Source organism: Verrucomicrobiia bacterium, from assembly GCA_036405135.1.
GTDB lineage: Bacteria > Verrucomicrobiota > Verrucomicrobiia > Limisphaerales > JAEYXS01 > JAEYXS01.
This window is the reverse complement of sequence record DASWYF010000048.1, coordinates 1-57,017: the sequence shown is the minus strand read 5'-3', so window position 1 is coordinate 57,017 and position 57,017 is coordinate 1. Positions and strand designations below refer to the sequence as shown.

General features: G+C 55.8%; 52 protein-coding genes and 2 tRNA genes (1 of these 54 running past the window's edge). 26 read left to right on the top strand and 28 right to left on the bottom strand.

Annotation, left to right across the window (positions count from 1 at the left end; genetic code table 11):
* On the bottom strand, positions 1-175 hold the 5' portion of the coding sequence (locus VGH19_22085; GenBank protein HEY1174070.1) for a hypothetical protein. Its footprint begins 236 nt before the window's first position; the window shows 175 of its 411 coding nt (coding positions 1-175); the start codon lies at positions 173-175; the stop codon falls past the left edge of the window.
* Positions 176-376: 201 nt separating this feature from the next.
* Here VGH19_22085 and VGH19_22080 point away from each other — a divergent pair, with 201 nt between their 5' ends.
* The gene (locus VGH19_22080) at positions 377-1,894 is read left to right on the top strand and encodes a sialidase family protein (GenBank protein HEY1174069.1); all 1,518 of its coding nucleotides are present in this window, start codon (positions 377-379) and stop codon (positions 1,892-1,894) included.
* Positions 1,895-1,900: 6 nt separating this feature from the next.
* On the opposite strand, the gene VGH19_22075 is transcribed toward VGH19_22080, so the two are convergent.
* Genes VGH19_22075 through VGH19_22065 form a run of 3 tightly spaced genes read right to left on the bottom strand, consistent with a single transcriptional unit; the run spans position 1,901 to position 3,612 of the window.
* Positions 1,901-2,140 (bottom strand): hypothetical protein, encoded by a 240-nt coding sequence (locus VGH19_22075; GenBank protein HEY1174068.1) that lies wholly within the window; start codon positions 2,138-2,140, stop codon positions 1,901-1,903.
* 58 nt (positions 2,141-2,198) lie between these two features.
* Positions 2,199-2,735 carry a hypothetical protein gene (locus tag VGH19_22070; protein ID HEY1174067.1) on the bottom strand — a complete coding sequence of 179 codons (537 nt, stop codon included), beginning with the start codon at positions 2,733-2,735 and terminating at the stop codon, positions 2,199-2,201.
* A complete protein-coding gene (locus VGH19_22065) occupies positions 2,719-3,612 on the bottom strand; it encodes a hypothetical protein (GenBank protein ID HEY1174066.1) in 894 nt (297 codons plus the stop codon). The genes VGH19_22070 and VGH19_22065 overlap by 17 nt, the downstream gene beginning before the upstream one ends.
* 256 nt (positions 3,613-3,868) lie before the next feature.
* Between VGH19_22065 and VGH19_22060 the strand changes: the two genes are divergently transcribed.
* Positions 3,869-4,795, top strand: coding sequence for a hypothetical protein (locus tag VGH19_22060; GenBank protein ID HEY1174065.1), 927 nt, complete (start codon positions 3,869-3,871; stop codon positions 4,793-4,795).
* A 283-nt stretch (positions 4,796-5,078) separates the two neighbouring features.
* Positions 5,079-6,989 carry an ankyrin repeat domain-containing protein gene (locus tag VGH19_22055; protein HEY1174064.1) on the top strand — a complete coding sequence of 637 codons (1,911 nt, stop codon included), beginning with the start codon at positions 5,079-5,081 and terminating at the stop codon, positions 6,987-6,989.
* Positions 6,990-8,144: 1,155 nt separating this feature from the next.
* On the opposite strand, the gene VGH19_22050 is transcribed toward VGH19_22055, so the two are convergent.
* Positions 8,145-8,230 (bottom strand) — tRNA-Tyr (locus VGH19_22050).
* Between the two features lie 92 nt (positions 8,231-8,322).
* Here VGH19_22050 and ffh point away from each other — a divergent pair.
* Complete coding sequence (ffh, locus tag VGH19_22045) at positions 8,323-9,672, top strand: signal recognition particle protein (GenBank protein HEY1174063.1); 1,350 nt, start codon at positions 8,323-8,325, stop codon at positions 9,670-9,672.
* A 48-nt stretch (positions 9,673-9,720) separates the two neighbouring features.
* Here the strand turns inward: ffh and VGH19_22040 are convergent.
* The 3 genes from VGH19_22040 to VGH19_22030 form a co-directional block, all read right to left on the bottom strand.
* Positions 9,721-9,795: transfer RNA gene (locus VGH19_22040), tRNA-Val, on the bottom strand.
* 86 nt (positions 9,796-9,881) lie between these two features.
* Positions 9,882-10,853, bottom strand: a complete 972-nt coding sequence (locus tag VGH19_22035) for a Gfo/Idh/MocA family oxidoreductase (GenBank protein HEY1174062.1) — start codon at positions 10,851-10,853, stop codon at positions 9,882-9,884.
* A gap of 390 nt (positions 10,854-11,243) precedes the next feature.
* Entirely contained in the window at positions 11,244-11,816 is a 573-nt protein-coding gene (locus tag VGH19_22030) for a LemA family protein (GenBank protein ID HEY1174061.1), read from the bottom strand.
* Positions 11,817-12,102: 286 nt separating this feature from the next.
* Between VGH19_22030 and VGH19_22025 the strand changes: the two genes are divergently transcribed.
* Positions 12,103-13,698, top strand: a complete 1,596-nt coding sequence (locus VGH19_22025) for a glucose-6-phosphate isomerase (GenBank protein ID HEY1174060.1) — start codon at positions 12,103-12,105, stop codon at positions 13,696-13,698.
* A gap of 140 nt (positions 13,699-13,838) precedes the next feature.
* Here VGH19_22025 and VGH19_22020 read toward each other — a convergent pair whose 3' ends face one another.
* Complete coding sequence (locus tag VGH19_22020) at positions 13,839-14,279, bottom strand: hypothetical protein (protein HEY1174059.1); 441 nt, start codon at positions 14,277-14,279, stop codon at positions 13,839-13,841.
* Positions 14,280-14,371: 92 nt separating this feature from the next.
* Between VGH19_22020 and VGH19_22015 the strand changes: the two genes are divergently transcribed.
* The 5 genes from VGH19_22015 to VGH19_21995 all read left to right on the top strand — a co-directional run bounded on the left by VGH19_22015 (position 14,372) and on the right by VGH19_21995 (position 18,049).
* Positions 14,372-15,040: a hypothetical protein gene (locus VGH19_22015; protein HEY1174058.1), complete on the top strand. Its 669-nt coding sequence runs from the start codon at positions 14,372-14,374 to the stop codon at positions 15,038-15,040.
* Between the two features lie 158 nt (positions 15,041-15,198).
* Positions 15,199-15,786, top strand: coding sequence for a sigma-70 family RNA polymerase sigma factor (locus VGH19_22010; protein HEY1174057.1), 588 nt, complete (start codon positions 15,199-15,201; stop codon positions 15,784-15,786).
* Positions 15,787-15,790: 4 nt separating this feature from the next.
* Entirely contained in the window at positions 15,791-16,084 is a 294-nt protein-coding gene (locus VGH19_22005) for a hypothetical protein (protein ID HEY1174056.1), read from the top strand.
* Complete coding sequence (locus tag VGH19_22000) at positions 16,081-16,479, top strand: hypothetical protein (GenBank protein HEY1174055.1); 399 nt, start codon at positions 16,081-16,083, stop codon at positions 16,477-16,479. Before VGH19_22005 ends, VGH19_22000 begins: the two co-directional genes overlap by 4 nt.
* Positions 16,480-16,579: 100 nt before the next feature.
* Positions 16,580-18,049, top strand: a complete 1,470-nt coding sequence (locus VGH19_21995; GenBank protein ID HEY1174054.1) for a hypothetical protein — start codon at positions 16,580-16,582, stop codon at positions 18,047-18,049.
* A gap of 52 nt (positions 18,050-18,101) precedes the next feature.
* Here the strand turns inward: VGH19_21995 and VGH19_21990 are convergent, their stop codons facing one another.
* Together VGH19_21990 and VGH19_21985 are read right to left on the bottom strand one after the other, a co-directional pair.
* Positions 18,102-19,319, bottom strand: a complete 1,218-nt coding sequence (locus tag VGH19_21990; GenBank protein ID HEY1174053.1) for a VCBS repeat-containing protein — start codon at positions 19,317-19,319, stop codon at positions 18,102-18,104.
* A 60-nt stretch (positions 19,320-19,379) separates the two neighbouring features.
* Positions 19,380-19,946, bottom strand: coding sequence for a hypothetical protein (locus tag VGH19_21985; GenBank protein ID HEY1174052.1), 567 nt, complete (start codon positions 19,944-19,946; stop codon positions 19,380-19,382).
* Between the two features lie 373 nt (positions 19,947-20,319).
* Between VGH19_21985 and nrdR the strand changes: the two genes are divergently transcribed.
* Positions 20,320-20,805: a transcriptional regulator NrdR gene (gene nrdR, locus VGH19_21980; protein ID HEY1174051.1), complete on the top strand. Its 486-nt coding sequence runs from the start codon at positions 20,320-20,322 to the stop codon at positions 20,803-20,805.
* Positions 20,771-21,367 carry a hypothetical protein gene (locus VGH19_21975; protein ID HEY1174050.1) on the top strand — a complete coding sequence of 199 codons (597 nt, stop codon included), beginning with the start codon at positions 20,771-20,773 and terminating at the stop codon, positions 21,365-21,367. Before nrdR ends, VGH19_21975 begins: the two co-directional genes overlap by 35 nt.
* Before the next feature lie 143 nt (positions 21,368-21,510).
* Here the strand turns inward: VGH19_21975 and VGH19_21970 are convergent, their stop codons facing one another.
* From VGH19_21970 to VGH19_21950, 5 genes are all read right to left on the bottom strand, one after another.
* Complete coding sequence (locus VGH19_21970) at positions 21,511-22,203, bottom strand: alpha/beta hydrolase-fold protein (GenBank protein ID HEY1174049.1); 693 nt, start codon at positions 22,201-22,203, stop codon at positions 21,511-21,513.
* The gene (locus VGH19_21965; GenBank protein ID HEY1174048.1) at positions 22,200-22,604 is read right to left on the bottom strand and encodes a hypothetical protein; all 405 of its coding nucleotides are present in this window, start codon (positions 22,602-22,604) and stop codon (positions 22,200-22,202) included. The genes VGH19_21970 and VGH19_21965 overlap by 4 nt, the downstream gene beginning before the upstream one ends.
* 1 nt (position 22,605) lies before the next feature.
* Entirely contained in the window at positions 22,606-22,953 is a 348-nt protein-coding gene (locus tag VGH19_21960) for a hypothetical protein (GenBank protein ID HEY1174047.1), read from the bottom strand.
* A gap of 318 nt (positions 22,954-23,271) precedes the next feature.
* Complete coding sequence (locus VGH19_21955) at positions 23,272-24,048, bottom strand: GNAT family N-acetyltransferase (protein ID HEY1174046.1); 777 nt, start codon at positions 24,046-24,048, stop codon at positions 23,272-23,274.
* A 17-nt stretch (positions 24,049-24,065) separates the two neighbouring features.
* A complete protein-coding gene (locus VGH19_21950) occupies positions 24,066-24,725 on the bottom strand; it encodes a YkgJ family cysteine cluster protein (GenBank protein HEY1174045.1) in 660 nt (219 codons plus the stop codon).
* 407 nt (positions 24,726-25,132) lie between these two features.
* Between VGH19_21950 and VGH19_21945 the strand changes: the two genes are divergently transcribed.
* Together VGH19_21945 and VGH19_21940 are read left to right on the top strand one after the other, a co-directional pair.
* Positions 25,133-25,381, top strand: a complete 249-nt coding sequence (locus VGH19_21945) for a hypothetical protein (GenBank protein HEY1174044.1) — start codon at positions 25,133-25,135, stop codon at positions 25,379-25,381.
* 43 nt (positions 25,382-25,424) lie between these two features.
* Complete coding sequence (locus VGH19_21940) at positions 25,425-27,485, top strand: tRNA uridine-5-carboxymethylaminomethyl(34) synthesis enzyme MnmG (protein HEY1174043.1); 2,061 nt, start codon at positions 25,425-25,427, stop codon at positions 27,483-27,485.
* Positions 27,486-28,271: 786 nt separating this feature from the next.
* Here VGH19_21940 and VGH19_21935 read toward each other — a convergent pair.
* Positions 28,272-28,727, bottom strand: coding sequence for a DUF1499 domain-containing protein (locus tag VGH19_21935; GenBank protein ID HEY1174042.1), 456 nt, complete (start codon positions 28,725-28,727; stop codon positions 28,272-28,274).
* A gap of 321 nt (positions 28,728-29,048) precedes the next feature.
* Between VGH19_21935 and VGH19_21930 the strand changes: the two genes are divergently transcribed.
* From VGH19_21930 to VGH19_21895, 8 genes are all read left to right on the top strand, one after another.
* The gene (locus VGH19_21930) at positions 29,049-30,575 is read left to right on the top strand and encodes a YifB family Mg chelatase-like AAA ATPase (GenBank protein HEY1174041.1); all 1,527 of its coding nucleotides are present in this window, start codon (positions 29,049-29,051) and stop codon (positions 30,573-30,575) included.
* A 9-nt stretch (positions 30,576-30,584) separates the two neighbouring features.
* A complete protein-coding gene (locus VGH19_21925) occupies positions 30,585-30,935 on the top strand; it encodes a LysR family transcriptional regulator (protein ID HEY1174040.1) in 351 nt (116 codons plus the stop codon).
* Positions 30,932-31,807, top strand: a complete 876-nt coding sequence (gene modA, locus VGH19_21920) for a molybdate ABC transporter substrate-binding protein (protein HEY1174039.1) — start codon at positions 30,932-30,934, stop codon at positions 31,805-31,807. Before VGH19_21925 ends, modA begins: the two co-directional genes overlap by 4 nt.
* A 184-nt stretch (positions 31,808-31,991) precedes the next feature.
* Complete coding sequence (modB, locus tag VGH19_21915) at positions 31,992-32,669, top strand: molybdate ABC transporter permease subunit (protein HEY1174038.1); 678 nt, start codon at positions 31,992-31,994, stop codon at positions 32,667-32,669.
* Complete coding sequence (locus tag VGH19_21910) at positions 32,666-33,346, top strand: ATP-binding cassette domain-containing protein (GenBank protein HEY1174037.1); 681 nt, start codon at positions 32,666-32,668, stop codon at positions 33,344-33,346. The genes modB and VGH19_21910 overlap by 4 nt, the downstream gene beginning before the upstream one ends.
* 152 nt (positions 33,347-33,498) lie before the next feature.
* Positions 33,499-34,983, top strand: coding sequence for a glycerol kinase GlpK (gene glpK / locus VGH19_21905; protein HEY1174036.1), 1,485 nt, complete (start codon positions 33,499-33,501; stop codon positions 34,981-34,983).
* Between the two features lie 140 nt (positions 34,984-35,123).
* Entirely contained in the window at positions 35,124-36,707 is a 1,584-nt protein-coding gene (locus VGH19_21900; protein ID HEY1174035.1) for a glycerol-3-phosphate dehydrogenase/oxidase, read from the top strand.
* A 56-nt stretch (positions 36,708-36,763) separates the two neighbouring features.
* Positions 36,764-38,329 (top strand): LamG domain-containing protein, encoded by a 1,566-nt coding sequence (locus VGH19_21895; GenBank protein ID HEY1174034.1) that lies wholly within the window; start codon positions 36,764-36,766, stop codon positions 38,327-38,329.
* Positions 38,330-38,453: 124 nt separating this feature from the next.
* On the opposite strand, the gene VGH19_21890 is transcribed toward VGH19_21895, so the two are convergent.
* The 5 genes from VGH19_21890 to VGH19_21870 all read right to left on the bottom strand — a co-directional run bounded on the left by VGH19_21890 (position 38,454) and on the right by VGH19_21870 (position 45,837).
* Positions 38,454-39,635: an aminotransferase class I/II-fold pyridoxal phosphate-dependent enzyme gene (locus VGH19_21890; GenBank protein HEY1174033.1), complete on the bottom strand. Its 1,182-nt coding sequence runs from the start codon at positions 39,633-39,635 to the stop codon at positions 38,454-38,456.
* Between the two features lie 54 nt (positions 39,636-39,689).
* On the bottom strand, positions 39,690-40,994 hold the full coding sequence (gene clpX, locus VGH19_21885; protein HEY1174032.1) for an ATP-dependent Clp protease ATP-binding subunit ClpX: 1,305 nt from the start codon (positions 40,992-40,994) through the stop codon (positions 39,690-39,692).
* A gap of 18 nt (positions 40,995-41,012) precedes the next feature.
* Positions 41,013-41,645: an ATP-dependent Clp protease proteolytic subunit gene (locus VGH19_21880; protein ID HEY1174031.1), complete on the bottom strand. Its 633-nt coding sequence runs from the start codon at positions 41,643-41,645 to the stop codon at positions 41,013-41,015.
* Positions 41,646-41,766: 121 nt separating this feature from the next.
* A complete protein-coding gene (locus tag VGH19_21875; protein ID HEY1174030.1) occupies positions 41,767-44,562 on the bottom strand; it encodes a DEAD/DEAH box helicase in 2,796 nt (931 codons plus the stop codon).
* Positions 44,563-45,081: 519 nt separating this feature from the next.
* Positions 45,082-45,837 carry a 3-oxoacyl-ACP reductase family protein gene (locus tag VGH19_21870; protein HEY1174029.1) on the bottom strand — a complete coding sequence of 252 codons (756 nt, stop codon included), beginning with the start codon at positions 45,835-45,837 and terminating at the stop codon, positions 45,082-45,084.
* Positions 45,838-46,024: 187 nt separating this feature from the next.
* Between VGH19_21870 and VGH19_21865 the strand changes: the two genes are divergently transcribed.
* Entirely contained in the window at positions 46,025-47,722 is a 1,698-nt protein-coding gene (locus VGH19_21865; GenBank protein ID HEY1174028.1) for a tetratricopeptide repeat protein, read from the top strand.
* A gap of 3 nt (positions 47,723-47,725) precedes the next feature.
* Positions 47,726-48,646, top strand: coding sequence for a LysR family transcriptional regulator (locus tag VGH19_21860; GenBank protein ID HEY1174027.1), 921 nt, complete (start codon positions 47,726-47,728; stop codon positions 48,644-48,646).
* A gap of 5 nt (positions 48,647-48,651) precedes the next feature.
* On the opposite strand, the gene VGH19_21855 is transcribed toward VGH19_21860, so the two are convergent.
* On the bottom strand, positions 48,652-50,169 hold the full coding sequence (locus VGH19_21855) for a TolC family protein (protein HEY1174026.1): 1,518 nt from the start codon (positions 50,167-50,169) through the stop codon (positions 48,652-48,654).
* A gap of 110 nt (positions 50,170-50,279) precedes the next feature.
* Positions 50,280-51,410 (bottom strand): L-threonylcarbamoyladenylate synthase, encoded by a 1,131-nt coding sequence (locus tag VGH19_21850; protein HEY1174025.1) that lies wholly within the window; start codon positions 51,408-51,410, stop codon positions 50,280-50,282.
* A 22-nt stretch (positions 51,411-51,432) separates the two neighbouring features.
* Here VGH19_21850 and VGH19_21845 point away from each other — a divergent pair, with 22 nt between their 5' ends.
* Positions 51,433-52,713, top strand: a complete 1,281-nt coding sequence (locus tag VGH19_21845) for a type II secretion system F family protein (protein HEY1174024.1) — start codon at positions 51,433-51,435, stop codon at positions 52,711-52,713.
* Positions 52,714-52,717: 4 nt separating this feature from the next.
* Here the strand turns inward: VGH19_21845 and VGH19_21840 are convergent, their stop codons facing one another.
* The 4 genes from VGH19_21840 to VGH19_21825 form a co-directional block, all read right to left on the bottom strand.
* Positions 52,718-53,758 carry a hypothetical protein gene (locus VGH19_21840; protein HEY1174023.1) on the bottom strand — a complete coding sequence of 347 codons (1,041 nt, stop codon included), beginning with the start codon at positions 53,756-53,758 and terminating at the stop codon, positions 52,718-52,720.
* A gap of 63 nt (positions 53,759-53,821) precedes the next feature.
* Positions 53,822-54,319, bottom strand: coding sequence for a hypothetical protein (locus VGH19_21835; GenBank protein ID HEY1174022.1), 498 nt, complete (start codon positions 54,317-54,319; stop codon positions 53,822-53,824).
* Positions 54,320-54,322: 3 nt separating this feature from the next.
* Positions 54,323-55,231 (bottom strand): prepilin-type N-terminal cleavage/methylation domain-containing protein, encoded by a 909-nt coding sequence (locus VGH19_21830; GenBank protein HEY1174021.1) that lies wholly within the window; start codon positions 55,229-55,231, stop codon positions 54,323-54,325.
* A 92-nt stretch (positions 55,232-55,323) separates the two neighbouring features.
* Positions 55,324-55,515 (bottom strand): YezD family protein, encoded by a 192-nt coding sequence (locus VGH19_21825; protein HEY1174020.1) that lies wholly within the window; start codon positions 55,513-55,515, stop codon positions 55,324-55,326.
* 195 nt (positions 55,516-55,710) lie between these two features.
* Between VGH19_21825 and VGH19_21820 the strand changes: the two genes are divergently transcribed.
* Positions 55,711-56,829, top strand: a complete 1,119-nt coding sequence (locus VGH19_21820) for an LptF/LptG family permease (protein HEY1174019.1) — start codon at positions 55,711-55,713, stop codon at positions 56,827-56,829.
* The last annotated feature ends 188 nt before the right edge of the window (positions 56,830-57,017 follow it).

The following is a 57,017-nucleotide window of genomic DNA, read 5'->3' as shown; positions in this document are numbered from 1 at the left end:
CCGCGCCCCAGAATAGATTATCCAGCGTAATCAGCAACAGACCGCTCAAGGGGTGCAGCTTGAAGTTACGGCCATCCGGCGATTCCGTGGATTCTGGATGCGGGGCGCGGGCATCATGATGCACGGGAATGTTTTCATCCGGGATGACCGGTGGTTTGCGCGTCAGATCCGACATAAGCGAACGATACCCCCGGACCTCTCCACACGCAATGGAAGTGATGACCTCCTAGAAACACTCCTAACCTTTCATCAGAAAGGATAGTCTGAAACTATTTCTGCCGGCACGACAGTATGGACAAGAGAGGTTTTCGAAGCAAAACTACGGCTGCGTTCAGCCAATGAATGCTCAGGCTGACATACGCGTCATCCTATCGCCATGAAATACATTGCCAAGACTTGTGCCGTTGCCTTCCTCGCCTTGACCTTGCTGGGTTGTGACCGTTCACCGGCCAATGCGGCTGCATCCGGGGGCGGAGGAGGCGGTGGTGCCGCTGCAGCAGCGGCGGACAAGATGGTGAAGCTCTCCAGCTCTGGGCTGGCGACTTACACGGATGTGCTGGTGGGGGCGGATGGAACAATCCACAGCGTCTATACAGAGCGGCCCGCCTACGGGAAGCCGGAGTATCTCTACTACCGCACGAGCAAGGATAACGGCAAGACGTGGAGCGAGGTGAAGAACCTGAGCGATGATGAATCCGGGCATTCGGCGAGCTACATGCGGCTGGTGCAGGATGGCGCGGGCCGTATCTATTGCGTGTGGAAATACATCGGGGCCAATGAGATTTTGGATGGGCCGGGAGGTTATGCGGCCGGGCGGATCGTCTACCGCTGCCTGGAGGGCGGCACTTGGTCTAATCGCAAAGCACTTGGTGATGACAAAGTGCCTTCTTATTCGTGGTTCGCAGCGGTGGACCCGAAGGGTGTCGCGCACATCGTCTGGGGCCAGATGACGAAGGAAGGTATCAAGATCCGGGGCTGGGGATCGGCGACTTACGCAGGGCTCGTGCGGCAGGCGACGTTGAACGGCGCAAACAGCGTGGTGAAGGATATACTCATACCGCCACCCATTGTGACCAAGGAAGAGCAGGCGGAGATGAGCAAGAAGGGTATTTACGTGAAGTATGAGGACACGGTGCCCAAGAAGGATGGCTTGATGAATCTGCGCGGTTATGTGGATGCGGAGGGGATCGCGCATTTCGTGGGCGAGGACCAAGGCATCAAGGACGGGCCGTCTGATCAGCAGACGGGAAATCGCATCCGGCATTGGGACGGGAAGAAGTTCTCCACGTTATACATGTTTGAAAAGTATCAGACGTATAACAACTTCAATAATCCGCCGGTGCTCGCACTGGATGCGAACGGGAAGGAATGGCTGATCCGCGCGCCGGAGAAATCGGAGAAGCAATGTGTGCGGGCGTATCCGATCACGGATGGTGAGCTGGGCGATTTCGTGAACATCATCGCACCGAAGAGCGGGCCGGGCTTGGTGGCCAACTGGCAGGTGGCGACGCTGGCGGGCGGGCAACTCGTGCTGACGGCGGCGTTCTCGGAAACAGGCGGTTATGACCCGGAGGATCTGGAGCTGTATATGTCGCGCTTCGATGGAAAAGGTAATTGGAGCGCGCCCCAACAGTTGACGAACAATGGTTCCAAAACGACGTCATCGCACAAGGCGACGGGCGCAATCAGTTCTGTGGATTCGGTGACTTCGTATAAAACGAAGTTCACAGCCGCAACGGCTGGCAAAGATGGTGCACCCGTGCTGACGACGGTGAATACGGAGAGCACGATCGTGGGTATCAATAGTGCGGGGACGACGGGCAGTGGGCGCGCAGTGATCGTGAGCAGCGGCGGGCGCGTGGATAATCCGTATGTGTTTTTCCTGAAGCCGTAAGAAATGTCAGACGGGTGGTGTGCCGCATTCCGGGCAGGGTGCGGCCGGAGTCTGGATTTCCGCGAGGCAGATGCGACAGCGGGGTTTGCCGTAATCCACGTCATCTGGGTCATCCGCCACACCACGTAACGTCACCACTGCGCCGCTGACTGCACAGCGGACCGGACCACCAGGCACACCTGGCTGACGCACAGCACCTTCTCCATGCAAGGTGTGACAGCCTGGGCACCAGTAACGGATGATCATGGAGGGAATGTAATGCAGGGTGCGGCATGGTGTCCACTGACACGGAGCATCAAAGATTTCATGGACCGGTGATTTTTCCCCACAGTTTGTGCAGTTTCTCCCGCAGTTCGAGCGGCCAAGGGAGCTGGCCTCTTTCAATCACCAGTTTTTCGGGGTTGGCATAGAGCTGCCCCGGCACACCCATGATGAGGGCGTAGTCCTCCAGCACTTCCACGGGGGTGGCGTTGGTGAACCAGCGCGGATAGGTGCCGGACGGGAGATTAGGCGTGGAGATGTGGGCCAGGTCCATCTGGGTGATACGCCGGATATACTCCGCCTGTTCATACTCGCGCTCAAATTTCAGCATCGGCGCACGGACGCGGAAGAGGTTGTCCACATTCTGGTTCCCCGGCGGCAGTTCCGGAAGCCCCGGCAGATGGAGAACCACGCGATGGCCGCTGAGAAATTTGCGCACGCGGATTTTTCGGACATTTGCCAGATCACCCCGCAGGCCTTGGATGATCTGGCTGGAGGAACTGCCGCCGCCGGCGGTCTCGATCTTCTTTCCGGCGGCATCCAGATATTCCAGCTCGAAGGGCCTATGCGAGGCAGACACATCGCAGTGGTAGATGAAGACACATTCTTTTTGAGGACGGTTTCGGCTGGTTCAATGGCAGATTGAAATACGCTTTTTTACCATCTGAGCCGGAGCCGTAGGAACCGCCGGAAAGACCATCTCCGGTGAAGACAAGGTGGTAATAGGCGCCGCCGACCTGGAAACTGGCACCCATGCGCGGCTCGATCTCTTCCATTTCCACCGGGGCAGCGGCCAGATCCACGATCAGATCCACCGGTGCAAGATGCCATAACTGCAGCCCTGCTTCGTATTTGTAGCCGTGCTTCCATTCCTGGCCGCTCCAGCCGGAGGAGAGCGTTGCCTGGGTCCGCGCATCATGGAAACTTGCACTCAGCATTTTCCACTCGCCACCCAATATCTCAAAGTCAAAGCGGTAGTGCGGATAGTTGTCGCGAACCTGGATTTGCCGCTCCCACTGCTTCGGCAGATCAGGTGATACATCGGCGTCACTCAAAGGCTTGAGGTCGGCATCGTAAAACCGTGCGGGCAAATAGGTGCCCCAAGAGTGGTTGGTGCCGGGCGGTGCCCAAGCGGTACCGATGCGTTTCAACCGGAAGGTGGTATCACCCAGACGGGCGATCGCCCCGCCATCGACGTGGTGTACAGTGAAATCAAGCACAGCACTGGTGACCTGACTCTGGGCAGGATATTCGATGCGAAGTTCGCCCTGGTTGGTGGAGAGGGTGACGTTTGGCGGTGAGGCCGGAGATGCAACAATTGCTTTCATCTGGACGGGCAGAGGCTTCAGCTTCTTCTCATAGTCATCATTCTTCCGCACTTGGGCGGCGGGGCTGTAGTAGGCGGGGCGCGCCGTCAATACGAGGTAGATGGCCACTCCCGCCACGATGAAAAGCACACCCCAGCAAGCAAAAGAAAAGAGACGGAGCTTACTTCTGGGACGGATGGATGATAGGCCGGTGTCTTCCATGGGTCGGGAGCATTGTGAGGGAGGGTAGAGGGATTTTCAAGAACGCCGGATGCTCCACGCTGGCTTATGCAGACGGCACACGGTAGGTTCTGCGCCTAGGCACCAGTCACGAATATGCTTTCCACAAGGCGAGAGCAAGAAACTCCTTAGTTCCGATATGGCATCCAGCCCAAGCACAACAAGCATGCCGGTCGTGCCAAACCGCAAGATTTTATGGCGGTTCATCGCCATGTTTGTTCTGCTTTGTCTGATCGTGCTGGGCATCAAGACTGCTCGTTATGCGATGCAGCCGAAGTATCAGGGCAAGACGATGGAGGAGTGGTATGCGGAGGTGAAATCCATGGACGCCATCTGGGTGATGAATGAGGAGGAGTTCGCGCGTGATCCGGCGACGGTGGCTTTGAAACAGTTCGGCACCAACGCGGTCTGGTTTCTCTGGCGTGAGCATTGCCGCCGCGATTCCCAGATCACGGCTTGGTACATGGAACGGTTTGATCATCCTTCGGCGGTCTACTGGTTCAACCATCAACAAATGCGGGAAGAGATCACCGCGAGGTTATTGATGGAATTCGGTTCGGGGGCAGAAGTGTTGATCCCGGAAATTTTGGCGGGGTTGAACACGAACGATCAAAGGGAGCGTGAACGGCTGGTTCATCTGCTCGGCACCATCCGCAAGCAACCGGAGCTGGTACTGCCTGCTTTGGTGCGCGGTTTCCCGGCTCAGAGCAAGGCGATGCACGATCATTTCAGGGATATCCGGACGATCGGTGAATTTGGTCCGGCTGCCAAGGCATATGTCCCGGAGCTTAAAGCGCGTCTCGCCAATCCAATGAACCAAAACCGCGGACTGCAGGCAACGCTGGCGGAAACGATCGTGCGGATCAATGGGCCGGGACCTGAGTTGCAAATCCTGCTGCGGGAACTAAGACCGGGCGATGCTTCGCTCTGCCATTCCGGGATGGGCCCTTTTGAAAACGTAGGGACTAATGCGCTGCCTGTCGTGCCAGAGTTGCTTCGCTTTGCGCAAACGTTCACGAACTCGGCAGCGTCAAACTATGTGATCAGTGTGATCCGAAAGATCGATGTGGAAGGAGTGCATCTCAAACCGTGAATGAGAAAACCACTGAGACGAATCAAAGTTCTGCACTTCGCGAGACGCGTACAGGGCAGTGCGGAGGGACGGGCCTTCCGCACTGAATGAATCACACTCCTTGATGAACGGGCGGACCGTGGGCGGGTAGCTCAAGAGGTCCGCGAAGTTCGATAGTTCGCGGGAAAAAGGTGGCGGGGATGAGTTACGGTCATATGACGGAGCGGAAAAGTTTTGGGAAAAGCGTTTTAAGTTGTAAGCCAATCCACCATGAAACCGCTTCTAGAACGGGGAATGTGCTTGTTTGTGGTGGCTGATTCTGCGAGTTAGGGGTTCAGCCATGAACAATGACGAGCAACTGGTGGTCGCCATCAATGCTGGGGATGCGGGACAAGTGAAGGAACTCATCGCCCAAGGAGCCAATGTTAACGCCAAGCACGAAGATAAAGAAGGGTATTCCAACCGAACGCCTTTGATGCATGCGGCGATGGGGGGACATCTGGAGATCGTGAAGCAGCTGCTGGCGGCGGGGGCGGATCACAAGGCGAAGGACCGCTTCATCATGCCGAGCGAGGGCGGTGGGGAGACACCGCTGCATCATGCGATCCGTGGGAAGCATCATGAGGTGGTGAGGGCATTGATCGCGGCGGGGGCCAAGGTGAATTCGAAGTCAGGTGGAGATACGGCGTTGAGGGTGGCGGTAGGCAAAGGAGATGCTAAGTTGGTGCAAACGCTGCTGGAGAGCGGAGCGAATCCGAATGGGCACAAGGACGGTTTCACAGCGATGGGTGGAGCGGTGATGAACAATAGAGTGGAAATCGCGCGGTTGCTTTTGGGGATGGGAGCCGATCCGGATTATCAGGATCCTAATTTTCAAGAGAGTTATCTCATGGAAGCAGCGGCACATGGGAAGATCGGCATCGTGAAGGCGTTGCTGGAGGCCAAGGCGAATGTACATCTGCGGGATGATACGGGATGCACAGCCCTGATGAAGGCGACGGAGGGTGGGAAGCTGGAGCAGATCGACATCAAAGACATGGCGCAATATCAGGATGATCCACGGCTGGTGGGTTCTTCGACCTTGCGCACAAACAAGCATGCCGATGAGATAGTGGAATTGATCCTCAAAGCGGGAGCGGATGTGAACGCACGCACGCCATCGGGTTGGTCCCCGTTGATGTTTGCCATGGCGGCACCACCGGACCGGACGGCGGTGATCAATATTCTTCGCAAGGCGGGATCGGATGAGGTGAATCTGGACTGGTTGCCGGTCATCGAGGCTTTGGAAGAGAAGAAGCCGTGGAAAGAGGTCGAACCGATGTATCTTAAGGTGAAGAATCCTAATGTGCGAATGTATCAAGGAGGGATGATTCTTTCCATGATAAGTAATGAGGAGGAAGAAGCGAGGGCTATCAGGGTGATGGTAGAGCACGGGGCTGATCCGAATTTGGGAGCAGAAGAGTCGAATGACGGAGATTGTTTTTTGAGCAAGGCGGTTTATTTGGAGGATGAGGAGTTGGTACGGTGGCTGATCCGCAAAGGGGCGAATCCCAACCTGAATGACCGGCGCGGCAAGAACATCCTGGCGGAATCATACAAACTGGAAAAGATGCTGCCGGTGATCCAGGAGGAGATGAAGGAAGTGTTCAGAGGAGCACCAGCCAAGGAGCCAGCGCCACCTGATTTCAGCGAGGCAGCAACAGCACCGAAATTTCAAGAGCACGTGGCGCGTTTGGCCAAGAAGTTGAAGGCGGAGCCGAAACCGGTTTTCGATGATCGGGCGGGAGGAGTTTCCCTAGCGGCTTCGAAAGAAGCGATCGATGAGCTGCTCATCAAAGAGCAGTTCACGCTACGATGCAAAGGAGTCTACTTGCTGGCGCTGGATCATGATCGCACGCGGTTGGGGTTGTTGCCGACGAATTCATGGGCGAAGGCGGTAGCGTTCATGCAGACGAGTGCGCCGAACGATTCGCTGACGAACTCGGCAATCATTCGGCGATTGCAGGAGATCGAGCTGGAGTTTCCGTTTGTGATAACGGGAGCGGGTGCAGATTTCATCGCGGGGCGTTTCACGGAAGCCTTAAAGAACAGCAAGAAGGTGGCGCAGCTATTTTATGATCTGTGTCCGGATTTTGTGGATCAAGGGGCGGGGACAGTGGCAAATGCGGCGACGCAGTTGAAGAAAGCGAAGCAGTTCTTTTTGTGGTGGGATTAGTGGCAGGTCACACTGGCGGGCTTTCCGCGGTCAGAAATTTGCATCGGGAATTTGTTGGGCTGCAATTGATTAGATAAAATGAAAATCAATTTCAGATAATATGATTGTCAGTTGCGGAGATTTTGATATTCTTTTCCCCGCTGGCAGCTCGCTGCTGGTAAAGGAAGGGGCAAAGAGAAGTTTCAGGTTTCTGGTCTAATGTTTCAGGTCAGGGACAGGGAAAGTTCAAAAATCCTCCCCCCAATGGTTCGTTGGAATCGTTTGGCAATTCCTTATGGAAGCATCATGGAGACGTGCGAGGTGAGAGGGGCGAAGTGCGATTCTTGCTTCGGGGTCTCTGCTGAAGTTCGGTGGGGCAGTTGTGGGGAATTAGTTAGGGCAAAGCGGCAGCTTTGCCCCACCGGGTTCAGGGTAGGATCTGTGGGTGTGTCGGGCGTGTGGATTGGGGCTCGTAAGCTGGAGGGGGAAAGGGACGCTGACCAAGAATGAGGTCGGGGAATCTCTAGTACTCACTGCGGAACCAGCCGGGTCTTGGACACTTGCTGAATTTGAACTCTCAATCGTAGAGGGGGAGAACACGATGCCTCACAGGGGTCGGGTGGTTTCATTGCTCTTTGACATAGTTCCTTTTAAGGAACGCAGAAGTAAGAATGGTGAATGAAGAAAGGGAAGGCGCTGGGCGTATTAATGACGCTCGGCGCGCTCACTCCTCACCCCAGCCCTCTCCTCGTTAGAGGAGAGGGAGAAGAGGCAACGTGCCTAGACGGGCATTCTCTGTTCTTCGGCTGCGTTTCTGCTGATGGTCGGCGTTTTGAGTCTGAGGTTTTTAGGAATCGAGGACGATTACGATTTATTGGCGTGGAGTGGCTGGCGAGGGTTGGGTTTGGGAGGTTGAGGCCGGAGGCTAGAGTGCCGTAGCACAGGACGCCTTGAACGGGTTGCCGGGCGGAGCAAACCAAGCAGAAAGCCACTTCGGGGGAATGTATGAAGTATGAGTTATGAAGAGGGCGTTTATCGGAAGCGCTTAGGTTTCCATGTTTCTGCTATTGGCGGATCTGAGCCTCAAGGTTTGGTTAGCGCGGTCTTACGACCATGGCTACGACTGGACGAAAATCTGTTCCGCCTCGTTAACTCGGCGGATACGTAGAAGGAGAGTGGTGGTAGAAGATGGATTCGAACCATCGAAGGCGTGAGCCAGCAGATTTACAGTCTGCCCCCGTTGGCCACTTGGGTATTCTACCGTGCCAATCTGTCCCCTGTTGCGAGGGGACGCGAATTAAGCCAAACACCCGCGCGCTTGTCAACCCGTCGTTCCTCCCCTATTTTCGCCCCCATGTTCGATTCGTTGACCGGCAAACTGCAGAATGTTTTTCGCAACCTGCGCGGCATGGGCAAGATCTCGGAGTCCAATGTCTCCGATTCCCTCCGCGATGTACGTATGGCGTTGCTCGACGCCGACGTGAACTTCAAGGTGGCCAAGGACTTCATCGAATCGGTGAAGGAGAAGGCCATCGGCCAGCAGGTCATCCAGAGCGTCCAGCCCGGCCAGCAGATCATCAAGCTCATCCATGATGAGATGGTGACGCTGCTCGGCGATACGAACGCCGGCCTGAATATCAGCGGCAATCCCGCCAACATCATGATGGTGGGTCTGCATGGCTCAGGCAAAACGACTTCCAGCGGCAAGCTCGCGAAACTGCTCGTGAAGCAGGCGCGACTGCCCCTCCTCGTAGCGTGCGACGTGTATCGTCCGGCGGCGATGGATCAGCTCGAGACGCTCGGCAAGCAATTGGACATCCCGGTGTTCCTGATGCGCGGTGAGACGGATGTACAGAAGATCGCGAAAGGTGCGCTGGAATTCGCGAAAGCGAATAATCGCAACACGCTGATCTTCGATACGGCGGGCCGTTTGCAGATCGATGAACCGCTGGTGCAGGAGCTGGTGAAGTTGCGCGATCTGATCAAGCCGCAGGAGATTCTCCTCGTCCTGGATGCCGCGACCGGCCAGGAAGCCGTGAATGTGGCGACGCACTTCGACAAGGCGTTGAACATCACGGGGGCGATCCTCACGAAGTTGGACGGTGATGCGCGCGGCGGTGCGGCGCTGAGCCTCAAGTCCGTCACGGGCAAGCCGATCAAATTCGCGGGCGTGGGTGAGAAGCTAGATGATTTCGAGCCGTTCCATCCGGAACGTATGGCATCGCGCATCTTGGGCATGGGTGACGTGGTGTCACTCGTGGAGAAAGCAGCGGAAGCCATTGATGAAGCCGAGGCGAAGAAGCTGGAAGAGAAGATGCGGAAGGGCGAGTTCACGCTCGAAGACTTCCTGGATCAGCTTCGCCAGATGAAAAAGATGGGTTCGCTGGAATCGCTCGTGGGACTTCTGCCCGGTGGCGCAGACATGGTGAAGGGTGCGGACCTCTCGAAGAGTGAAAAAGAGTTCCGCCGCATGGAGGGCATGATTTGCGCGATGACGTTGAAGGAACGTCGCCATCCGCAAATCCTCAATGCGCGCCGGCGTCAACGCATCGCGAAGGGCAGTGGCGTTTCCGTGGCGGAGGTGAACAGCATGTTGCAACGCTTCACGCAGATGCAAGCGATGCTGAAGAAGATGGGCAAGTTCCAGAAGATGATCGGCAAGATGGGTGGCAAATTGCCGCCGGGTGCCGGTGGTTTCCGGTAATGCCCGCCTGGTAAACGCCTTCAGGATTTGCGTGCTAAGAAATGGAAATGGTGCGCGATACAGGGTTCGAACCTGTGACCCCCACCGTGTCAAGGTGATGCTCTACCACTGAGCTAACCGCGCACTTCACGAACAGGGGCAGCAAAGAAGCCATAAGCCCGCCCATTTGGCAAGTGTGGATTTTCAGTGCCCCAATCGGGAAAAACCGCTCACTTCTTCTTCGCCGCCTTGATGATGTCCGCGATCTTCACCGGCTTGCCACCGGCGGCCTTGCTGGCATCTGCAGCTTCCATGAAGGCCAGAATCTCGATCGTCTCTTCCATCGGGACGGGTGCTTTGCCAGTCTGGAAGAAGGGCACGATCTCCTTCACGAGCGCGGCGTAGCCATCATATTTACCCACGGGGCTCTCGCCTTTTTCACCGATGGCTTTGCCGCCGTAAGCCTTGCTCTCCGTGAAGGTGCCTTTGCGACCACCCTTCCACGTGCCGGTCACCTGGATCTTGCCATCGGCCGTGGTGGTGCGCTCTACGGTTTCGCAACCGGTGCCCATCACCGTGAAGAGGGATTCCACGCCATGGATGCCATACCAGAAAAGATCAGGATGTGTAGAATCAATGTGCGCTGGGCTGGTCGTTTCTGCGCTCTGCACCTTGCCGACGCTGCCATTGCGCACGGCGATGGTCTCCTTGCCGAAACGCAACGAGGACGCGCTGAACACCGGCACCTTGTGTTTCTTGGCCAGTTCAAAGATGGCCAAGGCATCCTTCAAGGAAGCCGCCATCGGCTTGTCGATGAAAAGGGGTTTGCCCGCCTTGATGACTGGCGTGGCCTGGGCGAGGTGCGGGCGGCCATCAAGGCTCTCGAGCAATACCGCGTCCACGTTCTTGCAGAGTTCCTCGATGCTGTCGTAGATCTTCACACCGTATTGGGTAGAGATCTCATCCGCGTATTTGTCCACGCGCATCCAGCTGTTCGTGATGTCCTTGCTGCCGCCCTTGAAGGCGGCCACGACCTTCGCACCCTCCACATGATCCTTGGCTTTGGGATCGTTCAGGATCTTGGTGAAAGAAGGCACATGCGAGGTGTCCGTGCCGACGATGCCGAGACGCAGATCAGCGGCAGCAGCGGTGAAGGAACAGGCGATGAGTGCAGTTAAGGCAAGAAGAAGGCGGGCTTTCATGGTGTGGATTTACTTTCAAAACAACGCCGGCAGGCAAGCGGAAAACGGGGAAGAAGTTCCCCAACGCTTTACCAGCGTCTGAGATTCAGACTGAGTGTGGAGTGGAAGTCTTCAAAGTATTTGATCTCAAAGCATTCCGCGCCTCTAGGCACGAAAGATTCTTAGCGGCGGCTTTTCAAGCCGCCGACTCTATCATTAATGAGTAAGCGTCGCGTTAGCGACGCAAGAGACAACCCATCTTCGGTCACTACGTGACCGTGTTTTACTCGTGCTGCACAGCGGCTTAAAAGCCGCTGCTAAGAATCTTTTGGCCCTCCGGGCCATAGAAAACAAAAAAGCGTTGAAGGCATAACGCCTTCAACGCTCTTGATGAAAATCATTCCGTACCAATTAGAACTGCACTGTCGGCGCGTTCTTCGCCTCAGCAGGCGCTTCGAAGAACGGCTCTTCCTTGAAGCCCAGCATGCCCGCGATCAGCACCGCCGGAAAGGTCTGCACCGCCACGTTATGCTGTTGCGCGCTGTCATTGTAATACTGGCGGGCAAAGGCCACGCGGTTCTCCGTGCTGGTCAGCTCTTCCTGGAGCATGATGAACTGCTTGTCCGCCTTCAGCGCCGGATAATTCTCCGTGACCATCAGCAAGCGTGACAGCGCGGAGCTAAGCTCCCCTTCTGCCTTCATCCGCTCGGCCGTGCCAGCGGTGACATTCACGCTCGTAGCTTTCGCCCGAGCACTGATCACGGCGTCCAGCGTGGACTTTTCGTGTGTGGCGTAGCCTTTCACCGTGTTGACCAGATTCGGGATCAGGTCATGGCGGCGCTTGAGCTGCACATCGATCTGCGACCACGCATTGCGCACGGCCTGTCGCAGTTTCACGAGCCCATTGTAAACGCCCATGATGTAAAGTCCGATGATGAGGGCGATGCCCAGCAACACTCCCAAGGCTATTAATAACGCTACCATGACCGCACTTTAGCGGAACACACCACAGATGCAACCATGACCGGACTACAAGACTTGGGCACGTTTGGAATGGGTTAACCACAGATGGACACAGATTAACACAGATAAAGCAGTCTATTAAGCAACCTTGAGCGAACCGTAGTTTTTCTCCTTTCTGCTAAGAGATTTCCCCAATCTGTGTGTATCTGTGTCCATCTGTGGTTGTAAAACCATTCATGATTTCCGTGAAAACTTCGTTGTTTCGTCCGGGCAGAAGCAGGCGTATGCTCGCCTCATCTTTATCGCTATGAACAAGACGAACGAGCAGCTTTGGCAGCGTTTCCAGCAGCATTACACAGAGTTTCCCAGCATCGGCCTCTCCCTCGATCTGAGCCGCATGAACTTTGCGGACGATTATTTCTCCCGCATGAGCGCGCCCATCCAAGGCGCTTTCAAAGCGATGGCAGAACTCGAGAAAGGCGCCATTGCCAATCCCGATGAGAAGCGCATGGTGGGTCACTACTGGCTGCGCAATTCCGATCTCGCGCCGAACGCCGAGTTGAAGAAGGAGATCGATGACACGCTCAAGGCCGTGAAAGATTTCGCCGGGGTCGTTCATCGCGGTGAAACGCGCGGTGCCAATGGTGCGTTCAAGAACGTGCTCATCATCGGCATCGGCGGTTCCGCGCTCGGACCGCAATTCGTCGCCAACGCCCTCAGCCAGCCGAAGGCCGACAAACTGCGCCCGTTCTTCTTCGATAACACCGATCCCGATGGCATCGACAAAGTCCTCGCGCAACTCGATGGCCAGCTCGGTCAGACGCTCGCCGTCGTCATCTCGAAATCAGGCGGCACCAAGGAAACGCGCAACGGCATGTCCGAGGCGCGCGCAGCTTACACCCGTGCGGGATTGAAATTTGAAGACCACGCCGTGGCCGTCACGGGTGTCGGCTCGGAACTCGATAAAGTCGCCACGAATGGTTACTGGCTGCGCCGCTTCCCCATGTGGGATTGGGTGGGCGGCCGCACGAGCGAGCTTTCTGCCGTGGGCCTTTTGCCCGCCGCACTGCAAGGCCTCGATATCGATGGCCTCCTCGCCGGTGCCAAGGCTTGCGATACCGTCACCCGCTCCACCGATGTGAAGGCGAATCCCGCCGCGCAACTCGCGCTCATCTGGAAATACATCGACACCGGTGCCACGACGAAGGACATGGTCATCCTGCCTTACAAGGACCGTCTCGAGCTGTTCTCCAAGTATCTGCAACAGCTCATCATGGAATCGCTCGGCAAGGAGCATGATCTCAATGGCAAAGTCGTGAACCAGGGCATCGCCGTGTATGGCAACAAAGGTTCCACCGATCAGCACGCGTATGTGCAACAGCTTCGCGACGGCCGTCACAATTTCTTCGTGACCTTCGTGCAAGTGCTGAAAGATCGCGATGGCCAATCCCTCTTCGTGGAGCCGAACGTGACGTCAGGTGATTATCTGCAAGGCTTCCTGCTCGGCACGCGCACCGCGCTCTTCGAGAAAGACCGCGAATCCATCACACTCACCGTGAAGGATTGCTCGGCCTTCAGCATCGGTGTGCTCATCGCGCTGTATGAACGAGCTGTCGGCTACTACGCCACGCTCGCAAACATCAACGCCTACCACCAGCCAGGCGTGGAATCCGGCAAGAAAGCCGCGACCGCTGTGCTGAACATCCAGACGAAGCTCATCCAATACTTCATGGATAACCGCGGCAAAGGCTGGACCGTGCAGCAGCTTGCGGAAGGCATCAGCGCGCAGAACGACATCGAGACCGTCTTCCACATCGTGGAACATCTCGCCGCGAATCCCGAACGCAGCATCCGCAAGACCACTGGCGCGACACCGTTTGCTTCTACCTATCTGCTGGCGTAAGGAGAAGAAGCCGACCACAAAGGTGCAATTTTACAAATCAAGGCGGCTGATTATTCAGCCGCCTTTTTGCTTTCGCGGGGTAGGGCCGGCTGATGTCAGGCGGCAACCGTTTGGATCGTGACCACGTTCGTTAGAACGCGCTAACTTAGTCCCCTTTTCCCTGTTTGCCCCAACGCCTCATCAAACGCCGCTGCCTCCGTGTAAATTCGCATCCGTGAACCGAATTGGGTGAATCGTTGCACGAAGCCCGCCGTCAATTCGATGAAGCGGGAACCACACAGGATGTTCAAGCGGCGGATGCGGTCACGATGCGTGATCATCCACTGCGCCCAGTCCGCACTGACATCAAGAGACGCACCGGCGGTTGTGCGGGCATCCACGAAGATCTCCACCATCAGCACTTCACCGATGGTTCGCTCCAGTTCGCGAAAGGGTGTATCGCCAAACTCGCCGACATCACGGCCCGTAAAGCGCAGCACGACGACATCACTAGCAGGACGCTCGATGGTGAGACTGGCGTGGCGGCCTTGGTAAAACCGTGCTTCACTGCCGCCAGGGCGCAATGGAGAAAGTATGTGCATAGCGATAATCGCCTGAAAGATTGGTCCGCAATGGGAAGAATGCAAATGACTGTATGCCCGGGCAGGTTTCAGTATGCTTGCAGACAATCGACATGCTTACGAAAACGACACGGTGCGGTGAATTCGGGCACAAAGAATTTTTGATCGAGTGCGATGATGTGCTGGTGCAGGCGGGGACGACGCGCTGGTTCATCGACTGGCTGGAATCGTCTGTGCAAGCGGGCAAGGTATTCGCGCCGGGTCAGCATGTGCAGCTCGGCTGGAGCATCCTGAAGGTGATGCCAGAAGTGGATAATTATCTATCCTTCTCTGAACCCGATTTCTCCAGTTCACCGATCCAGTTCGTGCCGGGTGTTTCGCAGAGCTTGCAGCATCTGTTCATCCAGAAATCCATCGCGGAAAGCATTGGGGTGAAAGAGGAGCTAACGATCCCATCGTTACAAACGTCTGCGATCATCTGTTCGCGGTTCTCCATCGAGAAGCCGCTGTTCTTCAGCCGCTCGGAACCGGTGGAGAAGGATTCGGGCTGGTTCTTCGGTTGCCTGGACCAGACGCACAATCACAGCGTGGTGGAGGAGTTGCGCAAGGTGTCGCTCTATGAAGCGGCGTTGCGTCATGGTTTTCGCATGGTGCCGTATCTCGGTTTACCGGCAGGCACGGATGTGATCTTGGTGGGCAAGGAGATCGAAATTTATCGGGATCGGAAACCGATGGCTCTCCAGCCGGGCAGTTACTTGGCGGAGCTTTTGCAGAAGAGGTAGGTAGAAAAGGCCGAACTTTCCGGACATTGCGCCGTTCTACCGAGGATGGTTTATCACCGCTCCATTGACGCTTTGCGCTTTTCCATCAAACTTTCCCCGTAACCGCCCCGCCGGAGAGACGTCATTTCTTATGGGCACATGCTTGGGACAGGTCGCATATGGCTGATGAGACGCTAGATATAGCGGCCTGCCTCCAGCGTGTCCGGGCGAGGGATGAAGAGGCCGCGCGACAGTTGGTGGCGCATCTTTATCCCTTGGTGATCAAGATCGTGCGGGCGCACCTGCCTCGTCGGATGGCGGAAGAAGATCTGGCCCAAGAGATTTTTTTGAAGATGTTCGCGAATCTGGACCAGTATCGCGGGGCAGTGCCCTTCGAGCATTGGGTATCGCGGGTGGCGGTGAGCACGTGTCTGGATTCGTTGCGATTCCATAAGCGGCGACCGGAACTCCGCTGGGCGGACTTGAACGAGACGGAAGCGGAAGTGCTGGACGCGGTGATCCAGAGCGAGAACGAACCGCATCCATCGCAGACGATGGCGGCGAATGAACTGGTGGGCAAACTGCTCGATTGTCTGGGGCCCGAAGACCGTTTGGTGATCCAGTTGCTGGACTTGGAAGAGAAGTCGGTGGCCGAGATCAGCGAACTGACGGGTTGGGGTGCCTCAATGGTGAAAGTCCGGGCTTTCCGGGCACGGGCAAAATTGCGAAAACATCTCGCCGAGCTCGAGCGGGGTAAAAAGAAGTGAAGTCATGAGTGCAGAAAAAGAGAACTGGGAAAAGCTGGTGAAGCTGGCCCGGCAGGCTCCAAAAGCCGCCGAGCCGGAGATGCCGCTGGGCTTTGCCACGCGTGTGGTAGCGAACTGGCCCAAGACAAACGCCCCTTCGCTCGAAGTCATCTGGGAAAAGCTTTCCCTGCGCTTCCTCGGTGTGGCTTTGGCCATCATGCTGGTGACGGTCGGTTTCGGTTACTCGGCCATCGCCAGCGACAGTCAGGACATGGTGCGAATGACGGATAGCGTCTTGGGATCAGTCTTGGAGCCATGAGTTTTTTACGCCATTGGAAGATCGCAGCTTTGCTGATCGCACTTTTTGTCGTCGGCATGGTAACAGGCGCTGTGCTGACCGTGGCGGCCGTCAAAAAGATCGCCCGCGAAAACGACAACTGGCCGGTGGCCACGTATCGTCTCTACAAGAAACGGCTCAAGCTGACTCCAGAACAGGAGCAGAAGCTCCGGCCTACGTTTGAACTGGCAGGTGAGGAGCTGCGCGGAATCCGCCGGGATACGCTGCACGATGTCTTCGAAGTGATCCGCCGCGCGAATGTGGAGGTAGAGAAAGAACTGACCGCCGAGCAAAAGGCGGAGTTCGGGAAGCTGAAAGAAGACATCAGCAAACATCTCGAGGATCGACGCAAGGAAACCAAAAATCCCCGTCTGTAGCCTGCCGGGCAATCGTCTGTCTTCGGCTGCGTGAATCAGTTTTACCAGGTCTAACTGCGACTTGAATCGGAAGCCCGTTGGACCATGCTGTGCCGCATCCATGGAAACCACGCACCCGATTCCAGCAAGGCGGCCGAGACGCTGGCCCTTGTTTACCGGAGTCGCCTGCTTGCTCTTGTCCGCTCTCGTCATCGTCTACCTGGCGGTGACGGCTTTGCCGCCTTTCTACAGTCCGCCGGATGCAGTGAGGAAGGGGAGTGATTATGCGGGAAAAATTGATCCACCAAAATCCTCGCTGAAGCCCGATCCCAAAACCATCCCTCCGCCTGTTTTTACCATCATCACCAATTCAGGCCGGATCACGATCAAGTATCCCTCATCCTCAGTCCGGGAAATCGTGACTCCGCCTTACACCGTGCATCGGCTGGAAGGCGGACAGACCATCAAACTGGATGACGTTTCATTGCGATTGAAGCGGATCGGGCATGCTTGGGATCCTTCACCTCTGGCTCGGGTACGCGGATCAACCCACCGTAACGCTCCTGCCCAGTTTTATCATCCGGACTTGCGTCCGCTCTCGGAAGCCGAGACGCAACTGGCATTCTCGCAATCCACAGATCGGCTCGTCGAGTTGCAGAACAACCGGCCATCCTTCCGTTTTGATCTGGAGATAACTGGTGGCACTTGGCGGATGTTGCGAACCGGCCTGTATGACGCGCAAACACAGGCATCCATCAATGTTTTTACCGTTAACCGGTTCACCACCGAAGGCTACTGGTTCGGGACCGCCCCTCACCTCTGGCATTCGACATCTGTCGATCTGGTTTTCGATCTGGCCGTAGGAATGGTGCAAGAGATGGAAATCCCGTTCCAAAGGAACATGACCTTCTACGTGGATAATGTACGGTATGATCTGATCCACGCAGCCAATGACAGCGGTGGTGGTTCGCGTATCTACAACAAAGACATGGTAGAGATTCCTGCTCCATCACCTGTTCCTTTATCCCACCCGCAAAGCATTCTGCTATACCACCCTTCCCATGCACCGAGCGACAAACTCTTTGAACTTATCTATCTGGATGGCAGCGGAAAACGGATCACCCACAGCGGTTCTGGAGGGGTTTATAGTGACATCATCGAGACAGTGGAGGCACGTCTCGAAGAAATCAGGACGGTGCGCATCATGAAGTACGGAGGGCTTCATCGGGTCGTGATCCGTTTGCCTGGCTTGCCCGGTCTGCCTGATGAACCGGTGCAAAACCTCTTTGCCGTGCGTGCGCCGTATCTGCAGTTTCACAACAACTCGGAACAACTTGTTTACGTCCTGCTCATCACACAACTGGACATGCAGTGGACCTCACCTTGCTCGGCTCCTTCCGCCGCCTATCCTCGCTTTTTTACCAATGCCACAGCGGCAGATGTGCTGGAGGATTACGCCAGATTATGCGGCGCACCCGGTTCGTTCTACGTTGACCAGGAGAACCTTACCATCAAACAAGGCCAGGTTCCGTGGCTCATGGAAGCAAAGGAAAAACTGGAACGGACATGGGAAAAACTCACGACCCCATGAGCATGTTCCGCATGTTTGTCCTCGTACTTATGGCGCAGGCGCGGAAGCGCGCTCACTTCTTCTGCAGGAACACGTGCACGCCCTTCTTGTTACTGGAGAGCACATCCATCTTCTTGTCTCCGTTCAGATCGCCCACGGTGATCTGTGTGCCCACGCCGGAATTGTCATCCACGAGGTGCGGGATGAACTCCGCGGTCTTGCCCTTGCGCTTCAGCTCGAACCAATAGATAACCGCTGCCGCATCCGGTTCCGCGTCTTTGCCCGGGCCATGCGCCCAGAAGCGTTTGCCGGTGACGAAATCTTTCAAGCCGTCGCCGTTCATATCCGCTGCCACGAGTGCGTGGATCTGGGTGAATTTCACGCCTTGCGGATTATCCGTTTCCTTCGTGTTCACGAGGATGTGTTCCTTGAAGCTGATCTGGCCGTTCTCACGCACCTGCTCATACCACGCGAGGCCATAGCCGTGACCGTCCCAGCTCGTGATCACATCGTTCAGTTTGTCACCATTCACATCGTAGCAAAGCATCTGCGCGCCGCCGCGCATGCCGGTGGGCACGAAGTTGAACTTGTGCTGCGTCCACTGCTCGCCTTTACGGAAATCCTTCGGCTGCTCGAACCAGCCTTCTTTGTCCAGGATGTCCGCCTTGTCGTCGCCATTGATGTCACCTGCGCCGTAGCCGTGGTAATAGCGGAAATATTTTTTATCGTCCTTCGCCGAGATGGGCCAGAACTTCGCCTTGGCCGTAGGATTCTTCCAATCGATCTCCGCGAAGCCCAGTTGCCCGCCGGTGTAAGCGAGGATCTCTGGTTTGCCATCACCCGTCACATCCGCGAAGTCAGGTGATTCACCATCCGTCACGTCGAAGATCACGCTCTTCACCCACTCGCCGCCCTTGTTCTGCGGATTGCGATACCACGAGGTGTCCTTGCCCGGCCAGGAATAGACGAGGATGTCCGTCCAACCGTCATTATCGAAATCATACGCGTAGCTCAGGAAGTAATCCGAGTAGCTCTTGGCTCCATCGTAATTTTTCTCCGGCGGCTTCGTGTATTCGTGACGCTGCTTGAAGTCCGGACCCGCATACCAGTATGGCCCGGCGCAGATGTCCATCTTGCCGTCCTTGTTAAAATCTCCGTAATGCGCGCCCTCGGACCAGAACACATCCGTTACTTGGATGCGTTCAAAGGAGCTTTTCTTGTCGGCAGCAGAAACACTTGTGACCAAGGCCAAAGCGGCGATGGCAGTCGGGCAAAAAACACGTTGGAACATGCCGCTATGATTAAGCCTCAAGGCCGCAGGGTCAAGCCGCACAGAACGGAACAACGTTCGCTATCTCCTGAACAGACGCCGCAAGGGTGCCTTCAATAGCGCGAAAGCGGCGCACAGCCCGGCGGCAATCGGTGCCACGCCTACTTCCGGCACCTTGCGGAAAGAAACTTTCGATATGCCGAATTCTTGCGCGTCTGGATTGTTGCCCGCGATGTTCCCGGAGCTGCCATAGGTGAATTGGATGCTGCTTATCTCATTTGTGAATGTAATATTCACATCGCCCGCACTTGAACCCGGGGCGACCGTGTCTTCACCTTGAGCAACTCCATTGTTATAGCTGACAGAGCTTCCAACCGTAACAACCGGTGTCACGGAACCCTTCTCACCTGTGGCGCTTATACCGGAGAGCAGATCTTGGTAGGCGAAGTTCGAGCTGTTGCCTTTCCGGTCTGCATCAATGTCATAGAGCGAGAAGGATACCCCAGTCACGGGCGTATTCAGGAACGTGATGGTCACGGTGATAGTGCTGGACGTGTTGGAAAAATCCAGATTTGCCTCCAAGGCCGATGCGGCGATGGCTGGCGAACCGCTCGCCAAGGAAGAAGTGCTTCCACTAAAGCTTACCATGATGTCGTTAAATCCGTCCGAATCTACATCGTAAGACTGACTAAGCGAACCTGGTGTCCAAGTGACTGCCGACCAGTCCAGCACAATGGCAAAAACAGGTGATCCAAACAGCAGACAGAGAGCGATAATGATACGTACTCGCCACATCCAACTCGACTGTAGCAAAAAAAGACAACTTGTGGCAATAAAGGCAAAGTCCTCTAGCGGTGAGGGCTAGGTAGCCTTGAACAGAAGTTGAACAAAAGAGGGTGGGAGCTGCTTTACAATAACGTTAGATTGGTCAAAATGAGACTTACCCATTGACGCCCCAACATTTAGTGTGCTACCTCTGCATTACCACATTCAGAAGTGGTGGTAGTAGCCGAGTAGTGTTATGCGCTGTCCGAAGTGCGCCGTCCAAGAAGATAAGGTGATTGATTCGCGGTCCTCCCGCGAAGGCTCTACTATCCGCCGACGCCGCGAATGTCTTGGCTGCGGACACCGCTTCACTACCTACGAGGAGATCGAACGCGCCCGGCTCATGGTGATCAAGCACGATGGGCGTCGCGAAGAGTTCTCCCGGGAGAAGCTCTTCTCCGGCATCCAAATGGCATGCCGGAAATTGGCCGTGCCCTCAGACAAAATCGAGGCCTTAGTGGATCGCATCGCCGAGGATATCACGGACAAGTATGAGCATGAGGTGCCGTCCATGGCCGTGGGTGAGCGGGTGATGGAAGGATTGCGCGAGCTCGACCACGTGGCCTACGTACGCTTTGCCAGTGTTTACCGTGGATTTCAGGAAGCCACGGATTTCGTTCAGGCCGTTAAAAAATTGGAGGTGCGACATGATACAGCTACGTTCCGATTGCCTGGTCTTTAAACTCGCCAACGGTGACTCCATCCCCTGCTCGGTCGAGCAGGTGACGGTGGAACTCATCGGCGATGCGGCGAATGATCTCGATCCCGATGTCATCCGCCACGCGGCCGCCGCCGTGCTGCATTACTTCAAGCACGAGCAAGGTCGTGAATACGTCTCCATCACGGAATTCTCCGAGGCGCTCGAGCATGTGCTCCAGAGCTTCGGTCTCGCCGTGAACCACGACATTTCCGCCAAGACCGGAGGAACTGTCGCCGCTTCCAAACAATCTGCGCAACCTCAAGGCAACATCGTCCGCAGTGATCTGCGCCGGCTTGCGTATGATTCCGGCAAAGGGTTCGAGCTCAATTTTTTCCCCTGTCTCCGCAAGGAGATGGAGCAACTGCTGGTGAAGACGCCGAACGTCATCTGTTTCACCGGCCTGCGCAGTTGCGTGAAGCAACTCGTCGGCGCGCGGCGGTGGACCGGTCGCTGCCAGGAGCTCAATGATCAGATCGTGGAATACCTCCGCGAGTGCCTCACTAAAGAGCCGCACCACGGCGACTGCGCTTTAGTGGTGCAGTAATAATTTCTCCTTTATCCCGGTAGGGCGAGAGTCCTCTCCAGCCCTTGCCAGTTTCCGTTGCTTCCCCTTGATCCCGAGGGCGCGAAAACCATCTTCGCACTCAAGCGCAAATGACCTGAAACCTGAGACCAGAAACTCGAAACTTATTTCCCCATCAACCACCCCAACGCCTTCGGCAGTTCCTCCCGCCATGGGCCCGTGGCATGAGCCCCTTCATGCAGGCTGTATGTCACCGTGCCGCCCAGTGATTCCAAAAGCCGCGCGCCGTTTTGCACCCCCTCGATCTGCGTGATCTCCTGCCGTAAGCCGCTTGGTGCATGCGTCAATCCCTTCGCTGTTTCCTTATCCCCCACGCTGAGCCAGAATTTTCCGTTCGTGCGCGGCCAATCCAGTTGCTTGCCCTGCAACCACCAGAAGGAACCTGACTGACACAACGCCCGCGAAAACACCGTCGGAAATTTTAACACCGCATACGCACTCGCCAAACCGCTCAAGCTCACGCCGCAGATCAAGTGATCGCCCGTTTCGATCTTCGCATTCCGCGCCTTCGCCCACGCCACCACTTCTTCCGCGATGAATTTTGTATAAACATCATCACACGTGAAATTCGCGTGCCGCGCTTCCATGTTCACGTGCGAGACAAACACACACGTCATCTGTGGGATCGCGCCGCTGCTCATCAATTCCGTGAGGACTGGCAGGGCTTTCATGTTCCCCAGATAGATCTCTGCATCGAGGATCACGCACAAAGGATGCGTTTCATCGCTCGGCCCCGGCACGAGCCACAACGTACGTGTGTACTCGCCCGAGGCACTGGTGATCGTGTGTTGAGTCATTCTAAAATCGTTTGAAACCATCCCGGCGCTTCGGGTTTGGGAGCCTGCCACTGATACTCTCGCTCACCGCCCATGTTCGACCAGGTCACGATCGTCAGCAAGCCTTCCGCCGACCAAGCGAGTCGCTTGATGATGCCGGGATTCTGCACATGCACGATGATCTTTCTCTTCCGCTCCAGATCAAACACCACCGCGTGTGTGTTCGGCCCTTGCGATGAATCCACCAATTCCTCCACCGCCAGAAAACGCGAATCCGCACTAAACGCCATCACCTCACCAAACTCACCCGCTGTATCCATCGACGTGCCCAAGACTTTTACACTGCCATACAATGGCGTGCCCATGCGCACCTCGTTGTAGCCGCTCGGCACCACCTCATATTTTCCATTGGGCGATTTCATTTTATGTGATGACGATGATCCCTCCATCTGGCGAACGAAACGTGTGTGTTTCACCATACAGAGATTCTCCATATTCATACGGATACCCGAGCGCTTTGACGCGAGCGATCTCGGCGTCATCATAATCGCACAGCATCAGATTGAAATCCGCTTTGCGTCCTGGTGCGCTGCTTTCCTCCAGATTAAAATTCAATTCACCGCGCCGCACATATGCTGCGCGACCGCTCTCAAACAAAGGCGCCAGCTGACTCCGCGTTTCATCGATGGCGAAACCCAAGTCCGCGAAGAACTTTTTCATCGCGTCATAATTCGCCGTTGAGAACGCGAGGATGTAAACGGAATCGCTCATACAATCCCTTGTGACAAAAGTAGAAATCGCCTACTCCTCGCTTTCAAACAAAATCATCTCACCAAGATCATGAGCTGAAGAATGCCAACGGCGTTCCGTCCCCAAGCCCAACGTTGCGACACTCTCGCGGAGCTACGTTGGGTCACCGCGTTTTGATTTTTTCCCCAACCCCAAAGCGGGTTGCGTCGCCAAACAGGAGCGCGGCATTTATGCCGCATCAACATTCGCGAATCAGAAGGCGTTGCCGATTTTAACGCGTTCGAGTTTTCGTACCTTGAAGCGGTCCCGCATGCGGGACCGCGCTCCTTTCGCTTCGTGCTAGTTCGTACGCTTCACACCACACTCACGCACATAATAGATATCCCACTCCTCCTCACGCACCGGCACGAAACCATGCTGCTGATAAAACCGGTTCGACTCACTCCCGCGCAACGCCCCCACATGAATCGCTTTTTGCGCCGCATCCGCCTGTGCGATCAACCGCTTCATCACTTGCGAGCCGATCCCGCGCGATTGGTGCGACGGATGCACATACAGATGATCCAGATGAAACCCATCCGCCAACAGTCGAAACGTGTAGAACCCCACGCGCTCGCCTTCCCACAAAATGAACTGGGTATGCTCCGGATAAAAAGAATTCTGCAAACGAATCCGCGCCCGCTCCGGATCAAATCTCCCCACCCGCTCCAAACTCTCCCGCATCGCCGCGATGCGGAGAACGAGGAGAGTGTCGAAGTCTGTGGAAATAACAGATGTAAAATTGATGCTTGCGATATAATCCTCCCAATGAATCACCGCTTTCGTCTCCGGATAAATTTCCACGTAATAATCATGCTCAAGCGTGCGTACATTTCCGCGAATCAATACAACATCACAATATGGGGACAATGCCGCACGTCTCCGCTTCAATCTCTCCGTCCACTCTGGCCCGCGCGGGCTTAAACCAATCTGCTCATCCAGAAATTCGATATACGATCTGTCGAATTGATGCTCTTCCAAATCAGAAACTTCCGCCACGTGCTCACGCAGAGCCTCTGGCAGAGACTGGCCAGCATCTATCGCATCAATGAAAGCGGTCTTTAAATTCGTTTCCACGAAACTCGGGTGAATTTTTATTTGGCTTGATTCTCCCCCAATAGCGGATTCTTTCTGTCTCTCCAACGCCTAGCACTAGCTGGATTTCGCAAAGCAGCAAGAAGTGCTGACCCGAACTCATAAACACAAGAGTCAAAACCAGCTTCCTTGAATGCCGCATTGCCGTAAACAGTCATTGTTTCCCACAACGCGAAATAGTCAGCATTACGTGCTCCAGGAAAAGTATCGTCTTCCGGATGGTCATATGAATATTGGCATGCTGATAAATCATTTGAATGATGCCCTCGGCAAGCAAATGGGCGCACTGGGTAAACAGAACAAACCGAATCTACAAGCAGAGGACATACCACATTTGTAGTTTCGTGCTGTGCTCGAGTCAGTGGAGCAATCCTTTTCACGTGTACTTCCAAGCGGGCGAGTAATTCTTCTCGCTGTTTCGCAGAGAATTTTTCTCCGATGAAATCTGCAACAGCAAAAACTTCATGGGCCCTAACATGGACACGTAGGACACAACACAGCGCACAACCTTGTCTACAAGCCAAAGTTAGCTTTTTGGTTTTCAAGAAGCCTTCTGCGTTGGCATCCGCCGCAACAAAATACTGCCGCGTAGCAAGTCGAACTCCTGCTTGGGTTGAATCGCCTTTGAGGTTCGAAAGCAGTTCTTCAGTGGGGTTCATTTCTCATTCCTAAGCGGTAGTATGGTATGCTTGAATTAAATCGGTTTGTCCATCTTAGTCCTATTGGACTTTTTCGACCTTATTAAATCAACCGTTGATGCGTGACGAAATTATTTCTGAGGCGCGGGGCTGCGGGTTGAAACCCACGTCTACTCACTGGTGTTCGCTACGCAAACTAGGAGCGCGGCATTCATGCCGCCTAAATATTCGCACATCAAACGATGTAGGTTTATTTCAACGCGTTGGAGTTGTCGCACGTTTAGGCGGGTTAAAACCCGCGCTCCCTTGCTCCGGTTTCGCCCCATTCGCGCAATTCGCGTCAAGCCGCTCTTCCTTTTCCTAGTTTCCCTCTACTTGCCCGCTATGATACGGTGTCCTCGCCTCGTCAGTTAAGTCAGAGCGATATTATGAAAGCACTGGTCGTCAGTTTGCTGTTGCTGATTGGCGTGGCGATGATTGTTTTGGCGCCGCGCGTAGGCGAGGTAGTGAGTGAGATCGGTATGAAGCCGCCGCAACCCGCATGGTCCAAACAGCCCGCGAAGGAATATAAGACGGACTCGAACGGAGTCATTCGTCTCTTGCGCATCGTCGGGGGCGTGCTGATTTTGTTGGCCTTGGTGGTTGGAATATTATGGCGTATTAAAAACGCTAGTTGATTAGTTGTAACTAATTACTAATTAACGGTTTACGAGTTTAAAAATGTTCGTCTATCCGCGTCAGTTTGAGGTGATTGTGGTGGGGTCCGGTCATGCCGGCGTTGAGGCTGCCCTCGCGGCGGCGCGCATGGGGGCGAGCACGCTCATGCTCACGATCAATGCCGATACCATCGGCCAGATGTCTTGCAACCCGGCCATCGGTGGCTTGGCCAAGGGGCATCTCACACGCGAGATCGATGCCCTCGGCGGCGAGATGGGCAAGTGCACGGACATGACGGGCCTGCAGTTCCGCATGCTCAACACCAAGAAGGGCCCATCCGTCTGGGCACCTCGGGCGCAGTGCGATAAGAAGGCCTACCAGTTCCGCATGAAGTGGATCTGCGAGCGGCAGGAGAATCTGGACATCAAGCAGGGCCAGGCCGCGAAGCTCCTTTTCCGCGATGGTGAGGTCTATGGCGTGGAGACGACCCTCGGCGTGCAGTATCTCGGCAAGACGGTGATCATCACCACGGGCACGTTCCTGCGCGGGCTCATGCACATCGGCAGTACCCAGCAACAGGGTGGTCGCGCCGGTGAAGCGGCGGCGATGGGTCTGTCCGGTTCGCTGAAGGAAATCGGCGTGGAACTCGGTCGCCTCAAGACCGGCACCCCGCCTCGTCTCCTCAGCCGCACGATTGATTTCACGAAGACCGAGAAACAGGACGGCGATGAGCCGGTGCCGTACTTCACCTATTGGAAGGACGATTTGTTCCACGTGGAACATTCCGGCATCAACCCGCGCGACATCGGCCATTCGCAGGGCAAGTATCCGCCCGGCTCCATCCTCGACCGCATCAACGGGCAGATGAATTGTTTCATCACCTACACCTCGGATAAAACCGCCGAGCTGATCCGCGCGAACCTGCACAAGTCCCCGATGTATTCCGGCGTGATCGAAGGCGTCGGCCCGCGCTATTGCCCGTCCATCGAGGATAAGATTGTGCGCTTCGCCGAGAAGGAACGGCACCAGATTTTCCTCGAGCCCGAGGGCATCAGCACGGACGAAATCTACGTGAACGGCTTCTCCACCTGCCTGCCTTTCGAGGTGCAGGTGGAGATGGTGAAGTCCATCATCGGCTGCGAAAACGCCGAGATTCTCCGCCCCGCCTACGCCGTGGAATACGACTTTTCCTATCCCACGCAGCTCCATCCTTCACTGGAAACCAAGGTGTGCCGGAACCTGTTTCTTGCGGGTCAAATCAATGGCACGTCCGGTTATGAAGAGGCTGGGGCGCAAGGACTTATGGCGGGTATCAATGCCGCCCGACGTGTCCAGAGCAAGGAACCGATCGTCCTCCGCCGTGACCAGGCTTACATCGGCGTGTTGATCGATGATCTCGTCACGAAAGGCACCACGGAGCCCTATCGCATGTTCACCTCCCGTGCCGAGTATCGCCTGCTCCTGCGCCAAGATAACTGCGATGCCCGCCTCTCCCAGCTCGGCTACGACATCGGCCTCTTGCCGAAGCGGAACTACGATAAATTTGTCTCCAAGCAACAGACGATTGAGGAAGAGATGACGCGCTTGAAGTCCGTGCGCGTCGGCACGCTTACCCTATCCCAAATGCTTCTCCGCCCCGAGGTGACCTATAAAGACTTGCCCGCCGCGAACCAGAACACCGCCCTCAGCACGCACGTCCTGGAGCAAATCGATATCCTTCATAAGTACTCTGGCTACATCGAGCGCCAGGAGGAAGAGGTCGCCAAGTTCCGCACCATGGAGGATAAGCAGATCCCGCCATGGCTGGACTACGCGAAGATTCCCAGCCTCCGCACCGAGGCGCGCCAGAAGCTGACGAAGATTCAACCCGCCACCCTCGGCCAAGCCCTCCGCATCTCTGGCATCTCCCCGGCGGATGTCACCCTGCTCATGGTCGCCATGAAGCGCGGCAACGGCAACCCCGGCAACGGCGGATTCGAATCCGGCATCCCGGTTCCAGTTTCCCCCATCGCCCCCGTCACCGCCCCAGCGAGTTCCCGCTCCTCAGACGACGACAACGCTTGCGGCGCCGCCGAACACTTCGACGGCCCCACCGGCCACAACTCCTGCTGCGGGGATCTGTAAGTGGAGCGCCGGCCTCCGGCCCGGCTCGAAAGGGAACGGAATGTTCCACGTGGAACATTCCTTCCGTAGCCACCGAGATAGGGAGGCAGAACTAGCCAACCACGGAGACACGGAGGACTCGGGAGGGGATTTTTTCAACCGAATGGGGTCAACGAATGAAAGAGGATTGACTAGATTCGGATCAGGAGATTCGGCATCTTCCTCTCCGTATCTCCGTGGTAAACCTCCCTCTGAATGTTCCACGCGGAACATTCTCCATCCGAGGGATTATAGAAACGCCGTCTCAAACTACCCAAAGGATAGAGCAGGGGACTCATAATCCCTCGGGTAACCAACGAGCCACAACTCAAATCTCAGTTGGTAGCCCAGAGGATTGAAAATCCTCGTGTCGCCCTCACGCGATTTTACCAGCCGCCAGCCCAATCCCAATTCGGCTAAAAATCCCCTTTCAAGTCTCACCCCACAGCTAGGGGATAGATCAGCGGTTAGAGGAGGGGACTCATAATCCCTTGGTTACTGGATGTGTCCACAAGTCCCCGCACACCCCTTCCCCCAACCGCATGAATATTTCGCATCTTAATGTTCCACGTGGAACATTCGAGCCTAGCCGCCGAGGTGGCGAGGTGGAAATAACCAACTACGGAGTCACAGAGAGTACGGAGGGAGGGGAAAGTTTCAACCGAATGGGATCAAACGAATGAGGAGGAGATTGTTCATGTATGGAATAGCTAAAGTCAGATTTGTCTTAGCCTCAGTGCTCTCCGTGTCTCCGTTGGTTTAACTCCCTCACGCCGCCATCGTCTTGAACAACCGCCGCACTGCTTCCACCCGACGCCGGTTCGCGCCCATATCCGAATACCCTACCCGCGAAGCCGACCGCACATGTATGATCTTCCGATTATCATCCACCAGAAACTCCATATCGCTCATGAACCCGAACACCAAGCTCTCGAATTCCGCGTGTAGGTAAACCTTGTCATCCGCCAAAACGGTAGTCCCCGGTAATCTATCTACCGCCATACGGAGCCGCACTTTAGCCTCTTCAATCGGACCATTATAATAAATAGGCTCCACCTTCTGCATCTGTTCCTCCGCCTGGCTGCTCACGCAAGTCTTCCGCATTGGACACGTCTGCAGCTTCCCATTCACAGGCCGCACCCGTATAGCCCGGGGCGAAACCGCCATCACCATTAATCGCAGGGCAATCAAGCCCATGATCAATCCAAAGAATGTCCAAGCCATAGCTACCTCACTTCCACTCATTCTCTAACCTGCAAAACGCATGATTTTTGCCATCGCCAATCGTTTAGATAGCCAAAAAAATGCCAGTCAAACTTGTGAAAAGCATGAATTTTAAAATATTTCACAGACGCGACATTTTATTGTGTAAATATTTAATAATTAGTATTTTACATACTATACTCGGCAGTTTCATCCGCTTCCGCCCAAGAGAAGATTAACGTTATAGTCTCTTTCTCAATCTTTTTAAAACACGTAGAGCAAAAACATGAAACTGGTTCTTCCGCGCTTGCACGGAATCCGCCCCTCCAGCATAACACTCCCATGCTCGCCAAGGTCAGTTCAGCCTCTGTTCAAGGAATCGACGCCTATCCCGTGGAAGTCGAAGTGAACAGCGCATTTGGCGACCTCAAGATTGTCATCGTCGGCCTGCCTGATGCCGCTGTCCGCGAGTCCATTGACCGCGTCGGCACCGCCATGACGAATTCCGGTTTCAAGTTCCTCATGGGCCGCACGACCATCAATCTCGCTCCTGCCGATGTGCGGAAGGAAGGCCCCAGCTTCGATCTCCCCATAGCCGTCGGCATGCTCGCCGCAAGTGAACAGTTCGCCAGCGACCAGCTCGAGAACTTCGTCCTCACCGGTGAACTCGCTCTTACTGGCGCCGTCCGTCCCGTGAAAGGCGTCCTCGCCATGGCCCTCCGCGCGAAGGCTGAAGGTAAGGCCGGTATCCTTGTCCCCGTGGATAACGCGCCCGAAGCTGCCGTGGTGAAGGGCTTGAACGTCATCCCCGTTCGCAATCTCCGCGAAGCCGTCGGTTTCCTCGAAGGCGAAGTGAAGATCGCCCCCTTGCGCGTGGATGTGAACGGCATCTTCGATCAGCCGCACGATGACGATGTCGATTTCAGCGAGGTAAAAGGGCAGGAGACCGTGAAGCGCGCCCTCGAGATCGCAGCCGCTGGTGGCCATAATCTTCTGCTCATCGGCCCACCTGGTACTGGCAAGTCCATGCTTGCGAAACGTCTGCCCACGATTCTTCCGCCGCTCACGCTCGATGAAGCGCTGGAGACGACGAAGATCCACAGCATCGTCGGCCTGTTGAATGCCGGTCAGGCGCTCGTCACGCGACGTCCCTTTCGCTCACCGCATCATACCGCGAGTGATGCGGGCTTGCTCGGAGGTAGCATGAACCCCACGCCGGGCGAGATCTCCATCGCGCATCACGGCGTGTTGTTCCTGGATGAATTGCCGGAATTTAAACGCAGCGCGCTCGAGACGATGCGCCAACCGCTCGAAGAAGGCAAAGTCACCATCTCACGGGCCGCCGGCACGATGACCTTTCCATCTCAATTCATGCTCATTGCGGCGATGAATCCGACTCCGGATGGAAAAATGCCTGCTGAATCGAGAAGCTCGCCACGCGATATCCAAAATTATCTGAACCGCATCTCTGGCCCGTTGCTCGATCGCATCGATATCCATGTAGAAGTGCCGCAGGTGAAATTTCAGGAGATGACGAATGGCAAGCCCGGCGAAAGCTCGGCTGTGATCCGTGAACGTGTGATGGCCGCGCGGCAGGTGCAGCTAAAACGTTTCGCGAGCAAACCCAAGCTCACGTGCAATGCGCGCATGGGCAGCAAGGAATTGAAAGCGTATTGCGCGCTCGATGACCAGGCGCGTGACATGCTCCAACTCGCGATGAGTGATATGAATCTCAGCGCCCGCGCTTACGATCGCATCCTGAAAGTCGCGCGCACCATCGCCGATCTCGCGGGCACGGAGAATATCCAGAGCGATCACCTCGGTGAGGCCATCCAGTTCCGTTCACTCGATCGGCAGTTGTGGACTTAACACAACATTATGGCCACGCGCAAAAGTCTGAAGCCCCGCTACCGCCTCATGCGCGATGAGCAGATCGCGTTCGGCCCCGGCAAAGCTGACTTGCTCGAAGCCATCATCGAAACCGGCTCCATCGCGGAAGCAGCGCGTGAATTGGATCTCTCCTACATGCGTGCATGGTCTTTGATCAAAGTGATGAACGAATGTTTCCGCGAACCGGTGGTAGAGAAAAATCGCGGTGGAGAGAAGCATGGTGGCGCTGCTGTCACAGAGTTTGGCCTAAAAGTGCTCAAGTGCTTTCGTAACCTCGAAGCGAAGTCTGCGAAAGCCACCACTAAAGAATCTGCCGCGCTGCTCCAGTTTCTGCGTTGAACTTCCCGGGAATCTCACGGCCCAAGAGTTATTGTCTCGATATATTTGACAGAATATATCGTATGCAGCCTAATCTCCATAAGATGACGCCTCCGATTATTTCTCATCGCCTGAAGCGAAGGGTTTCAATGCTTCTGGCTTTGCTCACGCTGGCTGCCAGCACAGCAGTTCAGGCAGAAACCTTACGCGTTTTCGCCGCTGCGAGCCTGACCGATGCCTTGAAAGAAATTGCGACGGGTTTTGAAGCGCAGCAGAAAGGCGCGGACAAAGTGGTCTTCAACTTCGGTGCGTCCAGCACCCTCGCCCGCCAGATCGAAGAAGGCGCTCCCGCAGATTTCTTCTTCTCGGCCGATGAAGCGAAGATGGACGCACTCGATAAAAAAGCGCTCATCATGAAAGAGACGCGCAAGAGCAAGCTCTCGAACGCGCTCGTCATCGTAGTGCCAGATGACAGCTTTACGTATATCTCGAAAGCCGCCGATCTTGCAGAAGCCAAAGTGACACGCATTGCGCTTGCTGATCCTAAAACTGTGCCCGCTGGGATATATGCCAAGGAATACCTTACCAAATTAAACCTCTGGGCGGCTATTGAACCAAAAGTAGTCCCTACAGAAAATGTTCGAGCCGCTTTAGCTGCCGTGGAATCCGGGAATGTACGGGCTGGCATCGTTTATAAAACGGACGCCGCCATCTCGAAGAAAATCAGAGTCGCCTATGAAATCCCTCGCGACGAAGGACCTGCGATCAGCTACCCCATGGCCGTGCTGATAGAAGCCAAGCAACCCGATCTCGCCAAGACTTTTCAGAAATATCTGGAAAACGAAGCCGCCCAGAAAATCTTCCTGAAATACGGCTTCATCGTGCAACCATGATTCGCACGCCAAATCACGTTGATACTGTTAGCGGAGACAAATGTTCTCCCTCGCCCCTCAACGGGGAGAGGGCGGGGGTGAGGGGTGAGCGAGCCAAGAGTGCAATCACTTTAATCGTTCTCGCACACAAATCCCCTCCATCTGCTTGACCTGAACCCCATCTCAGGAAACCGTGTTCGTGAGCATGACGGGCGAAGCATGGCAGATCATCTGGTTCACCGCGTGGGCTTCCGCCCTCGCCACGCTGCTCATCATTCCGCCCGGTCTGGCCATCGCATGGCTGCTCGCACGACGTGATTGGCCGGGGAAGAGCATTGTTGAAACACTGATCTCGTTGCCGCTGGTGATTCCACCCGTGGCCACAGGTCTCATCCTGTTAAAACTTTTCGGCAGACGCGGCCCGCTCGGTTCTTTCCTCGAGAACAATCTGCATCTGGAGATCATCTTCACGTGGAAAGCCGTGCTGCTCTCCCTCATGGTCATGTCCTTCCCGCTCTTCGTACGTTCCGCACGTGCCGCGATGGAAGGTGTGAACCCACGATTGGAACAGATCGCCCGCACACTCGGCGCGAACGGCTGGCGTGTTTTCTTCACCATCACCGCGCCACTCGCAATGCGAGGAATCCTTGCCGGTGTGCTGCTCGGTTTCGCCCGTGCGCTCGGCGAATTCGGCGCGACCATTATGGTCGCCGGTAATATCGCTGGTGAGACGACAACGATTTCGCTCTCCATCTATCAATCCGTTCAACTTGGCGATGATCGCGCCGCGTGGACCATGCTCGGCTTCTCCGTGACGATGGCCTTCGCCGCAGTATGGACGAGTGAATGGCTCCTGCGCCGGGAAAAGGAGAAACGCTCATGAAGCTCTCTCTGCGCCAAGTCCTCCTGCCTTTGGACCGCCTCACGCTCGAGGTGGATGCTGAACTCACCGCGCCAATCACCGCGCTCTTCGGCCCCTCGGGTGCGGGCAAGACCTCACTGCTCGATGTCATCGCTGGACTGCGCCGCCCCGCTTCCGCTCAGATCATTCTCGGCGAGCGCACCTTGACCGATACGCAAGCGCGCCTGCACATCCCACCTGAGCAACGCGCCATCGGCTACGTCCCGCAAGATCTCGCACTCTTCCCCCATCTCACCGTAAATGAAAACGTGCGCTACGGTTTGCGTGCGAATGTGGATGGCCTCTTCAAACTGGATCACATAATCGAAGTCTTAGAGATCGCCCCTTTGCTCACACGGGGTGTAAATCAACTTTCCGGTGGCGAAAAACAACGCGTCGCCCTCGCTCGTGCGCTTGCCACGGCCCCCAAGCTTCTGCTCCTCGATGAACCGCTCTCCAGCCTGGATGCCCGCTTGAAAGCCCGCGTGTTGCCCTTCCTTAAACGCATCCGTGACGAGTTTCACGTCCTCATGCTCTACGTCTCGCACGATGCCGCAGAAGTCCGCGAACTCTGTGATGAAGTCATCCAGTTGGAAGACGGCAAGATCACGGCACGCGGACCAACAGCCAATGTGCTGCCGGCATCTTGCCGGCAGTAAAGGAGCGTTCGCATGGCAACAGTAACCGTTCAGGTGTCTTGAAGTATTTGGCATTCCAACCGGTCACAGCGAACAACTAGTTCTTGTTTATCTTTGCACATCCTCCGCTTTCGTGCGAAATAGAGCGCGAACCACTATCTCCGCTTCATCGCATGAAATACGTTCTCGCATTGGATCAGGGCACCACCAGTTCGCGCGCCATCGTTTTTGATAATCGCGGCGCTATCGTCTCCGTGGCGCAACAAGAGTTCCGCCAGATCTTCCCTAAGCCGGGCTGGGTGGAGCATGACCCGCGCGAGATCTGGGCCACGCAATCAAACGTGGCTGCGGAAGCGATATTAAAGGCTGGCCTCACCGCGCGCGATGTCGTCGCCATCGGCATCACGAATCAGCGCGAGACCACCGTGGTGTGGGACAAGGCCTCCGGCCAACCGATCCATAACGCGATCGTGTGGCAGGATCGCCGCACCTCGAAAGTTTGTGACCAGTTAAAGAAGCGCAAACTCGCGCCGATGATCAAGAAGAAGACCGGCCTCGTGGTGGACGCCTATTTCTCCGGCACGAAATTGCAATGGCTCTTGAAGAATGTCCCCGGTGCACTGGAGAAAGCCAAGCGAGGCGAACTCGCCTTTGGCACCATCGATACGTGGCTCACATGGAATCTCACCAGCACACGCGCCCATGTCACCGATGTGAGCAATGCTTCACGCACCATGCTCTATAACATCCACAAAGGGGATTGGGATGAAGAGCTCCTGAAGTTATTCGGCATCCCTCGCGCGATGCTTCCCGAAGTGCGCAGCAGCAGTGAGGTGTATGGAGAGACGAATATTTTCGGCACGCCCATTCCCATCGCAGGTATCGCGGGCGATCAACAAGCCGCGCTCTTCGGCCAAGTCTGCACGAAGCCCGGCATGGTGAAGAACACGTATGGCACCGGTTGCTTCATGCTGATGAACACGGGCACGAAACCAATCTCTTCGAAGAATAATCTGCTCACCACTGTCGCGTGGAAGATCGGCAACAAGACCGAATACGCGCTAGAAGGCAGCATCTTCATCGCCGGTGCCGTGGTGCAATGGTTGCGCGATGGCCTCGGCATCATCCGCTCCTCCAGTGAGGTGGAAGCTCTCGCCGCACAAGCGGAAGATAACGGCGGTGTCTATCTCGTGCCTGCCTTTGCCGGACTCGGCGCACCGCATTGGGATCAATATGCGCGTGGCACACTTGTGGGACTTACCCGTGGGTCGGGTCGCCCACAGATTGCCCGGGCAGCACTCGAAGGTATCGCCTATCAAGTGCAAGACGTGCTCCACGCGATGGAAGCCGATGCGAAAGTGAAGCTGAAGGAACTGCGCGTGGACGGCGGCGCATGTGCGAATAACCTGCTCATGCAATTTCAGTCAGACATCCTGAAAGTCCCTGTGACACGCCCGAAGGTGACGGAGACCACTGCGCTCGGTGCCGCGTATCTTGCAGGTCTAGCTGTGGGATACTGGAAGAGCGTCGATGCCATCGCCTCCCAATGGCAGGCCGATCGCCGTTTCAAATCCACCATGAAACCCGCGCAACATAAGAAACTTCTCACCGGCTGGAACAAAGCCCTGTCCCGCGCCGAGAAATGGGAAGAATCCTGATTTACGATTTCGGAAATACGATTTACGAGCGTGTGTGATACACTTGATGCTGCATGAGCATTCAAACCTCACAGACTAGGCCAGCGCGTCTTAACCCTATCTGTGTTTCGTCTGTGTTGATCCGTGGCTAAAATTTCCCAGTGAATCGCGCCACTCAACTTGCCCGCCTTGCCGCAGAGCCCAATGCTTGGGACATCATCGTCATCGGCGGTGGCGCGACGGGCTTGGGCACGGCACTCGATGCCGCATCACGTGGCTATCGCACAGTTCTTCTTGAGCAGAGCGATTTCGCTAAGGCCACTTCCAGCCGCAGCACGAAACTCATCCACGGCGGGTTTCGTTATCTGAAGCAGGGTAATGTCTCACTGGTGCGCGAGTCCCTGCATGAGCGCGGCTTGCTGCTGCGCAATGCACCGCATCTCGTGCATCCGCTGCCGTTCATCGTGCCCGCGTATCAATGGTGGGAGAAACCTTACTACGGCATCGGGCTTACGGTTTACGACAAGCTCGCCGGTAGCTTGGGCATCGGTGCCACGCAATGGCTCGGTAATGATAAGGTCTGCGAGAAATTGCCGGGAATCAATCCGCAAGGACTCCAAGGCGGCGTCCAATATTTCGACGGCCAGTTCGATGATGCACGACTTGCTCTGGCGATCGCGCAAACGATTCCCGACTGCGGCGGTGTCGCGTTGAACTACATGCGCGTGGTGAAGCTCATCAAAGAGAAAAACCGCGTGGCTGGTGTCATCGCGGAAGACGTCGAGGCTGGATGCGTCTATGAACTGCGCGCGAAGATCGTCATCAACGCCACCGGCATTTTCACCGATGATATCCGCCGCATGGATGATACCGCTGTGAAGCCCATGCTCGCCGTGAGCCAAGGCATTCATTTGGTGCTCGATGCCTCCTTTCTCTCCGCTGACACAGCGCTCATGGTGCCGAAGACAGATGATGGTCGTGTGCTCTTCGCTATCCCTTGGCACGGTAGCCTCTTGCTCGGCACCACCGATACACCACGTCCACAGGCAGAACTGGAACCGCGTCCATTGGAGGAAGAGATCGCTTACCTGCTCGATTACGGTGCGCGCTATCTCACCCGTAAACCCACGCGTGCCGATGTCCGCAGCGTCTTCACGGGCTTGCGTCCGTTGGTGAAAGCGGGTGATAGCTCCATCACCTCGAAGCTCGCTCGCGATCACACCATCTTGGTCTCTGACTCTGGCCTCATCACGATCACCGGTGGCAAATGGACCACGTATCGCAAGATGGCGGAGGATACGGTGAATCGCGCCATCGAAGTCGCGCACTTGGATCCGAAGCCATGTCGCACGCGCGAATTGCGCCTGCACGGCAGCGCTCCGGCTAAGAATCACAACGAGTGGTCCTCTGTCTATGGCAGCTTCGATCTCTCCGTGGATAAAGTTGCTCGCGAACTGCCTGATGGCCTGGAGCGGCTCCACCCGCGCCTGCCCTATCGCGTGGGCGAAGTCCTCTGGGCTGCCCGTGAAGAAATGGCCCGCACCGTGGAAGATGTCCTGAGTCGCCGTTTGCGTGGGTTGCTATTAGATGCCGCTGCTGCGATGGAATGTGCGCCACGCGTTGCAACCCTTATGCAAAAGGAATTGGGCAAAGATGATGCGTGGGCTGCCGAGCAAATCAAAGAGTTCGAGTCAGTGGCAAAACTCTACCTAGCGGGCCAGTTTGCAAGCGATGGAGATATTTGATTGGCAACATGAGGCTTGGCAGGCAGGCTGTTGCTGGATTTTACAGGAGCAATAGCATGTTTTCTCCAAAATTTTCGAAACGTTTGGTATTCCTTGTTTTGTTGGCGGCCATATTTCCCGGTGTCCCCCGTTCTGCTCCTGCTGCCACGGGGCCGGAAGTGGCAGTTTCTCCTGCGGTCGCTGTTCGTTTGGAAACAAATCCAAACCGTCATTATGTGATTCAATCTACGACTACGCTAGAGAACCCCACCTGGTATGATATCACTGGCGTGATCAGCGGTGACGGGACGGTACAGTCTTTTTTCCAGAGAATCGAAGGGGTGAACAGCGGATTTTTCCGTGCGGTCGAACATGACATCGATGCCGGGATGGTGGCACATTACCGTTTGGATGGTAATGCCAACGACGCCACTGAATATGAGAATGACGGCATCGTTTTGGGAGCCATCCCAACCAAAGACCGGTTTGGAAATTTGTATGGGGCTTACCATTTCAACGGCATAGACCAGTATATTTTAATTCCACACTCACAGCAGCAAATGCTGGCTGCGGGTGATTTCACTGTGGCTTATTGGGTGAATTTTGAGGTCCAGCAACCCTCGGTTCATCTCTTCGGAAAAAGCGATGGCCCGGGGAACATGGGCAAGTGGATCATCCGTCATGACATGAGCGCGGGTTTTCTTCTGAATCTGAATTCTTCCAGCGGCAGCGCCGCTGCCAATGCTGCAGGTGCGTGGATGTTTGCCTCGAATGTCTGGATGCATGTCGCCCACACCAGAACCGGCGAAGATTACAAAACTTACATCAATGGCCGGTTGGTCAGCGATGTACGATATGCTGTCCCAAGCAGCACGTCGTTTTCATCGTTTACAATTGGTCAGGTAGAAAACGCCAATTGGTTTCAAGGAACGCTGGATGATATCCGCATATACAATCGCGCACTTTCGGCCACGGAAGTGAAGGCCTTGCATAATTATAATCCGGTGAAACTGGGGCAAAATCTGGTGGCCCAATATAGTTTCAACGGAGATCCCGCTCTTGAATCCATATACGGGCAAAATGCCACTGCCAACGGGGTAAGTTTGGTTCCGGACCGGCTTGGACGACCCAATCGAGCCGCGTTCTTCGATGGGGTGGTCAGCCGCCTGGAACTGCCCCGAGCCACCCTTGCCGACGAAATCAACTTGGAATTCACCATCAGCATGTGGCTTCAGTTTCAAGGGACTGCGGGCGAAAAACATTTCTTTGGACGAAGCAATGGCGGAGGTAATCAATTGAAGTGGATCTGGCTGTACCGTTCTAATCCAGGTGAGTTGTCCTTTTTGGTGAACAACAATCCTACTGTCGAGACTTTGGCCGCGCGAACTTCGTGGGCATATTCAACCAATTCCTGGTATCACTTTGTTTTGACCAAGCAAGGTTCTACCTATGTCACCTATATCAACGGGCTGAAATCAGCTCAAACAAATGGGCCTTCGGTTCTTTCTTACATCAATTCGCCTTTGCGGCTGGGGAACGTAGAAGGTGCAAATGGGTTCCAGGGTAAGGTGGATGACCTGCGCATTTACAATCGGGCACTTTCAGAAAATGAGGTTCAAGAACTCGGTGAAATGATTGACTGACGCTCTCTCAGAAAATCCGGTCAGGCCAGACTTCATCAATCGCTACCTCATGCTCTTGGGATAGCATTCGCTTCTCATATCACCAAATTTTCATGGCCTCATTCCTGCAAAGCATCTGATAGTTTTACCGCGAATTTTTCTTCACAAAACGCGCCATGCGTTCGGCGGCGATCTCGATCTGGTCGAACGCCGTCGCGAAACAGCAGCGCAGGAAGCCTTCACCACTCGCACCGAAAGCGCCACCAGGCACGCACGCCACTTTCTCTTGCTCCAGCAATTTCACGGCGAACTCTTTCGAGCTCAGACCTGTGGATTGGATGCACGGAAAGGCGTAGAACGAGCCGCGCGGCAAATGGCATTTCAGGCCCATGTTGTTCAGCGCGTTCACGATGAAATTGCGGCGAAGACGATAGTGCTCGCGCATCTCGATGGTGTCTGGCTCGCCATGCAGCAACGCCTCGAGCGCAGCTTCCTGGCTGATGATGCTCGCGCAGAGCATGGAGTACTGGTGGATCTTCATCATGGCCTCGATGAGATCCGTGGGACCGCACGCGTAGCCGATGCGGAAGCCGGTCATCGCATACGCCTTCGAGAAACCGTGCAGGAAGATCGTGCGTTCGCGCATGCCGGGCAGGGACGCGATGCTGACGTGCTCACCCTCGAACGTGAGCTCAGAATAGATCTCATCCGTGATGACGATGAGGTTATGCTTGTGCGCGAGCTCCGCGATCTTCAGCAATTCGGAACGTGTCATCGTGCCGCCCGTCGGATTCGTCGGGAAGTTCAGCATCAGTACCTTGGACTTCGGTGTGATGGCCTTCGCGATCGCTTCTGCTGTGAGCGCGAAACCGTCTTCCGCGCGGCAGTTCACCGCCACAGGTACAGCGTGCGTAAGTGCCACGCTCGGTGAATAGCTCACGTAGCACGGCTCGTGATAGATCACTTCATCGCCGGGATTCAGCAGCGCGCGCAAGGCGATATCCAAGGCTTCACTCACGCCCACGGTGATGAGAATCTGCGTCTTCGGATCGTAGGTGACCTTGAACTGCTTTTCCACAGTGGCTGCGATGGCCTCGCGCAATTTCAGCAATCCCAAGTTCGACGTGTAGGTGGTGCGGCCGCGTTCCAAGGCGTAGATGGCGGCCTCACGAATGTGCCACGGCGTCACGAAGTCGGGTTCACCGACGCCGAGGGAGATGACGCCCTTGGTGTTTTGGACGATGTCGAAGAATTCGCGGATGCCGGAGCGCGGAATGGCGCTGACATGCTTCGCGATGAACTGCTTGGTGTCTAGTGGTTGCGACATGGGAATACCTTGGGGCGGGCGCCCGTCGGTGAATCACCGGGCAACCCGCGCGAATCAGGCTGCTGCCTGGTCCTGTTTCCGCCGGATGATGGGCTTGCTCTTGCCCAGCACCACAGCACGGGTGATCTTGACGTTGAGGATGTCCTCGCTGCCGGGGATGTCATACATCACATCCAGCATGAGCTTTTCCAGCAGACCGCGGAGGGCGCGGGCACCAGTGCCCTTCTTGATGGCCTGTGCGGCCAGCTCCTGCAGGGCATCGCAGGAAAATTCGAGTTCGACGCCTTCCATCGCCAGGAGCTTTGCGAACTGCTTGGTCAGCGCGTTCTTTGTCTCGGTGAGGATGGTCATCATCTGATCTTCGGTCAGCTCTTCCAGCACGGTGAGCATCGGCAGGCGGCCGATGAATTCCGGGATGTAACCGTAGCTCAGCAAATCTTCCGGCTCGATCATCTGCATGATCGTCGTGCGATCTTCAGGAGCGATGGTCGTGGCTTCCTTGGCATCGCCGAAACCAAGCACGCGCTTACCCACGCGCCGTTGCACATTCTTCTCCAAGCCCACGAACGCACCACCGCAGATGAACAGGATGTTCGTGGTATCCACGCGGATGTACTCCTGCTGGGGATGTTTGCGACCGCCTTGCGGAGGCACATTGCAGATGGTGCCTTCCAAAATCTTCAGGAGCGCCTGTTGCACGCCTTCACCGGAGACATCGCGAGTGATGGAGACGTTCTCCGTCTTGCGCGCGATCTTGTCGATTTCGTCGATGTAAACGATGCCCATCTGCGCGCGTTTCACATCGTAATCCGCATTCTGGAGCAGTCGCAGGATGATGTTCTCCACGTCTTCACCCACGTAACCGGCTTCCGTGAGCGTCGTGGCATCCGCGATCGCGAACGGCACGTCAAGGATACGAGCGAGTGAGCGGGCGAGCAAAGTCTTGCCGGAGCCCGTGGGACCGATGAGCAGGATGTTGCTCTTCTCGATCTCCACCTCCGAATGCGGTGTGCTGATCATCTGCGGGAACGGCGTCTCGCCATTCTCCGCCGGTGCGGCGTTCTGCTCATGCATCACGCGCTTGTAATGATTATGCACCGCCACGGCCAAAGTCTTCTTGGCGATATCCTGACCTATGCAATGGATATCCAGCTCCGCTTTGATGTCGGACGGCTTGGGGATGCGCACGCGCGGTTGCGCACGCTTCACCTCCGCCTGCATCTCCTTATCGAGGACGTTCTTGCAGACGAGGATGCAACTGTCACAGATGTAAACGCCCGGGCCCGCGATGAGCTTTTTCACTTCCGCGTGGGATTTCCCGCAGAAGCTGCACAAGGTCAGGTTGGTTGGCCGGGCCATCTGTTGTTACATGTTAAATCAATTGGTGACGACGGAAGTCTTGTCCGGCATGCCGGGCACTTCCTTGCGGGAGACGACGACTTCGTCCACGAGACCGAATTTCTTCGCCTCTTCCGCGCTCATGAAATTATCGCGATCGCACGCGCGTTCCACCACGTCATACGTCTGACCGCTGTGCTTGGAGATGATCGTGTTCAAGCGCTCTTTCAGCTTGAGCATGTACTTCACCCGGATCTCGACATCGCTCGCCTGGCCTTCGGCGCCGCCGAGGACCTGATGGATCATGATGTTCGCGTTCGGCAGGGCGAAACGTTTGCCCTTCGTGCCGCCGCACAGGAGAACTGCGCCCATGCTGGCCGCCTGACCGATGCAATACGTGTTCACATCGCAGGTGAGGAACTGCATCGTGTCATAGATGGCGAGACCAGCCGTGACGCTGCCACCGGGAGAATTGATGTACAAATGCACGTCCTTCTTCGGGTCCGTCATCTGGAGGAACAGGAGCTGGGCGATGATGACGTTCGCCACCATGTCATCAACGGGTGTTCCGAGGAAAACGATACGGTCAACCAGCAGGCGGGAATAGATATCGTAGCCGCGTTCTCCGCGACCGGTCTGCTCGATGACGTGAGGTATCAAAAAATTGTTCATACAACGGCTAACACTAGCGCATCGCGCTAATTGGGCAAGTTACTCCATAGGCGCAAATACCGTCAAGCCATGGACCGGGGAGATTTTTCGGCGTTTTTTGCTCCACGGCAATGAGTTGGGCTTATTCCTTCTGACTTTTCCTCTCGATGTTGGGAGTTGGATGTTCGGTGTTCGATGTTTCCCCTGCGTGTCCCTCGATTTTAGTCCACCAAAGATTATAAAGCCGCTCCATTGTCGCCGCCGGATCTTCCACCAGCAGGGCTTCCTTGATCTTCGTGGCATACATGGCGAAGGACAAAGGCGGCACACGGTCCACGGCATGGAGGCGTTTCGGCAGATGGGCCGCGCGCGCCAAGAAGGCTTCCGCTCCGGCGACATCTAGGAAGGTATGACGCACATCGCTGCGGGCTTCCCGCATCAGAACATGGTCCGGCTCATACTGTTGCAAGACGTTGAAGATGACTTCCGCCGAAAAATGTAGCTTGCGGACGGACTTTTGTTCGCCAAAGAAGTTCCGATAAACCATCAGGCCGGTCTGCGCGGCATTGCGGAAGTGGTATTGCAGGAGGGCCGAGCGTTTCAGGGATTCATCCAAATCGGCCTCGAAGCCCTCAGGCGTTAGCAAGCTCGGCAGTTCTTCGAGGGTGAAATGCTGCTCCGGAGTGACGGTGAGGACGAACCCGTAGTCATCTGGCGTGGCCACGGCATTCCCGCCGCGCAAACGGCTGAGCCGCTGGGCGACGACTCGGGATAACGCATCATTCGCCGAGCGCCCGATGAGTGAGTGGATGAAATAATGCCGTGCGGGCACCCAAACCGGTCGCGGTTTGCCCCGACCACGCGGACGTTTGGCCTGGGCAGTCTCGGCGGTAAGGACTGTCTCTTCGTCCTTGTTCGAGAGCAGTTCCTCCACCAAAAGAAAATCCGCCGTGGGTATCTCGGACAAGGCATGTTGAGCGCGATACATCTTCCCGATGATCCGCGCGTTGTTCGCACCGCAATCCAACCGTTCAGCAATCCACGGCTCAATGTCCGATTCGCCACCCGCTTCCAAGCGCTTACGCAGTTCCGCGCGGAAGCCCATGATCTCCTGCGCCACGCGATTGCTCAGCGGCATCTTGTTCGCGTTCCAGCGCGGGATAGTGGGCGTGGCGTGATCGGCACGCTGCACGAAACACTCCATCCAACCGACCTTCTCCAACTGCACCGCGCGACCAGCGATCATGAAGACATCCCCCGGCTTCAACTGCCGGATGAACGACTCCTCCACGCTGCCCAGCACGCGATTCTTCAAGCGGATGGTCACCGTGCCTTCGCTCGGAATGACACCCACGTTTTGCAGGAAGTCACGTCGCACGACGCCTTGGCGCGTCTCGAAGCCGTTATCGTCCAAATATATCTTGCCGAACAATTCCGCGTATTGCTTGCGCAGGGATTTGCCGCCACCGGCGAGGTAATCCAGCACGTCATTGAAATCACTTTCGCTCAGATGACGATAAATGTAAGCGCGACGAATCAACGCCAGTGCGTCGGTGCGTGACCACTTGGCGATGCAGCCCATACTCACCAGATGTTGCGCGAGCACATCGAGTGGCTCGATGGGTAATCGCACATTATCCAGATGCCGCGTACGGGCGAGCAAGGCCGTGGCGCAACACTCGATGAGGTCATTGATATTCGTGGCCATCAATAGGCCTCGACTGATGGAGTGGATATTATGCCCGGCGCGACCGGTGCGTTGCAGCGCCTTGCTCACGCCCTTCGGGGTCGCGAGCATCACGACGAGATCAATAGAGCCAATGTCGATGCCCAGCTCCAGACTAGTGGAACAAACCACAGCGCGAAGTTCACCACGCTTCAAGCGGTCTTCCGTCTGCTGCCGCACATCGCGATCCAGCGAGGCGTGGTGACACTCGACCTGATCCGCTAATTCCGGCAACGCATCCTTCAACCAAAACGTCGCCGATTCCGCACCCGACCGCGTGTTTGTAAAGATCAACGTGGTGCGATTGGCGACGACCAATCGCCCGAGTTCCTTGATGAGCCGTTCTCCCGTGAAGCCTGCGACCGGATACGGATTCTTTGCCAACGGCGTATAGACCTTCAGATCAATACGCTTCTCCGCACTCGCATCAATGATCTCGCATTGTCCATTCGTGCCGACGAGAAACTTTGTGACCTCATCCAAAGGCGCGACGGTGGCGGAGAGGCCGATGCGCTGAACACAATGTGCTGCCGGATTCCAGCCGGCAGTCGAGGCGCTTGCACTAGGCACATCAACTAACAAGCTACCCGTACCCTTCATTAGCCCGCCAGGTTCCCCCGACTTTGAACCTTGAACCTTAAACTTGGAACTTCTCACCAGCGCATCGAGTCGTTCCAAACTCAAACTCAGATGCGCGCCGCGTTTGTTTTCGGCGAGGGCATGGATCTCATCCACGATCACCCAGCGCACACCATCCAGCACGGGCAACCACTTCTCCTGGCTCATGAGCAGGCACAGGCTTTCGGGTGTGGTAAGCAGGATGTGCGGTGGCTTGGTGAATTGCTTCTGGCGATCGGCGGAAGAAGTATCGCCGGAGCGCAGACCGACGCGGATGGGAGATTTCTCGCCGTAGATGGCTTGCAACGGCGCTTGCAGATTTTTCTCCAAATCATAACCCAGCGCGCGCAACGGCGAGATATAGAGCAGATAGATGCGGTTCTCCAAGGTGCCACGCTCCGCCATCGCCGCCAGCTCATGCAACGCCGCGAGAAACGCCGCCAACGTCTTGCCCGTCCCCGTCGGCGAAATCAGCAACGCATTCTTCCCCGCCGCGATCACCGGCCACGCCTGCGCCTGCACAGGAGTGGGCTTCCCGTAAGTCCGGGCGAACCACTCTGTAACTGGCGATGCTGATAAACCGGGCAATGCCATACGTGGTGGTAAGCAACGGCTGAAATGCCATGAAGTCAATTCAGGAGGAGCGTGGCTTTTAAGCCGCCTAGAGTCTCTCTTGAACTTTGTTAACAAGTAATGAATGAAGAGAAACCAACCATGCGTTAATGCTGTGGCCCAAAGGGCCAAGAGATTCCAGCCCAGGGCAAGGGCCGCACCTAAGCGGCCCTTGCCCTGGATTGTCGCGTTAAAACCAGTGTGTCCTGTAAGGACACCAGACCCTCTGGCGGCCTTTCAGGCCGCTCTCCTCTGCGCGCTTCAACCCAAGGCAGACCGCGAACGATCTGCCTTGGGCTGGAATCTTTTGGCCCTTTGGGCCAACCAGCTTTGTTTTATGCCACTCAAAGTTCATGACCGCCTCTAGGCCGTGCTGAGAGATATTTAGGCGGTCCTGCATGCGGAACCGCGCTCCGGTTACCGTTTTGTATCCACAAGAGAAATGCGGCCAAGATACTTGGCCGCATTCAGGTTGTATTTTTTCCACCGTCATTCCATTACTCACGCCGCATACCCACCATCCGCGAGCAAGTTCGCGCCGGTGATGTAGCTCGCTTCCGGGCTGGCGAGGAAGGCCACGAAGTTCGCGATCTCTTCGACATGACCGTACCGTTGCAAGGCGAGTTGTTGGGTGAGGCCCTTGGCGAATTCGCTGTCCGCCGGGTTCATGTCCGTATCGATCGGGCCAGGTTGCACGTTGTTCACCGTGATGCCGCGCGGGCCGAGATCACGCGAGGCACCCTTGGTGAAGCTCGCTACGGCACCTTTCGTGAGCGCGTAAGCTGCACCTCCGGCGAAGGTCATGCGCTCGGCATTCGTGCTGCCGATGTGGATGATGCGTCCACCTTCCTTCATGTGACGTGCCGCTTCCTGCGTGGCCACGAATAAGCCGCGCACATTCACTGCGATCAATTTGTCGAAGTCTTCCATGGAGAACTGTTCAATAGGCGCCATCGCAGCGATGCCCGCGTTGTTCACGAGGATGTCGATGCTGCCGAAGGCGCCGATGGTCTTGGCCACGGCGAGGCGAACTGCCGCTTCATCCGCCGCATCCGCCTTGATGGCGAGGGCCTTGCCACCTGCAGCTTCGATTTCCCGCACCACTTCGTCCGCCTTGGTGGAGGATGCGCTGTAAGTGATGGCCACTGCGGCACCATCCGCCGCGAGGCGGAGGGCGATCGCCTTGCCGATGCTGCGGGAACCGCCCGTGACCAATGCCGCTTTGCCTGCCAGTTTCTTGCTGTTGTTCGTGTTCATGATGTTTTGTTTTCTATTTAAGTTTTATTGTTCGTTGAACCCGTCGTTCATCTGCCAATAGGTTTACTCGCTCCCGGTGAATTCTCCCAATACCACGTTCCTTGCGCTGTCATGCTTTTTAGGCATAATGAACTTGATAAGGGGCGGGGAGTGCTTTGTCATCTGGCAGACACATTCAGGAGCTAGCATGACACCGAAGGATTATTTTAAACCGGCCAAAAAGATCACCGCCAAAAAGGATATGCCGGGTGTATTCAGCGAATGGCTGCTACTGTGTGATTACGAGCTGACTGGCAGCCAGATGCTCATCGTGGATTCGGATTTTGCGCCCTTGGCATCGGATGGCCTGTTGATTGATCTGCCATCCGGCCCATATCAGTTTCTCGTCCAAGGAGCAGATTATGGAGGCGATAAACGTGTCTCTGCCGTGCGCGTCATCAGGTCAGGTGCGGCTTCGGTATTAGGCCAGCAAATCGGCGAAACGTGGACCGATACCGGAACGACAGGCTTCTGTGAGTGCGAGAAATTCATCCAAGCATTTGGCGAAGACGAGGACGCCGTGCTGGAGAAGATCCGGGCAGCGGTAGAGAAAGCGAAGTGCTGCGGTGTTCTCGCCAAAGGAAAAACCAAAACGCCCATCATGCCGTTCGCCAGTTCTGGATTTGGCGATGGCACGCATCCTGTCTTCGAACTATTGGCTTATGGAAAACGAGTGGGGCTTGAAGTACGCTATATCGCCGAGACGCGGAAGTATCCATTTGATCGTGAGCCGATAAAGCCGGAAGCAAAACCGGCATCGCCCGCAGCTCAATCATTCCTGCCCGCTATCATGCTCGAAAGCGATGCGGTCGTTAAGGCGAAGGCTAAAGATGGAGATACGAATGCCCAATGTGATCTGGCCCGCAGATACACCAGCCGGAAAGATTTTAAAAAAGCGTTCTACTGGTTGCAGCAAGCCGCTGAAGGGGGATTGGACCGCGCACAATTTCTCTTAGGGGATACCTACACCAAAGGGATCATGATTCCAAAGGACCTTACGCTGGCGGCGCATTGGTATCGTGCAGCCAGTGAACAGGGATATGCAGATGCTCAGCGTAATCTGGGTTTTATGTATCAAATGGGTCAGGGGGTGCCGCAAGATCACGCGAAAGCTCGTGAATACTACGAGCTGGCAGCCAAGCAAGGCGATGCATCTGCATTGGGCAATCTGGGTATAATGTTTCATGACGGGCTTGGTGTTGAGCGTGATCATAAGCGCGCAGCCGAACTTTATTCCCTAGCCGCAGAGAAAAAGAACCTGATCGCTATCAATAATCTGGGGGTATTGTATCGCCATGGGCTGGGTGTGTCTCAAGATCACGCCAAAGCTGCTTCCTTGTATCAATCAGCCGCCAGAGGAGGTTATGCAGTCGCCCAATATAACTATGCCATGATGCTCAGCCAAGGATTGGGTGTGCCCCAAGATCTAAAGGAGGCGATCAAATGGTATACGCTAGCTGCTGCTGCCGGACACGCCGGAGCACAGTGCAACCTGGGCCATCATTACTATCAAGGCATCGGCGTGGCTCAAAATCTTGCAGTTGCCATCCAGTGGTTCAGGAAAGGCGCCGACCAAGGCCATGCGATTTGTGAGAACAACCTGGGTGATGCCTATGAAACCGGTAAAGGGGTAGAGCAGGATTTCAGTGAAGCTGTGAAGTGGTATCGCAAAGCGGCGGAGAAAAATGTGGCGATAGCACAGAAAAGTTTGGGTGTATTGCTGATCAATGGGCAAGGTGTGACGAAGGATTTGGCGCAAGGTATCCAATGGTTACAACGGGCTGCTGACCAAGGAAATGCTGAGGCGATTCAATTGCTCGCACTTCATCAAAGGAAAGAATCCTAGTTTATGGAATTGCGACATCTCCGATATTTCGTGGCGGTGGCTGAGGTGCAAAACCTCACTAAGGCGGCCGCGCAACTGCGCGTGGCCCAGCCCGCGCTCGGCCGTCAGGTGCAAGACCTCGAAGACGAACTCGGCGTGGACTTGTTGCGACGTAGTCCGCGCGGGGTGACACTTACGGCGGAGGGGAAACTTTTTCTCGAAGAAGTCCGTGAAATCCTCAAGCGCACTGAAGAATCGGTGGAAAAAGTTCGTGCCCTTGCGCGTGGTGAATACGGTGAGCTGCACATCGGTTATGCGCCCTCGCCCTCCGTGGAATTGCTTCCGCCTGCGCTGGCGGCGTTCAAGAAGGCGGCTCCGCGAGTGCGCATCGTCCTGCATGATCTCGGCAGTGATGAGCTGATGGTCCGCTTGCAAGATGGCACGCTGGAACTGGCGATCACCGTGGCGAATGCGGAAGAAGCCATCAAAGGCATCGAGTTCGAGGAGTTGCTACGCTATTCGTTCTGTCTCGCGATGTCCGCTGGGCATCCCTTCACGCGCAAGAAATCCATTTCACTGACGGAGGTGGCTACACAACCGCTCGTCGGTTTGATCCGTCGCGAATACACCGAGTATTACCGCCATCTGGATCGCATGTTCAGCGAAGCGAAGGTAAGGCCGCGCATCGCTGTGGAGTGCGATGGCTCCACCTCCATGCTCACGGAATTGGAGGGTGGCAATAACGTAGCCATCGTGAGCGAGCTGTTCAAACAGGTGGCGGGCAAGCGCCTGCTCTATCGTCCGCTCGCCGGAGTGACGGAGTTCCATAGCGTGGGTATCGCTCGTGCGACGAAGGGAGACGTGACACCCGCAGGCGAGAAATTCTGCGAGATGTTGCGTCAGGCAGCCAAGAATCTCCGGGCGGTGAAAACCAAAGGCAAGTAAACCCTCTATCTCTCCACTTTCACTTCCAGCTTGTTGCGCTGGAGTGTGGTGCCTTCGTTCAGGGAGAGTTGGGAGAGTGCTTTGTTGTAATCGGCCAGCGCGCGGATCTCGGCGGAGCGGGCGGAGGTGAGGTCGCGTTGCAATTGCAGCACCACGAAGCTCGTGCTCTTGCCGTTGGCGAGCTTCTTTTGCTCGGCATCCAGCGCGGCCTCGGCGTATTCGCGGGCTTTGCGGGTGGACTCGATCTGCTCGTAGTTGGACTGTGCCAGACGCACCGCGTTGTCGATGTTCACGATGGTCGTCTGCTCAAGTTTCTTGAATTGCAGGAGGAGCTGTTCTTTCCGGCTCTTGGCGTTGTTGTAATCGCTGCGGGCTGCGCGATTTCCCAAGGGGATGGTCAACCGGATACCGTAGCCGTGGGTGGGGTTTTCTCCGGCTTCTATGTCCCGGGTGACATTGCCGAAGTTCGGGCCCAAGCCGTTCTGGCCGAAGCTGCCGAAGAGGTCGAGGGCGGGGAACAACTGGTTCCGCGTATAGCGCAGTTCGATGTTCTGTTTTTCCAGGTCGATGCGTTGTTGCTCGAGATCGGGGCGCATCTCGATGCCCGTGCGCCAGCTCTCCTGCAGATCGAACGTCTGCGGCAAGGGCAACAGTTTTTCCGTGGGCTTGATGTAGATTGTGCGCCAGGCGCTGAAATCATCCGTCAGCAATTTCTTGAGTGCGTTCTGCTGATCGGCGAGCTGGCGTTGCGCCGTGATCAGATCAGCCTGACGGGCGGAAACCTGCGATTCGGCCTGCTTCTCATCCAGAGGTGCCAGTGCGCCGACTTCGACACGTTTTTTATTCTCGGACAAAAGCCGCTGGGCGAGCTCCAAGGCCGATTGCTGTACTTTGAGATTTTCTTCACTGAAGATCAGGTCGTAATAGGCCTGCTCTACTTGGGAAACGACGGTCATCGCTTGCAGGCTGACGCCGAGTTCCGAGCGGCGGAGATTGCGGCGGTTCAGCAGAATCGTGCGCCGGGCATTATCGATCCACATGTTCTTGAGCAAAGGCTGTGTGACCGTGATCTCGACACCGCTGCCGTACTCGGAGCTGATGTTATTGTTATCCTGAAACCTTCCATTCGCGGCCAGATCGTAGGTCATGCCGGTGGGCAAGGCACCGGTCAGCCCGACACTGCCGGCTTCACTGTTGATCTCCCGGTTGGGCCGTATGAGACCAACCGAATCCGTTCCACCAGGGGAGGAATTGAAATCGTGCGAGAGCTGGGTTCTGAGGGTGGGATCCCATGCGGCGTAGTCGCCATCCAAGGTGAAGCGCGCCATCCGAGGGTTTTCCTGCTCGATGCGGATGTCCAGATTGTGCGCCAGCGCCATCTCTATGCACTCGGCCAGGCTGAAGGGGCGAACAGGCGTGGTGGCTGGTGATGTTTGTGCGCCCACAGACGCCGTCACAGAAAACAGCGCGCCAAGGCCCAAGACCGGCACTAAACGACGTGTCGCCTTCAAAAAATGCGCCATTCCCATGATTTCGTTAAAAAATGTTCCCGATTGTCCGGGAGTTAAACAGTTGATGCCGCCAAAGGTTGCGGGAAATCCCACAACTTTCAAGCCGTAGCTGAGTTACTTTTTCAGGCTGGGACTGAGGCCCGCCGCAATCGATCCGCGATACCTTGCCACTCTGCGGTAGGCGGAACGGCTTCTACTACGATCAGACTGGCCCCTTCCTCATCACACCGGTGCAATTCCCCGTAGATGGCGCGGGCAAACGCCTCGGCATCGTGCGGGATGACGCTGACATTCGCCAGATCCGCATGCAACGGTATGCGCGTGTGGCTGATGACATGGGTGGTAGGCAGATGCGCCTTCGCTCCGGCCAAATCCCCAAGCAGTTGCGCAGCGTCCGTCCACTCGCTGATGATGAGCCGTGCCTTGGGCGAATAATGCTTCTGGAGCATGCCAGGACTACGCAAGACTTCACCGCTGACCATCGCTTTCTCGCCCGCCAAAGCGCCGGTGACGGCCAGCAACGATTCCGAATGGATCATCCCATGTCGCAAAACCCGGGGAGGCTGGCTCACGAGGTCGATGACGGTGGATTCAATGCCTACCTGCGCCTGCCCGCCATCCACGATAAGTTGCACTTTACCGGCCAATTGCTTGGCCACATGCTGGGCATTGGTAGGAGAAAGCTGGTTGGAGAGATTTGCGCTCGGTGCCGCCAAAGGGAAACCGCACAGCTTGATCACCTCTTGGATGAACGGATGGCTGGGCCAACGCAAACCCACTGTATCGCCACCTGCCGTCACAATATCTGGAACAACGGGCTTTCGAGGGAGAACTATCGTTAAAGGACCCGGCCAAAAGGCTTCTGCGAGCTGTTCTGCCTCTTTAGGCCAGTGAGCGGCACATTCCTGAGCCATCACCCGACCAGCCACATGAACGATGATAGGATTATGTGAGGGGCGGCCTTTAATCTCGTAGATGCGCTGAACAGCGGTCGGATTCAGGGCGTTGGCTGCCAATCCGTAAACCGTTTCCGTAGGCAGCACCACCACCTCACCGGCACGTAAAAGATCCGCAGCGCGCTTCACTGCTGCTTGAAACAGCGCTGGCGTATGCGTCGGCAAAATCTCGGTAGTGCGTGCGGATGACATGCCCGGTGGCCGGAGGTTGTAAGCGGAACCGGCGGCTGTGGCAACGGAGGAACGCGTCCATAGCGTGAGCACTTTGCCGTTGCCCTGTCTATCCTCTACAGTCACACAACCATCAACATGTAAGTCTATGAGTCGTTTTGCTTACGTGGCACTGGACGCCAAGGGCCGGGAAAACAAGGGACAACTGGATGCCGCCAATTCACTGGAGGCCGTGTCGCGATTAAAGGAGATGGGCTGGTTCCCCACCAAAGTCACTGAGGCCAAATCCGACGGCAAGAAAACCATGGCCTCATCCGGCAAGCCCACCAACCGCTTCGCCCGATTAAGTGCGCTCTCCTTCGGCTCCAAGAAGGTAAAGCCGAAACAACTTGCCACCCTCACCCGACAACTCGCGACGATGCTAGACGCCGGCATGCCGCTCTTGCGCGCCTTCCGGCTCTTGCAGGAACAGGAGGAGGATAAATCCACGCTTAGGATGCTGCACGAAATCGCTGCCGACATAGAAAGCGGCAACACCTTCAGCGAAGCACTGGCGCGGCATCCCAAGACCTTCGACAAACTCTACGTGAACATGGTGAAGGCCGGTGAACTCGGCGGTGTGCTGGAGCTGGTGCTGAACCGGCTCGCCGATTTCTTGGAGAAGGCCGAACGTATCAAGGGCCGCGTCATCGCCGCGATGTTCTATCCTGTCTCCGTATTACTTGTAGCTTTCGGCATCGTGGCGGGCTTGATGCATTTCGTGATCCCCAAGTTCCAGACCGTCTTCACCGACCTGATGGAGGGCAAACCCTTTCCGGCATTCACGCAAATGGTCTTCGACATGTCAGCCCGGTTTCAAAAGCATTTCCTGACCATTCTGGTTTCTGCCATCGGTTTCTGGATCGCGCTCTCGCTGCTGCGCAAATTACCCGTGGTAGGCCGCTGGTGGGACCGCCGGCGCTGGAATCTTCCGGTGCTGGGGAATCTCTTGCGCAAGCTGGCTCTGGTGCGGTTCACACGCACACTGGGAACTTTGATCGCGAGTGGTGTGCCGATCCTGCAAGCACTGGCCATCGTGCGCGAAGTAGCGGGGAACCAAGTCTTGGCGGACGCCATCGACTCCGTACATCAAAGCGTGCGTGAAGGGGAATCTCTCACCACGCCTCTGCGCACTGCTCGAATATTTCCACCCATTGTGGTGGGCTTGATGGATGTGGGCGAGCAGACCGGCGCATTGCCCGAGATGCTCTTACGCATCGCAGATAACGCGGAACAGGATGCGGATAATATCATCGCTGCATTATCTTCCCTGCTGGAGCCCATCCTCATCGTGATACTCGCTGTGATCGTCGGAACGATCGTCATCGCGCTGTTTCTTCCGATCACCAGCTTGATCGATGGTGATTTTGGCAAGCGCTCAACCGAATGAACGTTTAAACCTTTTTCTTCGGCTTGAACTCGGCAGCATGCAGCTGGATCAATGTAAGCTCTTTCTCCGTAAGACGGCTGCGGACGAGGAGCCAGTGTTCATGATGGTGCGGCTTGCCTTGTGTCTTTACCGCAAGGAAAAGCCATTTGCCCGCTTCAAAATTATTGCGCTCGCAACCCAGCCCTTCACTCAGCATGTAACCCACCATGTATTGGGACTCGGGATTGCCGCGTTCGGCTGCGAGTTGGAACCATTTCATGGCGGTCGCGTAATCTTTCTCCACTCCGCGTCCGGTATAATACAGATAGGCCAGGCCATACTCCGCCCAGTCGTGATCCTGAGCAGCGGCTTTTTCATACCAATACGCCGCCTGTTTGAAATCATGCGGCAACAGATTGCTCTTGTCGTAGAGTGTCGCGAGTTCGTATTGAGCCCAGACGATACCTGCTTCCGCCGCCTGCTTATACCACTTCGCGCCTTCGAGCGCGTCTTTGGTCACACCGCTCTCGCCATTCACATAGATCATCGCGAGCTCATACGCAGACCATTCGTTGCCGTTTTCCGCTGAAGCCTTATACCACCGGATCGCTTCCGGCATGTTCTTTTGCCCGCCTTTGCCGGAGCGATATTGGTCTGCCAGCAGCGGTTGGGCATACTTGTGTCCTTGCTCAGCGGCGCGTGACAGCCATTTCATCGCTTTGCTGGCATCGGGCGCAGCATGAGGGATGGTAGCCATGCCGGTCTTGTTCGTGGCGAGGAATGCCGTGGCGGCAGCGCGAAAGCGTTCGGTCGCAGTAGCGACATCCGTCGGGCTATCCATGCTGTTCAGATACAGCAAGCCCAACCGGAACTGCGCTTCGCCATCACCCGCTTCCGCCTGCGCCAGCCATTCCTGCTCAGCGGCAGATTGGGTGGACGCCACAGACGGCAACGCGTTGGTGGCAGGCACAGATACAGGCGAGGGCTTGGGATCACACCCCGCTGCACAAAGCAGAAGAGTCGCCCCAGCTACCACCGGCAGTTTATTGGTAAGAAAAAATCTCACACCGCCTTGGATTCTAAAGTCCAGACGATGTGAGATGCAAGTTAGGTTCCGCCCGCTATAGAACTAAGGGATATTCAAAGAGGGAGGCAGGTTTGGCGGAGGGGTCACGGCCGTGACTTGATGCGCCACGCGTGTGAGATAGATCTCATCCGCCTTTTTGTCCAGGTTCAGCACAAAGCCGCGCGGGGGCTGGAAGGATGCCAGTTCTGGATGCGCCTGCTGCAATTCATGCAATGACGCCGGCCAACGGCTTTGCTTCTGCCGATACGTAGTGAGCGCGGCATTCCAGCGCAGGTAAACTTTTTCGGTATAATCCGCCAAGGCGATTTTCTCTTCTGCGTCCGTTACAACCGGGACTTGTTCAACCACGGTTGCCGTGGGTGCCGCCAGAAACGCATCTACCGCATAAGATGCTACGGTCGTTGTCGCTCTGGTGCCGGACCCACTTGCTTCAATTGAAGAAGCAGCGGGGGTGGCGATCGGAAGTTCATCCTGATCTTCCGCAGAGCAGCCGACCAAGAGCAATGCGAGGGCACCGAGTGAGAGGTATTGGTATTTCATGAATTAATCCTTTGAGTTGATGGTCCAGTAACCGGTCTGGCGTTGGAGCACTGTGTTGGTTTCACCCAGAGTTTTCTCTGGCAACAGGTTCTCTGCATGTCCGTCTACGAAGAGGAAGTTGAAACCGTCGTTGTGGAAGTTCGGGGCTGTCTCTGAGTTCTGGGCGGAAGGCAGAAACTGGTTCGGCCCAGCGTGCGGGATACCCGACTGGTTCTGATTTCCCAATACATTATTGGGGTGTGTGCGTTCCGTGATGATGAGCGTTTCAGACGGAGCGTAGACAATCGCAGTGCGGACCGCTTTTTGATGACGCGGGTAACCGTTTTCCTTGCTGTCACGTGTGTCCCAAGAATTCATCGTCGCATCCTGCCAATCCCAGCCGAGCCCCACGCCAGTGCGGTTCACGGGATTCGGTGGCCAGTCGGCTGCATAAGGCGCCTGAGGCCCGATGGTGAGCTGACCGTTGTTATGCATGGCCATGGCGTAACTGCGACGGAAGCCGAGCGGAAAGCCATCCAGAGGCAATTTATCCGAAGGGCACAGCAAGGCCGGGATGCGTTGCGCGAAAGGGATGTGATTCTTGCGCTTGTCATCTTCGCTCCAGTTGCCACCGAGATACTGATTGATCACGTCATCCCAACTCCAGTGCCAGTTGCCTTGCTGCACCAGACGGATGCCCTGATACGGCAGCTTGTCTTTCTGATCATCCACGTACATCTGAATGCCAAGGCCAACGTGCTTGAGATTGCTCAAGCATTTCGTCGTAAGTGCCTTCGTCTTGGCCTTGGCCAGAGCGGGCAGAAGCATGCCGGCCAAGATCGCGATAATGGCGATGACAACGAGCAGTTCAATGAGGGTAAAACCGTAAGGACGCCGGGAGACGTCGCGAGACCGAATTACTAGAGGATCCATGCAATTTCATATTCATGGCCTTCCTCCAGCGGTCTGGTGAGAGAAACCGGTTAAATAAATGCGCCCGCAGCCGGGTCGCGTATCAATGTGGTCTATTCCGTATCGCGACCGGGCTTATCGAGACGCACCTTCTCAGTGCATTCGATCTGCACGACGCGACATTCATGAACCACCACCTGCACCACCCCGAAGCGTAGAGCAGACACCTTTTGGCGAACCACAGCCAGCCAATCCTCTTCAGAATTCACTGCTGCGTCGTTGTTTGATGTCGGGCGTTGATTCATATACTACATTAATTTGGTCGAGATTATGTATATTTAAACTTTGCGCAAGTAGAAATTTTTGTTTTTTGGATTTATAAAATCGCAACTGCCTATCCATAAATAATTTATGATTTAAATTAATCAGCTATTCAAAGCTTGGTATTCGCTCGGGCGCGCTTGCTTCGACGCTTTGCCTTGTCTAGTGTCCAAGGGTCGATGCGTTTATTGGACCGTTATCTCCTGCGTGAATTGGCCGTGCCGCTCAGCTATTGCCTGGGTGCATTTCTGGTTTTTTGGATCGCATTCGACCTCATCAGCAACCTTTCCGACTACCGTGAGGTGGGTCTGGGCGGGGTTTCCTTGCTACTCTACTACGCCTATCGGTTACCTGACTTGCTGCTGGTGATTGTGCCGGTCGGTCTGTTGCTCGGACTGCTCTACACACTCACAAACCTCGCTCGGCATTCGGAATTGGTGGCCATGCGGGCGGCAGGCATTAGCCTTTGGCGTCTGAGTGTGCCGTATTTTTTGGTGGGCATATTTTTCAGTGTCGCCCTCTTTGTGTTGAATGACGTGTGGCTCAAGAATACGAACGAGAAAGCGGAAGAATTGCTGGTGCGGAACAAGAAGGGCACAACCTCAGATAACAAGGTGCTTAGGAATTTTAATTTCCGAAATCCGCGTGAAGGCCGCACGTGGAACATCAGCCAATATCACCTTGAGAGTGGTGCCTTCCGCGATGCGCAGGTTACATGGAATCTGCCCGATGGCACGCGTCAGGTGATCATCAGCAAGAGCGGTGGTTTTACTGGGAATACCTGGGTTTTCACCAATGTACTCCAGATGGTTTTCATCTCTTCGGAATCAGCGCCAGAAAACAAAACGGTGACGAATCGCATGGAGATGCCGCTCTTCACCGAGACGCCCTCCAGTATCCGCAGCGAAGTAAAAGTGAGCAACAGCCTCAGCGCGGTGAAAGCCTCGAAAGCCGGTTATCTTTCACTGGAAGAAATGCGGGACTACATCCACATGCATCCGGATATGGCACCGGACACGAAAGCCAAATTGCTGACTCGCCTGCACACACGGCTCGCAGCGCCTTGGACCTGCTTGGTAGCTATTTTTATCGCGCTTCCCTTCGGAGCTGTGACAGGTCGCCGCAATGTCTTCGGTGGTGTGGCCAGCAGCATCATCATTTTCTTTGCCTTCTATGTCATGCAACGCTTCGGCATGGCCATGGGCACGAGCGGTCGCCTGCCGGCAATCCTCGCTGCTTGGGGTCCGAATGTTTTTTTTGCGTTCCTAGGGCTATGGATGACTTGGCGACAGAAGTAGCCGGTTGCACTGGCAGGCCAATCTCTAAATTTGGGGTTTCAGAGGCTTCCGGGCGCATCTTGACACTGCCCCCATAATGAGTTGGTAACGGTTCCGATCCTGGGTGCAAAGGGGCAACCACGAACCAAAGGAACACGGATGAAGCCAGAACCCAAGCGGCCTTTGACCTTACGGGAGATCGAGCAGGA

What these genes read in the sequence shown, in the direction of transcription:
- VGH19_21845 (HEY1174024.1), top strand. Translation starts at nt 51,433, where the DNA reads ATGAGTCGTTTTGCTTACGTGGCACTGGACGCCAAGGGCCGGGAAAAC.
- nrdR (HEY1174051.1), top strand. Translation starts at nt 20,320, where the DNA reads ATGCGCTGTCCGAAGTGCGCCGTCCAAGAAGATAAGGTGATTGATTCG.
- ffh (HEY1174063.1), top strand. Translation starts at nt 8,323, where the DNA reads ATGTTCGATTCGTTGACCGGCAAACTGCAGAATGTTTTTCGCAACCTG.
- VGH19_21875 (HEY1174030.1), bottom strand. Translation starts at nt 44,562, where the DNA reads ATGGCATTGCCCGGTTTATCAGCATCGCCAGTTACAGAGTGGTTCGCC.
- VGH19_21925 (HEY1174040.1), top strand. Translation starts at nt 30,585, where the DNA reads ATGGCCACGCGCAAAAGTCTGAAGCCCCGCTACCGCCTCATGCGCGAT.
- VGH19_21865 (HEY1174028.1), top strand. Translation starts at nt 46,025, where the DNA reads ATGACACCGAAGGATTATTTTAAACCGGCCAAAAAGATCACCGCCAAA.
- VGH19_22075 (HEY1174068.1), bottom strand. Translation starts at nt 2,140, where the DNA reads ATGATCATCCGTTACTGGTGCCCAGGCTGTCACACCTTGCATGGAGAA.
- VGH19_22005 (HEY1174056.1), top strand. Translation starts at nt 15,791, where the DNA reads ATGAGTGCAGAAAAAGAGAACTGGGAAAAGCTGGTGAAGCTGGCCCGG.
- VGH19_21935 (HEY1174042.1), bottom strand. Translation starts at nt 28,727, where the DNA reads ATGGCTTGGACATTCTTTGGATTGATCATGGGCTTGATTGCCCTGCGA.
- VGH19_21970 (HEY1174049.1), bottom strand. Translation starts at nt 22,203, where the DNA reads ATGACTCAACACACGATCACCAGTGCCTCGGGCGAGTACACACGTACG.
- VGH19_21880 (HEY1174031.1), bottom strand. Translation starts at nt 41,645, where the DNA reads ATGAACAATTTTTTGATACCTCACGTCATCGAGCAGACCGGTCGCGGA.
- VGH19_21895 (HEY1174034.1), top strand. Translation starts at nt 36,764, where the DNA reads ATGTTTTCTCCAAAATTTTCGAAACGTTTGGTATTCCTTGTTTTGTTG.
- VGH19_22000 (HEY1174055.1), top strand. Translation starts at nt 16,081, where the DNA reads ATGAGTTTTTTACGCCATTGGAAGATCGCAGCTTTGCTGATCGCACTT.
- VGH19_21830 (HEY1174021.1), bottom strand. Translation starts at nt 55,231, where the DNA reads ATGGATCCTCTAGTAATTCGGTCTCGCGACGTCTCCCGGCGTCCTTAC.
- VGH19_21835 (HEY1174022.1), bottom strand. Translation starts at nt 54,319, where the DNA reads ATGAAATACCAATACCTCTCACTCGGTGCCCTCGCATTGCTCTTGGTC.
- VGH19_21945 (HEY1174044.1), top strand. Translation starts at nt 25,133, where the DNA reads ATGAAAGCACTGGTCGTCAGTTTGCTGTTGCTGATTGGCGTGGCGATG.
- VGH19_21855 (HEY1174026.1), bottom strand. Translation starts at nt 50,169, where the DNA reads ATGGCGCATTTTTTGAAGGCGACACGTCGTTTAGTGCCGGTCTTGGGC.
- VGH19_22025 (HEY1174060.1), top strand. Translation starts at nt 12,103, where the DNA reads ATGAACAAGACGAACGAGCAGCTTTGGCAGCGTTTCCAGCAGCATTAC.
- VGH19_22020 (HEY1174059.1), bottom strand. Translation starts at nt 14,279, where the DNA reads ATGCACATACTTTCTCCATTGCGCCCTGGCGGCAGTGAAGCACGGTTT.
- VGH19_21890 (HEY1174033.1), bottom strand. Translation starts at nt 39,635, where the DNA reads ATGTCGCAACCACTAGACACCAAGCAGTTCATCGCGAAGCATGTCAGC.
- VGH19_21940 (HEY1174043.1), top strand. Translation starts at nt 25,425, where the DNA reads ATGTTCGTCTATCCGCGTCAGTTTGAGGTGATTGTGGTGGGGTCCGGT.
- VGH19_22010 (HEY1174057.1), top strand. Translation starts at nt 15,199, where the DNA reads ATGGCTGATGAGACGCTAGATATAGCGGCCTGCCTCCAGCGTGTCCGG.
- modB (HEY1174038.1), top strand. Translation starts at nt 31,992, where the DNA reads ATGACGGGCGAAGCATGGCAGATCATCTGGTTCACCGCGTGGGCTTCC.
- VGH19_22060 (HEY1174065.1), top strand. Translation starts at nt 3,869, where the DNA reads ATGCCGGTCGTGCCAAACCGCAAGATTTTATGGCGGTTCATCGCCATG.
- VGH19_21930 (HEY1174041.1), top strand. Translation starts at nt 29,049, where the DNA reads ATGCTCGCCAAGGTCAGTTCAGCCTCTGTTCAAGGAATCGACGCCTAT.
- VGH19_21960 (HEY1174047.1), bottom strand. Translation starts at nt 22,953, where the DNA reads ATGAGCGATTCCGTTTACATCCTCGCGTTCTCAACGGCGAATTATGAC.
- VGH19_22015 (HEY1174058.1), top strand. Translation starts at nt 14,372, where the DNA reads ATGCTTACGAAAACGACACGGTGCGGTGAATTCGGGCACAAAGAATTT.
- VGH19_21985 (HEY1174052.1), bottom strand. Translation starts at nt 19,946, where the DNA reads ATGGTAAGCTTTAGTGGAAGCACTTCTTCCTTGGCGAGCGGTTCGCCA.
- VGH19_22030 (HEY1174061.1), bottom strand. Translation starts at nt 11,816, where the DNA reads ATGGTAGCGTTATTAATAGCCTTGGGAGTGTTGCTGGGCATCGCCCTC.
- VGH19_21820 (HEY1174019.1), top strand. Translation starts at nt 55,711, where the DNA reads ATGCGTTTATTGGACCGTTATCTCCTGCGTGAATTGGCCGTGCCGCTC.
- VGH19_21870 (HEY1174029.1), bottom strand. Translation starts at nt 45,837, where the DNA reads ATGAACACGAACAACAGCAAGAAACTGGCAGGCAAAGCGGCATTGGTC.
- glpK (HEY1174036.1), top strand. Translation starts at nt 33,499, where the DNA reads ATGAAATACGTTCTCGCATTGGATCAGGGCACCACCAGTTCGCGCGCC.
- VGH19_22035 (HEY1174062.1), bottom strand. Translation starts at nt 10,853, where the DNA reads ATGAAAGCCCGCCTTCTTCTTGCCTTAACTGCACTCATCGCCTGTTCC.
- VGH19_21995 (HEY1174054.1), top strand. Translation starts at nt 16,580, where the DNA reads ATGGAAACCACGCACCCGATTCCAGCAAGGCGGCCGAGACGCTGGCCC.
- clpX (HEY1174032.1), bottom strand. Translation starts at nt 40,994, where the DNA reads ATGGCCCGGCCAACCAACCTGACCTTGTGCAGCTTCTGCGGGAAATCC.
- VGH19_22080 (HEY1174069.1), top strand. Translation starts at nt 377, where the DNA reads ATGAAATACATTGCCAAGACTTGTGCCGTTGCCTTCCTCGCCTTGACC.
- VGH19_21990 (HEY1174053.1), bottom strand. Translation starts at nt 19,319, where the DNA reads ATGTTCCAACGTGTTTTTTGCCCGACTGCCATCGCCGCTTTGGCCTTG.
- VGH19_21950 (HEY1174045.1), bottom strand. Translation starts at nt 24,725, where the DNA reads ATGAACCCCACTGAAGAACTGCTTTCGAACCTCAAAGGCGATTCAACC.
- VGH19_21825 (HEY1174020.1), bottom strand. Translation starts at nt 55,515, where the DNA reads ATGAATCAACGCCCGACATCAAACAACGACGCAGCAGTGAATTCTGAA.
- VGH19_21975 (HEY1174050.1), top strand. Translation starts at nt 20,771, where the DNA reads ATGATACAGCTACGTTCCGATTGCCTGGTCTTTAAACTCGCCAACGGT.
- VGH19_21860 (HEY1174027.1), top strand. Translation starts at nt 47,726, where the DNA reads ATGGAATTGCGACATCTCCGATATTTCGTGGCGGTGGCTGAGGTGCAA.
- VGH19_21910 (HEY1174037.1), top strand. Translation starts at nt 32,666, where the DNA reads ATGAAGCTCTCTCTGCGCCAAGTCCTCCTGCCTTTGGACCGCCTCACG.
- VGH19_21965 (HEY1174048.1), bottom strand. Translation starts at nt 22,604, where the DNA reads ATGAAATCGCCCAATGGAAAATATGAGGTGGTGCCGAGCGGCTACAAC.